The organism is Cellulomonas algicola (genome assembly GCF_019024305.1).
Lineage (GTDB): Bacteria > Actinomycetota > Actinomycetes > Actinomycetales > Cellulomonadaceae > Cellulomonas > Cellulomonas algicola.
In genome coordinates this window covers 1-57,671 of sequence record NZ_JAHKSJ010000013.1, presented here as the reverse complement: position 1 = coordinate 57,671, position 57,671 = coordinate 1, and the positions used below count along the sequence as shown (strand labels likewise).

The 57,671-nt window shown below is 75.5% G+C and carries 47 protein-coding genes, 1 pseudogene and 1 riboswitch (1 of these 49 running past the window's edge); of the genes and pseudogenes, 20 read left to right on the top strand and 28 right to left on the bottom strand.

All coding sequences use genetic code 11. From position 1 onward, the window contains the following. Positions 1–551 carry the 5' end (the start) of a circularly permuted type 2 ATP-grasp protein gene (locus KOV94_RS10835; protein ID WP_124343142.1) on the bottom strand. 1,036 nt of this gene lie to the left of the window's left edge, so the window shows 551 of its 1,587 coding nt (coding positions 1–551); the start codon lies at positions 549–551; the stop codon falls past the left edge of the window. A gap of 99 nt (positions 552–650) precedes the next feature. On the opposite strand from KOV94_RS10835, the gene KOV94_RS10830 reads away from it, so the two are divergent. Then, positions 651–1,193, top strand: coding sequence for a type II toxin-antitoxin system PemK/MazF family toxin (locus KOV94_RS10830; protein WP_308160492.1), 543 nt, complete (start codon positions 651–653; stop codon positions 1,191–1,193). Positions 1,194–1,369: 176 nt separating this feature from the next. Then, a complete protein-coding gene (rpsT, locus tag KOV94_RS10825; protein ID WP_124343141.1) occupies positions 1,370–1,630 on the top strand; it encodes a 30S ribosomal protein S20 in 261 nt (86 codons plus the stop codon). Positions 1,631–1,898: 268 nt separating this feature from the next. Here rpsT and KOV94_RS10820 read toward each other — a convergent pair whose 3' ends face one another. Together KOV94_RS10820 and KOV94_RS10815 are read right to left on the bottom strand one after the other, a co-directional pair. Further along, positions 1,899–3,221: a helix-turn-helix domain-containing protein gene (locus tag KOV94_RS10820; protein ID WP_124343140.1), complete on the bottom strand. Its 1,323-nt coding sequence runs from the start codon at positions 3,219–3,221 to the stop codon at positions 1,899–1,901. A 135-nt stretch (positions 3,222–3,356) separates the two neighbouring features. Further along, positions 3,357–3,500, bottom strand: a complete 144-nt coding sequence (locus KOV94_RS10815; RefSeq protein WP_160142892.1) for a hypothetical protein — start codon at positions 3,498–3,500, stop codon at positions 3,357–3,359. 208 nt (positions 3,501–3,708) lie between these two features. Here KOV94_RS10815 and KOV94_RS10810 point away from each other — a divergent pair, with 208 nt between their 5' ends. Next, complete coding sequence (locus KOV94_RS10810; RefSeq protein WP_124343139.1) at positions 3,709–4,437, top strand: EAL domain-containing protein; 729 nt, start codon at positions 3,709–3,711, stop codon at positions 4,435–4,437. Between the two features lie 118 nt (positions 4,438–4,555). Next, the gene (locus tag KOV94_RS10805; protein ID WP_124343151.1) at positions 4,556–5,173 is read left to right on the top strand and encodes an EAL domain-containing protein; all 618 of its coding nucleotides are present in this window, start codon (positions 4,556–4,558) and stop codon (positions 5,171–5,173) included. A gap of 299 nt (positions 5,174–5,472) precedes the next feature. Here the strand turns inward: KOV94_RS10805 and holA are convergent, their stop codons facing one another. From holA to leuS, 5 genes are all read right to left on the bottom strand, one after another. Continuing rightward, positions 5,473–6,492, bottom strand: a complete 1,020-nt coding sequence (holA, locus tag KOV94_RS10800; RefSeq protein ID WP_218052032.1) for a DNA polymerase III subunit delta — start codon at positions 6,490–6,492, stop codon at positions 5,473–5,475. 29 nt (positions 6,493–6,521) lie between these two features. Further along, on the bottom strand, positions 6,522–8,108 hold the full coding sequence (locus KOV94_RS10795) for a ComEC/Rec2 family competence protein (RefSeq protein ID WP_218052031.1): 1,587 nt from the start codon (positions 8,106–8,108) through the stop codon (positions 6,522–6,524). A 230-nt stretch (positions 8,109–8,338) separates the two neighbouring features. After that, positions 8,339–9,259 carry a ComEA family DNA-binding protein gene (locus tag KOV94_RS20715; protein ID WP_308160490.1) on the bottom strand — a complete coding sequence of 307 codons (921 nt, stop codon included), beginning with the start codon at positions 9,257–9,259 and terminating at the stop codon, positions 8,339–8,341. A gap of 790 nt (positions 9,260–10,049) precedes the next feature. Beyond that, positions 10,050–10,973, bottom strand: coding sequence for a DegV family protein (locus KOV94_RS10785; RefSeq protein ID WP_218052030.1), 924 nt, complete (start codon positions 10,971–10,973; stop codon positions 10,050–10,052). A gap of 44 nt (positions 10,974–11,017) precedes the next feature. Further along, complete coding sequence (gene leuS, locus KOV94_RS10780; RefSeq protein WP_218052029.1) at positions 11,018–13,936, bottom strand: leucine--tRNA ligase; 2,919 nt, start codon at positions 13,934–13,936, stop codon at positions 11,018–11,020. A 139-nt stretch (positions 13,937–14,075) separates the two neighbouring features. Here leuS and KOV94_RS10775 point away from each other — a divergent pair, with 139 nt between their 5' ends. Beyond that, the gene (locus KOV94_RS10775) at positions 14,076–16,037 is read left to right on the top strand and encodes a helicase HerA-like domain-containing protein (protein WP_218052028.1); all 1,962 of its coding nucleotides are present in this window, start codon (positions 14,076–14,078) and stop codon (positions 16,035–16,037) included. Here the strand turns inward: KOV94_RS10775 and KOV94_RS10770 are convergent. The 4 genes from KOV94_RS10770 to KOV94_RS10755 form a co-directional block, all read right to left on the bottom strand. Continuing rightward, complete coding sequence (locus KOV94_RS10770; RefSeq protein WP_124342583.1) at positions 15,969–17,225, bottom strand: MFS transporter; 1,257 nt, start codon at positions 17,223–17,225, stop codon at positions 15,969–15,971. The genes KOV94_RS10775 and KOV94_RS10770 overlap by 69 nt on opposite strands. Before the next feature lie 181 nt (positions 17,226–17,406). Beyond that, positions 17,407–18,096, bottom strand: a complete 690-nt coding sequence (locus tag KOV94_RS10765; protein WP_124342584.1) for a metal-dependent transcriptional regulator — start codon at positions 18,094–18,096, stop codon at positions 17,407–17,409. Between the two features lie 40 nt (positions 18,097–18,136). Further along, the gene (locus KOV94_RS10760; protein ID WP_218052027.1) at positions 18,137–19,681 is read right to left on the bottom strand and encodes a D-alanyl-D-alanine carboxypeptidase family protein; all 1,545 of its coding nucleotides are present in this window, start codon (positions 19,679–19,681) and stop codon (positions 18,137–18,139) included. 108 nt (positions 19,682–19,789) lie between these two features. Beyond that, positions 19,790–21,469, bottom strand: coding sequence for a metallophosphoesterase family protein (locus tag KOV94_RS10755; protein WP_218052026.1), 1,680 nt, complete (start codon positions 21,467–21,469; stop codon positions 19,790–19,792). Positions 21,470–21,494: 25 nt separating this feature from the next. Here KOV94_RS10755 and KOV94_RS10750 point away from each other — a divergent pair, with 25 nt between their 5' ends. Continuing rightward, entirely contained in the window at positions 21,495–21,998 is a 504-nt protein-coding gene (locus KOV94_RS10750; protein ID WP_200829682.1) for an SRPBCC family protein, read from the top strand. Here the strand turns inward: KOV94_RS10750 and KOV94_RS10745 are convergent. Next, positions 21,985–23,670, bottom strand: a complete 1,686-nt coding sequence (locus tag KOV94_RS10745) for a hypothetical protein (protein WP_225916494.1) — start codon at positions 23,668–23,670, stop codon at positions 21,985–21,987. The two genes, KOV94_RS10750 and KOV94_RS10745, sit on opposite strands and share 14 nt — an antisense overlap. 187 nt (positions 23,671–23,857) lie before the next feature. Further along, positions 23,858–23,977, top strand: a riboswitch (TPP riboswitch). Between the two features lie 135 nt (positions 23,978–24,112). Here KOV94_RS10745 and KOV94_RS10740 point away from each other — a divergent pair. From KOV94_RS10740 to KOV94_RS10720, 5 genes are all read left to right on the top strand, one after another. Further along, a complete protein-coding gene (locus KOV94_RS10740) occupies positions 24,113–24,781 on the top strand; it encodes a YkoF family thiamine/hydroxymethylpyrimidine-binding protein (RefSeq protein ID WP_124342588.1) in 669 nt (222 codons plus the stop codon). Further along, the gene (locus KOV94_RS10735; RefSeq protein WP_225916493.1) at positions 24,778–25,452 is read left to right on the top strand and encodes an ECF transporter S component; all 675 of its coding nucleotides are present in this window, start codon (positions 24,778–24,780) and stop codon (positions 25,450–25,452) included. Before KOV94_RS10740 ends, KOV94_RS10735 begins: the two co-directional genes overlap by 4 nt. Then, a complete protein-coding gene (locus tag KOV94_RS21265) occupies positions 25,449–27,122 on the top strand; it encodes an ABC transporter ATP-binding protein (protein WP_218052025.1) in 1,674 nt (557 codons plus the stop codon). The genes KOV94_RS10735 and KOV94_RS21265 overlap by 4 nt, the downstream gene beginning before the upstream one ends. Beyond that, positions 27,119–27,928, top strand: coding sequence for an energy-coupling factor transporter transmembrane component T family protein (locus KOV94_RS10725; RefSeq protein ID WP_218052024.1), 810 nt, complete (start codon positions 27,119–27,121; stop codon positions 27,926–27,928). Before KOV94_RS21265 ends, KOV94_RS10725 begins: the two co-directional genes overlap by 4 nt. An 89-nt stretch (positions 27,929–28,017) precedes the next feature. Further along, positions 28,018–29,577, top strand: a complete 1,560-nt coding sequence (locus KOV94_RS10720) for a CYTH and CHAD domain-containing protein (RefSeq protein WP_218052023.1) — start codon at positions 28,018–28,020, stop codon at positions 29,575–29,577. A gap of 111 nt (positions 29,578–29,688) precedes the next feature. Here KOV94_RS10720 and KOV94_RS10715 read toward each other — a convergent pair whose 3' ends face one another. After that, positions 29,689–30,627: a VOC family protein gene (locus KOV94_RS10715; protein WP_218052022.1), complete on the bottom strand. Its 939-nt coding sequence runs from the start codon at positions 30,625–30,627 to the stop codon at positions 29,689–29,691. 91 nt (positions 30,628–30,718) lie between these two features. After that, complete coding sequence (locus KOV94_RS10710) at positions 30,719–31,354, bottom strand: CYTH domain-containing protein (RefSeq protein ID WP_124344245.1); 636 nt, start codon at positions 31,352–31,354, stop codon at positions 30,719–30,721. Between the two features lie 265 nt (positions 31,355–31,619). Between KOV94_RS10710 and KOV94_RS10705 the strand changes: the two genes are divergently transcribed. The 3 genes from KOV94_RS10705 (at position 31,620) to KOV94_RS10695 (ending at position 34,924) form a co-directional block, all read left to right on the top strand. Further along, the gene (locus tag KOV94_RS10705) at positions 31,620–33,209 is read left to right on the top strand and encodes a DEAD/DEAH box helicase (RefSeq protein WP_218052021.1); all 1,590 of its coding nucleotides are present in this window, start codon (positions 31,620–31,622) and stop codon (positions 33,207–33,209) included. A gap of 306 nt (positions 33,210–33,515) precedes the next feature. Next, positions 33,516–34,118, top strand: coding sequence for a sulfite oxidase-like oxidoreductase (locus tag KOV94_RS10700; RefSeq protein WP_124344523.1), 603 nt, complete (start codon positions 33,516–33,518; stop codon positions 34,116–34,118). Further along, the gene (locus KOV94_RS10695; RefSeq protein WP_225916492.1) at positions 34,106–34,924 is read left to right on the top strand and encodes a ferredoxin reductase; all 819 of its coding nucleotides are present in this window, start codon (positions 34,106–34,108) and stop codon (positions 34,922–34,924) included. Before KOV94_RS10700 ends, KOV94_RS10695 begins: the two co-directional genes overlap by 13 nt. Before the next feature lie 95 nt (positions 34,925–35,019). Here KOV94_RS10695 and KOV94_RS10690 read toward each other — a convergent pair whose 3' ends face one another. Further along, positions 35,020–36,012 carry a sigma-70 family RNA polymerase sigma factor gene (locus KOV94_RS10690; protein WP_124344524.1) on the bottom strand — a complete coding sequence of 331 codons (993 nt, stop codon included), beginning with the start codon at positions 36,010–36,012 and terminating at the stop codon, positions 35,020–35,022. A 59-nt stretch (positions 36,013–36,071) separates the two neighbouring features. Here KOV94_RS10690 and KOV94_RS10685 point away from each other — a divergent pair, with 59 nt between their 5' ends. Next, a complete protein-coding gene (locus tag KOV94_RS10685; protein ID WP_218052020.1) occupies positions 36,072–36,629 on the top strand; it encodes an NUDIX domain-containing protein in 558 nt (185 codons plus the stop codon). A gap of 75 nt (positions 36,630–36,704) precedes the next feature. Here the strand turns inward: KOV94_RS10685 and KOV94_RS10680 are convergent, their stop codons facing one another. Beyond that, positions 36,705–39,380, bottom strand: coding sequence for a phosphoenolpyruvate carboxylase (locus tag KOV94_RS10680; protein ID WP_372449461.1), 2,676 nt, complete (start codon positions 39,378–39,380; stop codon positions 36,705–36,707). A gap of 139 nt (positions 39,381–39,519) precedes the next feature. On the opposite strand from KOV94_RS10680, the gene KOV94_RS10675 reads away from it, so the two are divergent. From KOV94_RS10675 to KOV94_RS10665, 3 genes are all read left to right on the top strand, one after another. Continuing rightward, positions 39,520–39,969 (top strand): helix-turn-helix transcriptional regulator, encoded by a 450-nt coding sequence (locus KOV94_RS10675; protein WP_124344527.1) that lies wholly within the window; start codon positions 39,520–39,522, stop codon positions 39,967–39,969. Between the two features lie 5 nt (positions 39,970–39,974). After that, on the top strand, positions 39,975–40,385 hold the full coding sequence (locus KOV94_RS10670) for a VOC family protein (protein ID WP_124344528.1): 411 nt from the start codon (positions 39,975–39,977) through the stop codon (positions 40,383–40,385). A 155-nt stretch (positions 40,386–40,540) separates the two neighbouring features. Continuing rightward, entirely contained in the window at positions 40,541–42,925 is a 2,385-nt protein-coding gene (locus tag KOV94_RS10665) for an ATP-binding cassette domain-containing protein (protein ID WP_218052018.1), read from the top strand. A 401-nt stretch (positions 42,926–43,326) separates the two neighbouring features. On the opposite strand, the gene KOV94_RS10660 is transcribed toward KOV94_RS10665, so the two are convergent. From KOV94_RS10660 to KOV94_RS10650, 3 genes are all read right to left on the bottom strand, one after another. Beyond that, positions 43,327–44,100 carry an ATP-binding cassette domain-containing protein gene (locus KOV94_RS10660; RefSeq protein ID WP_124344530.1) on the bottom strand — a complete coding sequence of 258 codons (774 nt, stop codon included), beginning with the start codon at positions 44,098–44,100 and terminating at the stop codon, positions 43,327–43,329. After that, positions 44,100–45,158 carry an ABC transporter permease gene (locus tag KOV94_RS10655; RefSeq protein WP_124344531.1) on the bottom strand — a complete coding sequence of 353 codons (1,059 nt, stop codon included), beginning with the start codon at positions 45,156–45,158 and terminating at the stop codon, positions 44,100–44,102. The genes KOV94_RS10660 and KOV94_RS10655 overlap by 1 nt, the downstream gene beginning before the upstream one ends. 70 nt (positions 45,159–45,228) lie before the next feature. Next, a complete protein-coding gene (locus tag KOV94_RS10650) occupies positions 45,229–46,374 on the bottom strand; it encodes a substrate-binding domain-containing protein (RefSeq protein WP_218052017.1) in 1,146 nt (381 codons plus the stop codon). 121 nt (positions 46,375–46,495) lie between these two features. Between KOV94_RS10650 and KOV94_RS10645 the strand changes: the two genes are divergently transcribed. Then, positions 46,496–47,557 carry a LacI family DNA-binding transcriptional regulator gene (locus KOV94_RS10645; RefSeq protein WP_225916507.1) on the top strand — a complete coding sequence of 354 codons (1,062 nt, stop codon included), beginning with the start codon at positions 46,496–46,498 and terminating at the stop codon, positions 47,555–47,557. Positions 47,558–47,623: 66 nt separating this feature from the next. Here KOV94_RS10645 and KOV94_RS10640 read toward each other — a convergent pair whose 3' ends face one another. After that, positions 47,624–50,101 (bottom strand): GH32 C-terminal domain-containing protein, encoded by a 2,478-nt coding sequence (locus KOV94_RS10640; RefSeq protein WP_308160488.1) that lies wholly within the window; start codon positions 50,099–50,101, stop codon positions 47,624–47,626. A gap of 522 nt (positions 50,102–50,623) precedes the next feature. On the opposite strand from KOV94_RS10640, the gene KOV94_RS10635 reads away from it, so the two are divergent. Next, complete coding sequence (locus KOV94_RS10635) at positions 50,624–52,024, top strand: glycoside hydrolase family 68 protein (protein WP_162352381.1); 1,401 nt, start codon at positions 50,624–50,626, stop codon at positions 52,022–52,024. Positions 52,025–52,129: 105 nt separating this feature from the next. Here the strand turns inward: KOV94_RS10635 and KOV94_RS10630 are convergent, their stop codons facing one another. The 7 genes and pseudogenes from KOV94_RS10630 to KOV94_RS10600 form a co-directional block, all read right to left on the bottom strand. Then, positions 52,130–52,765, bottom strand: coding sequence for a fasciclin domain-containing protein (locus tag KOV94_RS10630; RefSeq protein WP_218052016.1), 636 nt, complete (start codon positions 52,763–52,765; stop codon positions 52,130–52,132). 113 nt (positions 52,766–52,878) lie between these two features. Then, positions 52,879–53,703, bottom strand: coding sequence for an anti-sigma factor (locus KOV94_RS10625; RefSeq protein ID WP_218052015.1), 825 nt, complete (start codon positions 53,701–53,703; stop codon positions 52,879–52,881). Then, positions 53,690–54,274: an RNA polymerase sigma factor gene (locus KOV94_RS10620; protein WP_235843555.1), complete on the bottom strand. Its 585-nt coding sequence runs from the start codon at positions 54,272–54,274 to the stop codon at positions 53,690–53,692. Before KOV94_RS10620 ends, KOV94_RS10625 begins: the two co-directional genes overlap by 14 nt. Before the next feature lie 56 nt (positions 54,275–54,330). Next, the gene (locus KOV94_RS10615) at positions 54,331–54,972 is read right to left on the bottom strand and encodes a class F sortase (RefSeq protein WP_218052014.1); all 642 of its coding nucleotides are present in this window, start codon (positions 54,970–54,972) and stop codon (positions 54,331–54,333) included. Further along, positions 54,969–55,811, bottom strand: a complete 843-nt coding sequence (locus tag KOV94_RS10610; RefSeq protein ID WP_218052013.1) for a DUF4397 domain-containing protein — start codon at positions 55,809–55,811, stop codon at positions 54,969–54,971. Before KOV94_RS10610 ends, KOV94_RS10615 begins: the two co-directional genes overlap by 4 nt. Positions 55,812–55,961: 150 nt before the next feature. Continuing rightward, positions 55,962–57,392 carry a glucuronate isomerase gene (uxaC, locus tag KOV94_RS10605; RefSeq protein ID WP_218052012.1) on the bottom strand — a complete coding sequence of 477 codons (1,431 nt, stop codon included), beginning with the start codon at positions 57,390–57,392 and terminating at the stop codon, positions 55,962–55,964. Beyond that, positions 57,393–57,671, bottom strand: a pseudogene (locus KOV94_RS10600) (NADP-dependent phosphogluconate dehydrogenase); the annotation flags it as partial. It lies immediately after the preceding gene.

Sequence of the window (57,671 nt, the reverse complement as noted above, 5' to 3'; positions counted from 1 at the left end):
TGCGCCATCGCGCGCCGGTTCGACAGCACGTAGCTCACGCCGCTCGGTACGCGGACGTTGTCCTCGAGCACCCGCCAGTCGCCCTGCCCGTCGCGGACCAGGTCGATCCCCGAGACGTGCACGCGCACGCCGTTGGGCGGCTGGATCCCCCGCGCGGCCCGGTGGAAGTGCTCGGACGACACGACGACCGACCGCGGCACGACGCCGTCGGCGATGGCGCGCTGCGGACCGTACACGTCGGCGAGGAACGCCTCGAGCGCCCGCACGCGCTGCGCGACGCCCGGCGCGACGTGCTCCCACTCCTCGCCGGCGACGACCCGCGGGACGACGTCGAGCGGGAAGGGCCGCTCCTCGCCCGCGAAGTCGAACGTCACGCCCTGCGCCAGGTACGACCGCGCGAGCGTGTCCGCGCGTCCCCGCAGCTCACCGGCCGAGAGCTGGGCGAGCGCCGCGTGCAGGTGCCGGTACGCCGCGCGGGAGCCACCGGTCTCGGGGTCGATCATCTCGTCCCAGGCCGCCCCCGTCGGGTAGTCGTCGAAGAGGTCCGCCATGGGCGCGACAGTAGCCCTCCCGTGTCAACGTCGCGTTACGTGCGCCGGCGCCTCCCGGGGCCCCGGACGAACGGCCGACGAGCCGGTACCGTCGGGCCCGTGACGACCTCCCGCCGCCTCGGGTCCGCCCTCCGCCGGCTCGGTGCGCTGCTCCCGGGCCGGCACCGCCCGAGCGTCCCGTCCACGCCGGGCGGGATCGCGGGTGACGCCCGGCCGAAGCCGCGCGGGCGGTCCGGTCCTGCGCCTGCGGCCGCGGGGCCGCGCGTCGAGTACACGCCCCGGCTGGACGGCGAGCCCGACCCTGGCGAGGTCGTCTGGGCGTGGGTGCCGTACGAGGATGACCCCGCGCGCGGCAAGGACCGGCCGGTGCTCCTGATCGGACGCGACGGCACCGCGCTGCTCGGCCTCACCATGACGAGTAAGGACCACGACCGCGACGCGGCCGACGGGGCGCGCTGGGGACGGGTCTGGATGGACGTCGGCACCGGGGCGTGGGACGCGCAGCGCCGGCCCAGCGAGGTGCGGCTCGACCGCGTGATCCGTCTGGAGCGGTCGGCGGTGCGCCGTGAGGGTGCGGTCCTCGACCGGGCCGTCTTCGACGCGGTCACCCGCGCCGCCGCCGAGGCCCGTCGCTCGCGCTGACGTGGATCTGGGGGGTCCCGGGTGACCTGCTAAGATTGTGAGTTGCGTGTCCGCCCGGGTCGGCGGGCACAAGCCCAGCTCCTCTCCGCGGGTGTCCCCACGCCCCAGTCCCGGAGCTGTGCGCGCCCTCTACGACCTGTCAGATCGCTTCGGCGAACACACCAGAGAGTTCTCACGTGGCCAACATCAAGTCCCAGATCAAGCGCATCAAGACGAACGAGAAGGCCCGCCTGCGCAACAAGGCGGTCAAGTCCGAGCTCAAGACGCACGTGCGTCGCGTCCGCGAGGCCGTCGCCGGTGGCGACAAGGAGGCCGCGTCGACCGCGCTCGCCGCCGCCTCGCGCAAGCTCGACAAGGCCGTCTCGAAGGGCGTCATCCACGCCAACCAGGCCGCCAACAAGAAGTCGGCGCTCGCCAAGACCGTCGCCGCGCTCTGAGGCACTCGCGGGGGCACCTGCCCTCGCACCACGACAGGCGTCACCCTCGGGTGGCGCCTTCGTCGTCTCCGGACGCCCGACCGTCGAGGCCGGGAACGCGGCCGTCGGCCCGGGCGGTGGCGGTCGTCGTCGCCGGGAACCCGACCGCGGGCTGTGCCGCGCCTGCGCGTCGCCGCCGTCGCGATCCTCCGCCGCAGGCCGCCCGCGGGCATAAGTGAAGGCGTCACCCCCCCTGCGGGGTGACGCCTTCACCTGTCTCCGGCATCCGTCAGGTCAGCGACCAGGTCTCCCAGCTGCTGAGAGGGACGGAGGGCCGGAAGCCTGCCTCGCGCAGCGCGCGGTCGAACGCCTGGGCGGCCGCCGCGGCGTCGCCCTGACGCAGGAAGCGGTCGCCGAGGTCGCGCCACGCCGCCGCGGACTGCCGCGACGCTTGCATCATGCCGAGCATGTCCGCGGCCCACCGGTACGCCTTCGCGGCACCGTCGTTGTCGCCGCGCGCGTAGAGCACGTCGCCGTACGACAGCTGGGCGATGGCGGTCTCGATGCGCGGCGGGTCGCCCAGCCGGTCGAGCGCCGCCTTGACGAACGACTCCGCCGTCGCGAGGTCGCCGAGCAGCAGGTGCGCGCGGGACCGCTCGACGTCGAGGCGTGCGAGCTCGATCTCCGACCCCAGCACGGCCAGGTCGGGCGCGGCGCGCTCGATGTGCTCGAGCGCCTCGCGCGGCTGGGCCGGCTCCGAGCGCAGCAGGAGCCACGCGTAGTTGAGGCGCAGACGCGGCAGGTCGCGGTCCGGCTCGCCCTCCGAGAGCAGCGCGAGCGCGCGCTCGGTGTACCGCTGGGCCAGCTCGTAGTCGCGACGCTGCTCGGCGACGAGTGCGGCGTTCCAGTAGACGCTGCCACGGCCGCGCGGGCTGCCCTGCGACTCCGCGAGCGCGATGAGCTCCGCGGCGCGGTGCGTCGAGTAGAGCAGGTCACCCCGCTCGACGTAGGCCCACAGCACCGTGGACGCGAGGCGCAGCTGCTCGTCGGTGCCGAGGAGGTCGGCCTCCTCGAGGTCCACGAGCACGCGCTCGCCGACCTCGACGCTGCGGTGCAGGTCGCCGGCCTCGAGGTAGGACGCCACGAGCGCCGTCGCGAGCGTCGCCGCCTCGACGTGGTGGTGGCGGGCGCGGGCGTCGGCGACGAGCGGCTCGAGGATCGCGACGGACTCCTCCAGCTCGCCGACCGCCTCGTGCGCGCGGGCCATCTCGCTGAGCGCCATGACGCGCAGCGAGGGGGTGACGACGTCGAGGTCCAGCGCCTTGAGCCGGCGCAGCGCTCCGGCTGCGTCGCCCTGCGTGAGGTCGAGTCGTGCGTAGTCGATCTCGAGGCGGGTCCGCGCCTCGTTCGGTCCGTCCTCGCCGTGGCGCAGGTACTCGAGGGTCGTCCCGAGCCTGGAGGCCAGCACAGCGAGCGCGGAGTCGGTCGGTTCCCGGTGCCCGGCCTCGATCAGCGAGATGTAGCTGGGCGAGAAGGCCGACCCGGCGAGCGCCGTCTGCGAGAGCCCAGCGGCGAGCCGGGCCTCGCGTACCCGGTCAGCAATGGTCGTCATGGGAAGTCATTGTATGTGTGACGGTCGCCGATTGCATCACCCTCTGCCCGGCGAGTGCCCGGGTGTCGTCCCGCGACGTCAGGGAGGCGTCCCGCGGGGCGTCGACACCCGGGCGCTCGCCGGGTGGTCCAGAGGTCAGACGATCTGGCGGCAGCACCCGGTCGCGCCACCCGAGAACGGCGTGATGACGGTGTCGTCGGCGAGGGCCGGACCGGCGCCGAAACCGAGCGTGGCCAGCACCGCGACGATCGCGAGGGCGGACGAGAGGGGACGAGGCATGGTGAAGCTCCTGTCAAGCAATGCACGGACGTGGTCACCGTAATGATGACGGCCAGGACGGTGTGCTGTCTCCCGTTCCCCCCGATTCAGCACAGCGGGTGAAGTTCCGCGCGCGCACGCCGCGATCGTGCGCCTGCGCGCGACCTCCGCAGAAATCCACCCGCGGAGGAGCGGTTCACAGGCCGGGAGTTGTGGTGTCATAGATGCCATGACACCGGACGACGTCGACGGGCGTATCGCGCGGCTCGCCGCAGCCGTCGAGGCTGCGATCCCTGACTCGCTCCGCGACGAGTGGGAGCGGCGCGTCGGCCGCGAGCCCGTGCTGGTCGCCCGCCAGGGGATCTTCTCGACCCACGGCCGGCCCTTCGCCTACCAGCTGTCGTACCGCGCACCCGGTCAGCACACGCAGACCGCGCACTCCTGGAGCACCTACCAGCACGAGCGGGCGACGGCCCACGTGCTCGGCGCCACGTTCGGCCGCGCGGACCTCGAGCACGTCGCGCACGGACGCCTCCTGTTCGTCCGCTGCCCCCGCGCCTACCTCATCGGCGACCTCGCCGTCCCGCGCCGGCCCGACCGCCTGGTGATCGAGATCACCGACACCGTGAACGTCGACTCCGCCGTCCTCGCAGGCGTCCGTCGCCTGCGGGAGGAGGGGTTCCGCATCGCGGTCCCCGGGTTCGTCAGCAACGCCGACCAGCGGCGCCTGCTCCCCCACGCCGACTTCGTGAAGATCGACGTCCGCGACCTCGACGTCGAGGGCCACCCCGTCGTCGACCTCGCGCGCTCGTACGGTGCGCTGCTCGTCGCCGAGTACGTCGAGAACGCCGACACGCTGCGGTACGCGCGCGACCTCGGCTTCTCGCTGTTCCAGGGCAACCTGCTCGAGCGGGCCGGCGTCCTCGACCGCGCCGGCGCCCGTCCCGTCAGCCACTGACGGGAGCGTTCCCGGGCCCGGAGGGCCTGCCTCGGTGACAGCCGCACGTGAGACCTGTCACAGCACCGGGAGAACCGCGTCATGATCGGGCGGCGCGGACCTCTCATGAGACGTGAGCATGCCCGCGCCGTCGCCGAGCGCACCGCCGCACCTGCCGGTCGCCCGGCAGCCGATCTGGACGACGTCCGGACGACTGCACGGTCACGAGTACCTCTACCGGTCGCCGACGGGCCTGCCCGCCGGGGTCGACAGGTGGAGCGCACACCTCCAGGACGGTGCGACCACGGCGGTGCTCACAGCCCTCTTCCACGACGGTCCCCCACCCGGCGACGCCCTGGCGTTCGTCAACGTCACCCGGTCCTTCCTCGTCCGTGACCTGCCGTTGCCGCCCTCCGCCGGGCGGCTCGTCATCGAGGTCGTCGAGAGCGTCGAGGCGGGGCCCGACGTGCTCGACGGGCTGCTCCGCCTCCGCGCCGCCGGCTACCGGATCGCACTCGACGACTTCGTCGCGTCACGCGACCAGCTCGCGATGCTCCGGTACGCCGACTACGTCAAGATCGACTGCCGGGACCTCGAGACCGGTGGCGACGAGCTCGTCCGCGTCGCGCGCGCCTTCGGGGCGCGGCTCGTCGCGGAACGCGTCTCCAGCAGCGCACGGCGCGCCCGGTGCACCGAGCTCGGGTTCGGCCTGCTCCAGGGCGACGCGCTCGGACGGGCGGTCACGCTGACGCTGTGACCTCCGCCGCCGGCCGCATCGCTCTCGGTCGGCAGCACGCATGCTCGGCGCGGGTCATCGCGACCGTCCGACGTCACGCAGCCTGCCGCCGGACCGGGCGGGACCGCTGCCGGTGCGGCATCCGGGTGACGGGCACGACGGCAACCGGGTGACGACTGCGCCGACGTGCGGCGTCGGGACGACGCGTCGCGCACCGCCGTACGACGACGCGTCACGCCGCATCGGGCGACGCGGCGGACGGTGCTGCGCGGCGCGGCAGGAGGTGCTGCGCGGCGTGGCCCCGTCCGGACGGGGGTGCTTCAGGCGGTGCCGGACGACGCCGCGACGCGGAGGACGGCGCGCTCGACGGCGAACCGCGGGTCGCGACCCTCGCCCTTCACCTCGGCGTCCGCCTGCGCGACCGACGAGATCGCCGCCGCGAGACCCTCCGGCGTCCACCGACGCAGGTCGTTGAGCGCGCGGTCGGTCTGCCAGGGAGCGAGACCCAGCTCGCGCACCGCGCCAGCACCCCGGCCGCGGACCGCCGCGACCTTCGCGAGCACCCGGAGCTTCGCGGCGAGCGCGGCGACGATCGGCACCGGGTCCACGCCGGTCGCGAGCGCGTGCCGCAGCAGCGCGACCGCCTGCCCGGCGTCGCCCGCGACGGCCGCGTCGGCGACCCGGAAGCCCGTCGCCTCGATCCGCCCGCCGTAGTAGCGCTCGACGACCTCCGCACCGATCAGCCCGGTCGTGTCCGCGACCAGCTGGGAGCACGCCGCGGCGAGCTCTCGCAGGTCGCTCCCGACGGCGTCGACCAGCGCGCGCACCGCCTGACCGTCCGCACGACGCCCGGCGCGCCGCAGCTCCGCACTGACGAACGCCGTCTTGTCCCCGTCGGTCTTCACCGCGTCGCACGCGACCGTCGGGACGCGCTGCGCCTTCAGCGCGTCGAGCAGCTTCTTGCCGCGCTGCCCGCCCGCGTGCCGCAGGACGACGACCACGTCCGCGGCAGGCGCCGCGAGGTAGGCGGTCACGTCGGCGATCAGGTCGTCCGACGCGCGCTCCAGACCCGCCACCACGACCAGGCGGTCCTCGGCGAACAGCGACGGGCTCGTGACGACCGTGAGCGTGCCGGTCGTGTAGTCGGCGGCGTCCAGGCGCGTCACCTCGAGTCCCGGGTCGCTCGCCCGCCCGAGCTCGATGAGCCGGTCGACGGCGCGGTCGGCCAGCAGGTCCTCCGGGCCGCTCACCAGGACGATCGGCCCGGGCTCGACGTCCTGCCAGGTCGGGCCTGCCGGTGCGGCGGAACGGGCGGAGCTGCGGCGGCTGGCGGGAGGCACGCGCACAGCCTGCCAGACGGTGCCGACGCTCACGGCGGCTCGCGCGACGGCCACGAGAGGCGGACGGTCGCGGCGCCCGCGACGGCCAGCAGGATCACGCCCGGGACGCCCGGGAGCCACGTGACCGCCGCGCCCGGCGTCCCGGCGACCGCGCGTGCGACCGTCCCGACCCACCAGCAGGCCGCTCCCGCGAGGCCGGCGACGACGTCACCACCGGCCGGCCACCAGGTCCCGACGACCGCCGCCGCCAGCCCCAGCACCGTGGCCGGCGCGACCGCCGGGGCCGCCAGCATGTTGGCAGGGACCGCGAGCACCGAGACCGTCGGCGTGACCAGCAGCACGACCGGAGCGCAGGCGACCTGCGCCGCGACCGGGGCCGCGAGCGCGGTCGCGAGCGGCCGCGGCAGACGGGTGGACCAGCGCTCCGCGAGGGGTCCGCCGAGGAGCACGAGGCCACCTGTCGCCAGCACCGACAGGACGAACCCGAGCTCGGTCGCGAGCCAGGGGTCGACGACGAGCAGCACGACGACCGACGTCGAGAGCGCGGCCGGTGCGGCCGCCCGCCGGCCGAGCAGCATCCCGCCGCACCCCACGACCGCCATCACCGCGGCCCGCAGGACGCTGGGCGACGCTCCGACGAGCGTCACCAGTGCCCCTCCCACCAGGAGGACGGCTCCCGCCCGTACCGCCCGCGGCGCGCCGAGCGCACCGACCCCCGCGACGACGAGCGCGCCCACGAGCGCGAAGTGCGCACCTGACACCGCCGTCAGGTGCGTGAGGCCCGAGACGCGCAGCGCGTCGCGCAGGTCGTCGGGCACACGTGCCGTGTCCCCGACCGTGACGCCCGGGAGCAGCGCGCCGGCGTCGCCGGGCAACCGGTCGGCCTGTCGGTCCACCGTCGCGCGCAGCGCCCCAGCCACCACGTGCAGCGGCGGCGCGTGCGCCACGACCGTGGGCGCGTCGTCGGTGACGAGGATCGCCGCGGCGCGGTCCCCCCGCGGAAGGACGGACCACCGGCCGGCGACGACCACCCGCTCCCCCGGTCGCACGCCTCCCCAGCTGCCCGGACCGAGCACGACGACCGACCCGCCGCGCTCCGTCGCGGTGGCGCCCGACCCCATGTGCTCCACCCGGACGTCGACCCGGGCGCGCGGCGGCGCCCCGGGCCACGAGGACGCGAGCGGCCGGGCGAGACCGTCGACGGTGCCGGTGACGGTCGTCGTGCCCTTCGCACCCGCAGCGGCACCGTCCGCCGGTGTCCCGAGCGAGTCGGGCGCGGTCGCGTCCGCGGACGGCATCCCGTCCGGACCCGACGCCGACACCCCCACCGCGAGCGCGTCGCGCGCGGCGACGTGGGCCGCCCCGGCGCCCAGCACCGCCACGGCGACCACCAGCGCCAGCGCGACGGACGCGCCCCACGACGCCGGCCCTGGCCCGGCTCGTGCCGTACGACCGGTGTGCCGCCCGGACCGCACGCCGGCGGCGGCGAACACGGACAGTGCACCGGCGGCGCACGCGCACGCCACCATGCGTCCCGTCGTCGCGTCCTGCCGGACGACGACGCACGCCGCGAGCCACGCGACGAGCGCGGGCGCCACCAGCCGCAGGTCGACCACGCGGCGCGGCGCCGCACGTTCGCTCGTGGCGACACGCGAACCCCGAGGCGCCGTCAGCCCTGCCGGTGGACGCGGCGCTGCACGGTCACGCGTCGCGACGGCATCCGCACGCGATCTGCGAGGGACCGTCGTGACCGTGGGCGCACGGCGACGGCGGGGGAACCGCGCAGCGTGCGGGTCGCCTGGCGCCGGTTCCGACAGACCCGCGTCGGGGCTCACCGCGTGCGCTCTCACACGCGCACCGAGGAGCGGAGGGTCTCGAGGAGCGCGGGGCCGATGCCGCGGACGTCGGCGAGCTCGTCGACCGTCGTGAACGGGTGCTCCGCACGGTGCTCCACGATGCGTTGCGCGAGGACGGGACCGATCCCCGGGAGCGCGTCGAGCGCGGTGACGTCGGCCGTGTTGAGGTCGACGAGCCCCGCCGGTGCTGAGCCCGCGGCCGACGCGCCTCCCCCGCCTGCTGACGTCGGGAGCGGTGCGGCGGGCTGCTCACCCACCCGCAGCACGACCACCTGCTCGCCGTCGACGACGACGCGTGCCAGGTTCACGGTCGACAGGTCCGCGTCCGCCGCGGCGCCGCCCGCCGCCGCGAGCGCATCGGCGACGCGAGCACCGTCGGGCAGCCCGACGACGCCCGGCGCCGTGACCGCGCCGACCACGTGCACCACGACCGACCCGGCCGACGGTGAGGCCGCGGGGTCAGTCGTGCGCGCGCGGTCTCGTGCGTCCCCGCTCCCCGCCGCCGCGTGAGACGTCGTCGTCACCGCCGGCGCCGGGATCTCGACCGCTGGTCCCGACGCACGGGTCGAGGCACGGACCGCGACCGTCCCCGCCCCGAGCACGACGACGACGGCCGCTGCCGCGGCGACGCGCCACGACACGAGCCATCGGACGTGGGGTGCGTCGCGCCGCCGGTGCGCGAGCGCGTCGTCCTCCTCCCCGAGAGCCGCCGCCGCGCTGCCGTCGAGCGGTGACCGGCCGTGGGACGCGAGGTAGCCGTCGCGGACGAGCCCGAGCGCTCCGCCGACGTCCCAGCCGCCCGGCGCGGGGGCTGCGCCGTCCGGAACCGGCGGCGACGTCGCGCCGCCCGTCGCCCAGCCTTCGCCGCCCGCGTCGAGCGCGCTCGGGCCCGCGTGCGACACGACCGTCACGCCGTGCGCCGCCCAGGCCGCACCGGCCGGGTCGAGCGGGCCAAGGTGGGGCGGTGACGTCGCTGTCGCGCCTGATGCTGCCCAGCCGTCGGCGATCGGGTCGGGCGGGAGGCGGTCCCCCGGCCAGCCGGTCGTGGGGCGCGGCCGGACCGCGCGCGTCGCGGGAGCCCGTCGGGACGGCGAACCGACGGATGCTGCCGTGTACAGGCGCGCCGAGCGGGGCGCCTCGTCGAGACCCGGTCCCCCGTGGGCGGCGACGGGTCGCCCCGAGGTCGGTTCGGCGTCCGGCACGTCATGGCGCTCGTCGTCGCGTGCGGCGGGCGGTACGACGACTCGGAGTCCGCGTGCGGCGCCCGCACGCGTCGGCGTGACGGTCGACCCCGCCGCCGCGTCGCGGCCGGACCGGAGGGGCGCGTCGCGGGACGGTGTCCATCCGGCGGGGGGCCGCCCCGCGACGTCGGCGAGGCGTCGGCGGGGAGCGTCCTCGGGGTTCCTGCGCACGCCGCGACGCTAGGGACGTCGGCCCGGTCCGGGGTACCGCGTCGCCCTGCACGGTGCGACTCACGCCGGCCGCCCGGGCTGTGGACGGCTCACGTGCCGCCGCCGGGCGGGTCCGGCCGCGCGCGACGCGACGCGGCGACGAGCGCCGGTCCGGACCGGTGTCACGGTGCGGGTCGCCGGCACGTCCACGGGTCAGACGCCACGCGTCAGGCGCCAGGCGTCACGCACCAGGCGTCACGCACCAGGCATCAGACCCCAGGCGTCCGACCCCAGGCGTCGGACCCAGGCGTCACGCGTCGGCGACGACGATCGCGAGGAGGCCGGGGCCGACGTGCGCCGCGATCACCGCGCCCGCGTCGCACGTCACGGCGTCGACGACCCGCTGCGCACCCCACACGCGGACCTGCTCGGCGACGGCGCCGGCGAGCTCGGGCTGCTGGAGGTGGTGCACGGCGACGCGTGCCGAGGTGCGTCGTGCGACGTCGGCGACGGCGAGCGCCTCGAGCCGGTCGCGTGCGGCGCGACGGGTCCGCACCTTCTCGACGACGACGACGGACCCGTCGCGGACGGTGAGGATGGGCCGCAGCCCGAGCACGGTGCCGAGCGCGGCGGCGGTCGCGCCGAGCCGGCCGCCGCGGCGCAGGTGGTCGAGCGAGTCCACGAGGAACCAGACCCGGCTGGACGCGGCGACGGCGCGCGCGACGTCCGCGACCTCGGCGCCGCCGGGGGTCGTCGGCCGCGCGAACCTGCCCTGCCACCAGCCGCGCACGCCGCCCGCGACCCGGGCGCCGCGGGCGGCCGACGGCTCCGTCGCGGACGGCGACCGCGCCGCGCGCGCGGCGGCGAGCACCGCGAACCCGAGGGCCATGCCGGCGGTGCCGGAGTCGACGACGTGCACGGGCACGGGCACGGTCGCGGCGGCGACGCGCGCGGCCTGGACGGTCCCGGAGAGGCCGCCCGCGAGGTGCACGGACACGATCTCGCGGGCTCCGGCGGCGACGGCGCGCTCGTACGCGGCGGCGAACGCGGCGGGCGGCGGCTGCGACGTCGTGACGCGGGCGCCGCGGCCGAGCGCGGCGAGGAGCTCGGCAGGGCCGAGGTCGACGCCCTCGGCGTGCCGTTCGCCGTCGACGACGACGTCGAGCGGCACGACCTCGACGCCCCAGGCGGCGGCGTCGGCGGGGGTCAGCGTCGCCGTGGAGTCGGTGACCACGGCGACGTGCGGGCGGGTGCCCGCACGTCGCCCGGTGGTCGCGGTCAGGCCGGCACCACGTTGACGAGGCGCGGCGCGCGCACGATCACGGTGCGGACGTCGCGACCGGCGAGCGCGCGCTGCACGCCCGCGTCGGCCAGGGCGAGCGCGGTGAGCTCGTCGTCGGCGACGTCGGTGCTGACCTCGACGCGGCCGCGCACCTTGCCCTGGACCTGCAGGACGCAGGTGACGGTCTCCTCGACGAGGTGGGCCGGGTCGGCGACCGGGAACGGCTCGTGCGCGAGCGACCGGTCGTGACCGAGCCGCTGCCAGAGCTCCTCGGCGACGTGGGGAGCGACGGGCGCGGTCATGAGCACGAGCGCCTCGACGGCCGCACGCGGGGCGGCGTCGAGCGTGGTGAGGTGGTTGTTCAGCACGATGAGCTTGGCGATCGCGGTGTTGAGGCGCATCGCCTCCATGTCCGCGGTGACGTCGGCGATCGTGCGGTGCAGCACGCGCAGAGTCTCGGTCGACGGCGCGTCGTCCGTCACGACCAGGGCGCCGGTCGTCTCGTCGACGACGTTGCGCCACAGCCGCTGCAGGTAGCGCTGCGACCCGACGACCGCGCGCGTCTCCCACGGGCGCGACAGGTCGAGCGGACCCATCGACATCTCGTACACGCGCAGCGTGTCGGCGCCGTACTCGGCGTACATCTCGTCGGGCGTGACGGCGTTCTTGAGGGACTTGCCCATCTTCCCGTACTCGCGGGTGACGGGCTGACCCTGCCACGTGAAGGCGTCGCCGTCCTCGACGACCTCGTCCGCGGGCACGTAGACGCCGCGCTCGTCGGTGAAGGCCGCCGCCTGGATGTAGCCCTGGTTGAAGAGCTTGTGGAACGGCTCGGCGCTCGACACGTGGCCGAGGTCGAACAGCACCTTGTGCCAGAACCGGGCGTACAGCAGGTGCAGGACGGCGTGCTCGACGCCGCCGACGTACAGGTCGACGCCGCCGACCGAGTCGCCCGGCTGCGCACCGTGGCCGGGGCCCATCCAGTAGCGCTCGAGCTCGGGGTCGACGAGCCGCTCGTCGTTCGTCGGGTCGAGGTAGCGCAGGTAGTACCAGCACGACCCGGCCCAGTTGGGCATGGTGTTGGTGTCGCGGCGGTACTGCTTCGGGCCGTCGCCCAGGTCGAGCGTGAGCGTCACCCACTCGTCGTTGCGGCCCAGCGGCGCCTCGGGAGACGACTGCGCGTCGTCGGGCGCGAAGGTGCGCGGCGCGTAGTCGGGCACCTCGGGCAGCGTGACGGGCAGCGCGTCGGCCGGCAGCGCGACGGGCAGGTCGTGCTCGTCGTAGACGATCGGGAACGGCTCGCCCCAGTAGCGCTGGCGGCTGAAGAGCCAGTCGCGCAGACGGTAGGTGACGGTGCCCTCGCCGATGCCGTGCTGCTCGAGCCACGCGATGATCGCGGCTTTCGCCTCCGGGACCGACAGGCCGTCGAGCGAGATCTCGTCGTTCGACGAGTGGATGATGCTGCCGTCGCCGGTGCGCGCGCCGTCCGGCGTGCCCTCGGGGGCGTCGACGGTGTAGACGACCGGCAGCTCGAACGCCTGCGCGAACGCGAAGTCGCGCTCGTCGCCGCCGGGGACCGCCATGATCGCGCCGGTGCCGTAGCCCATGAGGACGTAGTCGGCGGTGAAGACCGGCAGCAGCTCGCCGTTGACGGGGTTCGCGGCCAGGTGGCCGGTGAAGACGCCCGTCTTGCGGCCCGCGTCGGCCTGACGCTCCACGGCCGTCTTCGCAGCGGACTCCCGGCGGTACGCCGCGACGGCGTCGACCGGCGTGCGGTGGCCGCCGGTCCACGCCGCGTGCGTGCCGTCGGGCCACGTCGACGGGACCTCGTCGAGCAGCGGGTGCTCGGGCGCCACGACGACGAACGTCGCACCGAACAGCGTGTCGGGACGCGTCGTGAAGACCTCGACCTCGCTGCCGCCCTGCACCGCGAACCGCACCTGCGCGCCCTGCGAGCGACCGATCCAGTTGCGCTGCATCGAGCGGACCTTGTCCGGCCAGTCGATGTGCTCGAGGTCGTCCGCGAGGCGGTCGGCGTACGCGGTGATCCGCATGTTCCACTGGCGCAGGTTCCGCTGGAACACCGGGAAGTTGCCGCGCTCGGAACGCCCGTCGGCCGTGACCTCCTCGTTGGCCAGCACCGTGCCCAGCCCCGGGCACCAGTTGACCGGCGTCTCCGAGACGTAGGCGAGGCGCTGGGAGTCGACGACGCGGCGACGCGTCACCTCGTCGAGGTCGGCCCACGTCGCGCCGTCGGCGACGCCGTCGACGCCCGCGGGCAGCGCGCGCCCGGCCTCGTAGGCCGCGACCAGGTCCGCGACCGGACGGGCCGCGCCGCGACCGCCGTCGGGACGCACCGCGTCCTCGTCGTACCAGGACTCGAAGATCTGCAGGAAGATCCACTGCGTCCAGCGGACGTAGTCCGGGTCGATCGTGGCGAACGAGCGGCGCGGGTCGTGCGCGAGGCCCAGCCGGCGCAGCTGGCGCTGCATGATCTCGATGTTCGCCTCGGTCGTCGTGCGCGGGTGCTGACCCGTCTGGACGGCGTACTGCTCGGCCGGCAGGCCGAACGCGTCGAAGCCCAGCGCGTGCAGCACGTTGTCGCCCTGCATGCGGCGGAAGCGCGCGACGACGTCGGTCGCGATGTACCCGAGCGGGTGCCCGACGTGCAGGCCCGCGCCCGAGGGGTACGGGAACATGTCCATGACGAAGAACGGCTTGCTGCCCGGCTGCGCGAGCCGCCCGTCGCCGTCGGTGAGCTCACCCACCGGGTTGGCGGCGAAGAACGTCCCGCGGCGCTGCCACTCGTCCTGCCAGCGGAGCTCGATCTCCTGCGCGAGGGCGGCGGTGTAGCGGAACGGGACCTCGCCCGACGGGCTGGTCGGGGCGGGGGCGGAGGTGTCCTGCGACGTCACCCGAGGAGTTTACCGACGCGCCCGTGACGCCCGCACACACCGGTCACCCCGACGCCGCGGCACGTCGCGCACCGTGCGCGCGCCCGGTGGACGCTCCCGTGGACCTGCGGCGCGACCAGGCCGCTCCTACGATCGCGCCATGGGCGACACCTCGGACGCCGTGCGGCTCGCCGCGGCGGAGGCGGAGGCGGCGAGAGCCGCCGCGGAGGCGGTGCGGCTCGAGGCCGCCGCGGCACGCGCGGAGGCGGAGGCGCGGGCGGCCGAGGTCGCGGCGTTGCGCGCAGCGGCCGGATCGGGCGGAGCGCCGACGACTGCCGTGCCACCCGACGCTGCCGCGAGCGTCGCTCCTGCGACCGACGCTCCCCCAGCCGTCACTCCCCCGGCCGACGCTGCGACGCCCGCCGCTGCCGCCGCTGCGGACGCGCGCGCGTCGGCGCGACCGGCGTCGGACGGGACCGGCCCGGACACGGGCGGGGTGGAGGCCGGCGGCGAGGAGGCGACCGAGCCGGAACGCGTCCGGACCGTGCGCGAGGGGTACACGTTCGCGGGCCCGACGCTCGACCTCGGCGTGCTCGTCGAGGACGGCACCCCGGTGCCGTCGGCGCGGGTCGGGGTGCCGCTCGGGCTGCTCAACCGGCACGCGCTCGTCGCGGGCGCGACGGGCACGGGCAAGACGCGCACGCTCCAGCTGATGGCGGAGCAGCTGTCGTCGGCAGGCGTGCCGACGTTCGTCGCGGACGTGAAGGGCGACCTGACGGGCCTCGTGGTCACGGGTGCGGCGTCGGACCGGCTGACGGAGCGGACGCGCGCGCTGGGGCAGGACTGGTCGCCCGCGTCGTTCCCCGTCGAGCTCTACGCGCTCGGCGGCGTGGGTCAGGGCGTCCCGGTCCGCACGACGGTCACGGACTTCGGGCCGCTGCTGCTGGCCAAGGTGCTCGGCCTCAACGCGACGCAGGAGTCGAGCCTGGGGCTCGTCTTCCACTGGGCGGACCAGCAGGGTCTCGCGCTGCTCGACCTGGCGGACCTGCGGGCAGCCCTGCAGTGGCTGACGTCCGACGACGGGAAGGTGGAGCTCGCGGGGATCGGCGGGCTGTCGAAGGCGACGGCAGGCGTGATCCTCCGCGAGATCGTGGCGCTGCAGGGTCAGGGCGCCGACGCGTTCTTCGGCGAGCCGGCGTTCGAGGTGGAGGACCTGCTGCGGACGGCCGCGGACGGGCGCGGCGTGGTGTCGGCGCTCGAGCTGCCCGGCGTGCAGGACCGGCCGGAGCTGTTCTCGACGTTCCTCATGTGGCTGCTGGCCGAGCTGTTCGAGGTGCTGCCCGAGGTCGGCGACCCCGAGAAGCCGCGGCTGGTGTTCTTCTTCGACGAGGCCCACCTGCTCTTCGCCGACGCCTCCGACGACTTCCTCGCGCAGGTCGTGCGGACGGTCCGGCTGATCCGGTCGAAGGGCGTGGGCATCGTCTTCGTCACGCAGAGCCCCAAGGACGTGCCGCCCGACGTGCTGGGGCAGCTCGGCAGCCGCGTGCAGCACGCGCTGCGGGCGTTCACCCCGGACGACGCGAAGGCGCTGCGCGCGGCGGCGCGCACCTACCCGACCTCGACCTACGACCTCGAGCGCGTCCTGCAGGACCTCGCGACGGGCGAGGCGGTGGTCACGGTGCTCGGCGAGCGCGGCGCCCCGACGCCGGTCGCGTGGACGCGGCTGCTCGCGCCGCGCGCGTCGATGGACGCGGCTCCCGAGGCGACGGTGGCACAGCTGGTCGCCGCGTCCCCGGCCACGGCGCGCTACGGCGCGACGGTCGACCGCGAGTCGGCCGCTGAGCTGCTCACGGCCCGGCTCGAACGCGCCGAGGCGGACCGGGAGGCGGCTCGCGACCGGGCCGAGGCGGAGAAGGAGCAGGCCGCCGCGGAGAAGGAGCGGGCCGCCGCGGAGAAGGAGTTGGCGCGACGCGAGCGGGAGGCCGCCCGGGAGCGTCCGGCGGCCCGCCGGTCCTCGCGGTCGTCGTCGGACCCGCTGGACTCGTTCCTGCGGTCAGCGGGCACTCAGCTCGGGCGTGAGATCACGCGCACGCTCTTCGGCACCCGTCGTCGCCGTCGCTGAGCCGCCCGGGACTGCACCGACGGCGGCCGGCGGCGCGGACCGCCCGACCGTCAGGACGACGAGGAGGCCGAGCGCGGTGAGCCCGGCGCCGACCCAGGCGGGCGCGAGGTAGCCGAGACCGGCCGCGATGACGAGACCGCCGAAGAAGGCCCCCGCCGCGTTGCCGAGGTTGAGCGCGGAGTGGCAGAGGGCCGCGCCGAGCGACGGCGCCGCGGGCGACACGTCCATGAGCCGCGTCTGCAGGGACAGCCCCAGCACCTGCGACGTCACGCCGAGCAGGACGATCGCGGCGACGGCGGGCACGGGGTACGGGCCGACGAGTGCGATCGCGACGAGCACGACGATGGTCGCGACCATGCCGCCCACGACGGTCCCGAGCACGGACCGGTCGGCGAGCCGGCCGCCGACGAGCGTCCCGGCGGTCATGCCGACGCCGTAGAGCGCGAGCACGAGGGGCACGACGGCGACGTCGAGGCCGGTCACCTCGGTGAGCAGCGGCTTGACGTAGGAGTAGACGGCGAACATGCCGCCGAACCCGATCGCGCCCGCGCCGAACGCGACCCAGAGCCGGGAGTTGCGCAGCGCCGCGAGCTCGGTGCGGACGGTCGCGCCCGGCAGCGGCGGCAGTGTGGGCGTCCACGCCCGGAGCGCGGCCAGGGTGGCCAGCCCGATGACGCCGACGCCGACGAACGCCCAGCGCCAGCCGACCGCTGTGCCGACGACGGCGCTGAGCGGGACGCCGACGGCGCACGCGACGGTGAGCCCGGTCATCATCGCGGCGACCGCGCGTCCGCGGCGCTCCGGGCCGACGACCGCGGTGCCCATCACGGCACCGACGCCGAAGAACGCGCCGTGCGGGAGGCCGGCGACGAACCGGGCGAGGACGAGCGTCTCGGCCGTCGGCGCGAACGCCGACAGCACGTTGCCGACGGTGAACGCGACCATGAGGACCAGGAGGAGGCGGCGCCGGTCCGCGCGGGCGCCGAGGGCCGCGAGGACGGGCGCGCCGACGACGACGCCGAGCGCGTACGCGGTGATCGCGTGGCCCGCGGTCGGGATCGAGACGCCCAGGTCGGCGGCGATCTCGGGGAGCAGGCCCATCGTCGCGAACTCGGTCGTGCCGATGCCGAAGCCCCCGAGCGCGAGCGCGAGCAGCGCGAGACGGGTGCGCGCAGGGGTCAGAACCACGGCGGTCCTCCGAACGAATCGATTCGACACAGGGGCGGAGTCACACCGTCGTCAGCTCCGGGATGTGGCACGAGCCTACGTCACCGGCCGCTCCGCAGGGCTGCGGCGCACGTCGGGTGCGTCGCGCCGGCGGCCCCCGCGCAGCGCCCGTCCTCGGTGGCTGCGCACCTGCCGGCGCTCGTCAGCCCTGCGGCACCAGCCAGATCGCGCGTGCCGCGACCTCGCCCAGGTCGACGCCGCCCGCGTCGGGCCCCTCGCCCGCGCGCACCGACACGACCCCGGCGACCGTGCGCCGCTCGACGACCTCGACCGGCGCGTCGAGCACGAGCCCGACCGACTCGACGTAGCGCAGCAGCTCGGGGTCGGCGTCGGAGATGCGCGCGACGGCCCACCGGCCGGGCTCCGCCTCCCACAGCACGCGCGCCTCGAGCGTCTCGAGCGAGCCGTCGGGGCCCGGGATCGGGTCGCCGTGCGGGTCGCGCCGGGGGTGGCCCAGCTGCGCGTCGATCCGCTCGACGAACAGGTCCGAGACCGCGTGCTCGAGCACCTCGGCCTCGTCGTGCACCTCGTCCCAGCCGTAGCCGAGCACCTCGACCAGGAACGTCTCGACCAGGCGGTGGCGGCGCACCATCGCGAGCGCGTGCCGGCGGCCCTCGGCGGTGAGCTCGACGGCCCCGTAGGGCTGGTGCGTGAGGTAGCCCGCGTCGGCGAGGCGGCGCACCGTCTCCGACACCGTCGAGGCGCCCACGCCGAGGCGCGCGGCGAGCATCTTGGTCGTGACGGGCTGCGTCGACCACTCCTGCGCCGACCACACCACCTTGAGGTAGTCCTGCGTCACCGCGGTCAACGGGGGCGTCGGCTGGCTGCTCACGGCGACCAGCGTAGGGCGCGCGCCGGGCGCGCCCGTGCCGTCACCACCCGTCGACGCTCCAGTGCCACGCCTCGCTCGGCAGGTTCTTCAGCCCGTACGCGGGCGCGTGGTCGACGAGCCACCGGTACGCGTCCGTGCCGTGCTGGACGACGCCCCCGCCCACCGTGAAGTCGAGCGCGAGCCCGCGCTCGTGCCGTGACGTCCCGGGCGGCGCGGTCGGCGGGTAGCAGACGCCCGAGGCGCTGCAGTTCTGCGCACGCAGCGCGATCTGCTGCTCGCCGCTGCGCCAGCCCCACGCGTGCAGGTCGATCCCCTCGGCGCGCGCGGCGAGCATGAGCTCGTCGACCGCGGCGGCGAGGCACGGGTGCACCCGGACGCCGGTGGACGTCACGACCGTGTCCGACTGCGGGACGGGTGCGTCGACGGCGGTGCAGTCGGTCGCGAGCTCGGCGCGCCGGACGAGCAGCTCGGCGGGCACGTCGACGCGCCACAGCTCCTGACCCGTCGCCGCGAGCAGCAGCACCGCGCCGTCCTCGAGCCGCACCGACGACCCCGGGCCGCCGCTCGTGCCCGTCGACCACAGCAGGGTGCCGTCCGCGGCGGACAGCACGAGGTTCCCGTCGTCCTGGACGACGAGCCTCGCCCCCGGGTCGGTCGCCGCGGGCGCGGACCATACCGGGCGGCCGTCGTAGCTGAGCGCGAGCGTGGCCTCGTCGAGCCGCAGCCGCAGCCGCCCGTCCGACGACCCGAGCTCCTGCCCGGTGGCCAGGGGGGCGCCCGCGGCGAGCTGCGACGGCCCGATCGCGGTCTGCGACGACCACAGCGGCGTGCCGTCCGGGTCCCACAGCACGACGTCGCCGTCGTCCTGGACGACGAGCGTCGCGCCCGGGTGCCCAGCGGTCCGGGTCCGCCACGGACGCCGGCCGTCGGTGTCGGTCACGACGAGGTTGCCGTCCTCGCGCAGGACGAGCGACGAGCCCGGCTCGTGCGTGCCGGCGGACCACCGGGTCGACGCGTCCGGTCCGAGCAGCACGACGTCGCCGTCGTCGAGCACCTGGAGCGTGTGCCGGCCGTCGGGCGACGTCAGGGCGTCCCCCGGGTGGAGCTCGCCACCGGGCAGCAGGATCGACGGCAGCACGGCCGTGCCGGACTCCCACGCGACCGAGCCGTCGGGCGCCTCGACGACGACGTCGCCGTCGTCCCGCACGACGAACGCGGCCCCGGCGGTCCCCGCCGTGCCGGTGCTCCACACCGTCGAGCCGTCGGGCGCGACCAGCACGACGTCGCCCTCGGGGGTCACGGTGAGGCGCGCCCCGGGTGTCGCGGTGCCGGCCGTCCAGCGGGGTACGCCCTCGGCGTCGTAGAGGCCCAGGTCGCCGTCGGGCTGGACGACGAGCGTCTGCGTCCCGTCGGCCGACACGAGCCCCTGCCCCGGGTCGAGGGCCTCCCCCGCGAGCAACCGGTCCTGACCCGACGCGGCACCGGCGGGCACCGCGCCCACCAGCACCGACGCGACGACCGCGAGCACGACCGCGACGACGGCCGCCGCCCGACGGCCCCGGGTCCGCGCCGGCGCACGGTCCACCTGTCCTCCCACGCCTTCCCCCCTCAGCGCACGTTCGGCTGGTGCGAGGGGAGGCGGTGTGCCACGACCATGGCCCCACTCGCGTGCCCCCACCCTAAGTGACGCCGGTCACATCGGAGAAGGGTGATTCGTCCCTCCGCGGGGCGACGGCGTCGGCGCCGGGACGGGCCACTGCAGCCACGGGCTGACGGACGCCGACGCGTCGGGGCGGACCTGCACGAGCCGGTAGTCGACGATCCGGCGCCGGTCCGGGTCCCAGCGCAGCACGGTCATCTCGGCCGTCCCGTTGAGCGGTCCGACCGTCGGCTGCCCGAGCGTCGCGCCCGCGGTGCTCGAGCTCACGTACTGCACGCCCTCCCCCACCACGGCCGGGCCGACACGCTTGTGCAGGTGCCCCGAGACCTGCGCCGGGACGCACCCGTCGGTCAGCGCCGGCGTGCCGACGCGCGGCGTGTGGATGAGCAGCAGGTCCACGCCGTCCTCGTCGTCGCACGCGGTCTGCGCGAGCCGTTCCGCCATGTCCTGCGGCGACTCGTCGGTCGCGGACGTGCCCGAGCCGATGCGCGTCTGCGCGGGGTCGTGGTCGCCGAGGATGCGCACGCCGTCGACCTCGACGACCGACCCGTCGAGCACGCGCGCACCGCTGCGCGCGTACACCGCCGACGTCTCCGCCGAGTCGTGGTTGCCGGGCGACGTGACGAGCTCGACGCCGTCCGGGACGGCGCGCGCGAACGTCGTCACGCAGTACTGCTCGACCCCGGTCCCGTTCATCGTGGTGTCGCCCGCGTCGAGCAGGACGTCCGCACCGGACCGCTCGACGACGGTCGCGATGAGGGGCGCCATCCCGACGTTGCAGTGCAGGTCCGAGACGACGACGAGGACGACGGGTTCGGGCTCGTCGTCGTCCGTGTCCGCGGAGGACGTCGGGCTCGCGGTGAGCGGGTCGCGCGCCTCCTGGGCGTCGATCACCGGCTGCGTCGCGTCCCACGCCGCGTCGAGGGCCGTGCCGGCGCGCGCGTAGAACGCCTGGTTCTCGCGGTAGGCGTCGACGACGTACCCGCCGTAGGTGTCGATGACACCGCCCAGGCGGCCCGTCACGCGCGCGCCCTCCAGCGGGGTGTCGTCGAAGACCGCCGACGCGGGTCGCGACGCGTCGGGCTGGTCCCGCTCGCCGACGCTCGCCGTGAGGACCGTGCCCGCCACCACGACGGCCACCGCACCGCCCGCGATCGCGCGCCGGTGCGGGCGCAGCGCGGCGACGAGCTCACCTCGACGCGCCGGTCCGAGCATCCATCGACCGAGCCACCACAGGGCTGTGAGCAGCGCGAACGTGAGCGCCGCCCGACCGAGCGCGTCCGCGACGAGCGCCCGCGCGACGTCCTCGAGCGCCGCCTGCGGGGCCGAGAAGAACGCGAGGTAGCTGCGCAGGTCGCCGTTGAGCGCCTGCAGCGTCGTCGCCTGGTCGAGCTCGGTGACCGCCGCCGGGATCTCCTGCACCGTGACGCGCACGCCCAGCGTGAGGGGCAGCGGCGAGTCGATCTGCAGAGTCCCGACGGGTCCCAGGTCGATCGTCACCGTGTCGTCGGTCGTCACGTCGTAGCGCGCCTCGTGCGGGCCGAGGCTCAGCTCGACGGACGCGGTCGTGACCCCCACCACGAGCGCGACGAGCGCCCCGGCCGCCGCGACCGCGACCCGCCGCCACGTGCGCGGGGACGGGCGGCGCAGGCCGCGCCACCACGAGCTGCGCGCACCCGTGCCGTCCGGCGTCTCGTCGGGTGCGGTGCTCATCGCGTCCGAGCCTAGACTCGGCCGGGTGCGTCGTCGCGGCTACGTCCTGACGTCCGACTGGCGCGTGGGCGCCCCGCTCGCGCGGTGCTGGGACGTGCTCGCCGACCCCGCCCTCACGTGGCCCGTGTGGTGGCCGCACCTGCGCACGCGCGACGTGCGGCCCGTCGACGGGCTCGTCGGGAGCTCCGCGACGCTGCTGTTCCGGACGCCGCTCGGCTACGCGCTGCGGGTCGGGCTGGTCGTCGAGTCCGCGCAGCCGCAGCGCCGCGTGCTCGTACGCGCGTCGGGCGACCTCGAGGGGCACGGCGACGTCGTGCTCGAGGCGCTCGCACCCGACCGCACGCGGATCGGCGTCGTGTGGGACGTGCGCACGACGCGCGCGTGGATGAACGCGACCGCTCCCCTGCTGGGGCGCGTCTTCACGGCGTCGCACGCCCGCGTCATGCGCCTCGGCGAGCGCGGCCTCGACCGCCACCTCGCCGCGACCGCGCCGGTCGCCGACCCGGCGCGCGACGTCACTGGTACGTGACGAGGTCCGGCACCGGCTGCACGCCGTAGGTCTGCGCCGGGTCGAGCATCGGCTTGTCCTCGTCGACGAAGTTCTTCCAGCCCCAGTGCACCGTGGGCGCACCGGCACGGAGCGTCGCCCACGTGCCGGCCTTCGCGGGCTGCGAGCCCTGCCCGTCGACGTGGATGACCGTGGCGAGCTCGTCGTGCGTCGTGTCCAGCCCCTCACGGCCGCTGATCATGCGCAGGCTGAACTGGTGCAGCACGAGCATCTTCTGCGGGAGCGCGCGCTCCCGGGTCAGGCCCGCGAGCCACGCGCTGACCGCGTTGACCTCGTCGATCCCGACCGACCCGATCTGGCGCAGGTGCACCTGGTCGGGCGCGAGCCGCCACTCCGGGTCGAGCGCGAGTCCCACGTACGGCAGCGCGAGCAGGTCGGTGTAGCGCTGCGCCTGCGTGACGAAGTCCGTCCGCCCCGGCTGCAGGTCGAGGATCACGAGCTGACCCGCCGCACCCGCGGCCTCGACCAGCGGGCGCAGCTCGTCGACCGACCGTTCCTGCGAGTAGTTGCCGTCCGGACCGGGCCCCGCCGACGCGATCGTCGCGATGACCTCGACCGCCGGCACCACCGTGTCGCCCGTCAGCGGGCGGTACGCGTCCGCCTGGCCCTGCGCACGCGCGACCGTCGCGGGCACGTCCTGCTCGCCGAGCACCCCGAGCGCGGCCGTCCCGGGCGTCCCGTACAGCGCGACGTACCGCTTGCCGGGCTGCCCCGGCACCGCCGGGAACACGAGCTGGCCGCCGCCCGGCAGCTCGACGCCCGTCGAGGCCGTCGCGACGCGTGCCGCGAGGCGGTCGGGTGCCCCGAACCCGTCCCCGAGCGCGACGACGTGCGCCGGCCGGCGCTGCGCGAACGCCTGGACCGTGCCCGCGAGCGCGCGCGGGTCGCCGCCGGGCACGTCGACGGCCTCGACGCCCATGACCGCGGCGTTCGCGACCGCGACCGGCAGCGCGCCTGTCACGCCCGTGAGCAGGACCGTCGACTCGACGGGAGCCGGCGGCGCGGTCCGCGGCAACGCCCCCGCGCCCGTCCCGCTCGGCGACGCGCTCGCGCGCGTGCCGCGCGACGCCGACGGGCTCGCGGCGGTCGGCGTCGCGTCGGCGGAGGGCGAGGTCGCGGGCGCGGGTGACGCGCCGTCCGCCCGGACGACCGTCACGCCGTCAGGGACCGGTGCGGTCGCCCCGACCGCCACGGCCCAGCGCGTGCCGAGACGCTCGAGCTCGGCCGCGAGGACGTCGGGCGGCACGCCCGGACCACCGAGCAGCACGGGCGCCCCGAGCCGCGCGCCCTCCCGGATCGCGGCGTCCTGCGCGGCCGGGTCGGCGGCGTCCGCGAGGACGACGACGGGTGCGCGCGCGACGAGCGTCCGGACCACCTCGAGCGCGGCCGTCTCCGCCGACGCCGCGGGCAGCACGGTCGCGGGGAGCGTCGGCTGGACCGCCTCCGCGGCGAGCGGGGACGCCGACGGCGACGGGGTCGCGCTCGCGCTCGTCGTGGGGTCCGGCCGGCCGTCGTCGGCCGTGCAGGCGCCGAGCCCGAGGCACGCGGCGGCGGCGACGAGCGCGGCGGTCCGGTGGTGGACGGGCCGGCGGGTCTGCCGGCGGATCGGCTGGCGCGGCTGACGGATCGGCACGGTCCTCCCTCGACGGTCGGCGCCCCACTGTACGGGGGCGGCTCGTGCGCCCGCCCCTCGGGGGCGTGCTCGGGGAGCGGTGGTGGAGGGGCCGACGCGGCCGTCGGCGGACCGCCCGACCGCGCGGCGACCAGCGGGCGGACCGGGCTTCCGGCCGGCCCGGGGGGAGCGCTACGGTCGGCGGCGACAGAAGCCCCCGGGGAGCGCAGGAGCGCTGAGAGTGCGGCCGGACACCACGTCCCACCCGCAGACCCGTGGAACCTGACCTGGTTCGCACCAGCGTAGGGAGCAGGGCACTCGTCGCCGACGGCCGCGTCGGCGACCGGCGTCCGTCGGGCTCGACGCGACGCCTCGTCGCGCCACCCGGACGGTCGTCGGTCGTGCGCCGTCGCGCGGCCTCGTGCTGCTCGCCGGGGGTCCGCCACCGCACCGGAGGACCACCATGAGCACCCCCGTCACCGCACCCGACCGACGCGCGGCCGCGACCGCCGCCGAGCTCGGCGTCGGCGCCCGCTTCTCCCTGCACCCCGCGTCCGACGACGCCGTGCGCGTGATCCTCGACGCGCTCGCGCACGCCGACCGCGACCGCGTCACCGTGACCACCGACGACGTGTCGACGCTCGTGCGCGGCACCGAGCACGACGTCGTCCGCTACGTCCACGACGTGCTCGCCGCCGCGGGCCGGGACGGCACGCACGTCGCCGCGCACGTCCAGCTGTCCCGCGGCTGCCCGGGCGAGGTCGCGTGCGCGCTGCCCGACGACGTCGTGCTGTCGGCCGTCGCACCGCCCGACCTGCCGCCCACGGGCCTGCGAGCCGCGGCGCACTGGGCGCTCTACCCGCTCGACGACGGCACGCCCGGGCACCCCGGCGACCACATGCGGGCGATCGAGCAGGCGATCGCGGTCGCACGTGCCCGTGCCGCCGTGTCCGCGTCGCACTTCGTCACCCGGCTCGACGGGGACCTCGCCGACGTCCTCGGGGCCGTCGCCGACGCGTGGCTCGCCGCCGCCCGGCACGTGCGGCACGTCGTCGCGCACGTCACGATCACGCTGCACTCGCCGTCGTGGGCGGGCGAGGCGGCGGGCGACGCGGCCGGGGTCGACCGATGAGCGCCGCCCGCGCACGCGTCACGCTCGCCGAGCTCGTCCTGCTCGCGGTCCTCGCCGTCGTCTTCGGGTTCCTCTACTGGGCGCTCGTGCAGGCGTGGGGCGCGCTCCAGCTCGCGATGGGGCCGTTCGGCGACCTCGCCCAGCACGTGCTCATCGGCGGCTGGATGGTCGCGGCACCGCTCGCGGTCTACGTCGTGCGCAAGCCCGGGGTCGGGATCGTCGTCGAGCTCGTCGCGGCGTTCGTCGAGGTCGCGTTCCTCGCGTCGCCCGTCGGACCGACGCTGCTCGTCGTCGGGCTCGTGCAGGGCGCGGGTGCCGAGGCGGCCTTCGCGCTCACCCGGTACCGCCGCTACGGGTGGGGCGTCTTCGCGCTGTCCGGGGTCCTCGCGGGGCTCGCAAGCACCGCGCTCGGCGTCGTGCGGTTCGGGTGGCTCGGGCAGGACTGGTTCGCGTGGCGGCTCGGGCTGCAGGTCGTGAGCGGGCTCGTGCTGTGCGGGCTGCTCGCGCGTGTGATCGGCGACGCGCTCGCGCGGACCGGGGTGCTCGACAACACGGCGCTCGGCCGCGCACGACGCGGCCGGACCGCGACGGGCCCGTCGGAGGCGTCGGTCGAGCCGGCCGGACCCGACGACGCGGAGGCCCAGGTCGACGAGCGGACCGGCGCGCGGTGATCCGGGCGCGCGGGCTCACCGTCCGCTATCCCGACGCACCGCGCGCGGTCCTCGACGGTGTCGACCTCGAGGTCCGCCCGGGCGAGCACGTGCTGCTGCTCGGCGGCTCGGGCGGCGGCAAGAGCACGCTGCTGCGCGTGCTCGCCGGTGTCGTGCCGCGCGTGGTCGACGCCGACGTGTCCGGCGCGGTCGAGGTCGCGGGCGTCCACCTGCCCGCGGACCAGGTCCCGCCGTCGACCGGCTACCTCACGCAGGACCCGGCCGACCAGCTGGTGCTGCCGACCGTCCGCGACGAGGTCGCGTTCGGGCTGGAGAACCGCGCGGTGCCGGCCGCGGAGATCCCGCCACGGGTCGAGGCCGCGCTCCGTGCGGTCGGTGCCGCGCACCTCGTCGACCGGCGCACCGCGGAGCTGTCGGGCGGCGAGGGACAGCGCGTCGGGCTCGCCGCGACGCTCGTCACCGCGCCGGACGTGCTGCTGCTCGACGAGCCGACCGCGCTGCTCGACCCGGCGGCGGCCCGCGGTGTCGCGGCGGCGGTCGCGGTGGCCCGGACGCCGTACCGCGCGAGCGTGCTCGTCGAGCACCGCCTCGACGAGCTGGGCGTCCTGCCGGGGCGGACCGTGGTCCTCGACGCGGGCGGGCGCGTGGCGGCGGACGGCCCGACCGCGGGCGTCCTCGTCGAGCAGGCGTCCCACCTCGCCGGCCTCGGGCTCGCGCTCCCGCTGCGGGCCGAGCTGCGGGCGGCGGGGGTCGGGTCGCTCGACGAGCTCGCCGGGCGCGACGTCCGGCGGACGGCCGTCGCCGCACCTCTGGGGGCACCGGCGGCGCACGTCGTGCTGCGGGCGCGCGACCTGCGCGTGCGCCGTGACGGGCGCGACGTCCTGCACGGCGTCGACCTCGACGTGCGGGCGGGCCGTGTCACCGCGGTCGTCGGCCCCAACGGGTCGGGCAAGAGCACGCTGCTGCTCGCCCTCGCCGGGCTGCTCCCGGCGGCGGGCGGCGTCCGCAGCGGGACCGTCGGGTCGGTCTTCCAGCGGCCCGAGCACCAGCTGCTCGCGCGCACGGTGCGCGACGAGGTCGCGTGGGGACCCCGTCGCGCACGGCGCACCGACGTCGACGCGCTCGTCGCGGCCGCGCTCGGCCGGTACGCGCTCGACGGCCTCGCCGACCACGACCCGTTCCGGCTGTCGGGGGGCCAGCAGCGGCGACTGTCGCTCGCCGCCTCTGCGGTGTGCGGGCACGACGTGCTGCTCGCGGACGAGCCGACCTTCGGCCAGGACCGGCGCACGTCGCTGGCCTGCGGCGACGCCCTGCGCGCGCTCGCCGACGAGGGACGTGGCGTCGTCGTGGTGACGCACGACCTGCGCCTCGTCGCCGAGCTCGCCGACGACGTCGTCGTCCTGCGTGCGGGTCACGTCGCCGGTCGCGGCGCGACGGACGACGTGCTCGCCGACGTCCGCCTGCTCGGCGCGACCGGGCTCGTCCTGCCGCCCGTCGTCGCCGCAGCCGTCGCCACGGGTCGGCCGGTCCGGGCCGTGCTCGGCGCGCTGCGGTCGGCCGTCAGGACAGCGACGGGTGCGGAGGCGTCCCGACGCCCGGAGGGGCGGCGGGCCGTCCCCGCCGGGGCCGTGGGGGGCACGCCGTCGCGACACCCGGCCGGTGCGCCGTGAACGGGCCCGGGCTCGGCCGCGGGCTCCCGCACGACTCGGTGCTGCACCGGCGGAACCCGACCGTCAAGCTCGCGGTGTCGTTCGCCGTCGCACTGGTGCTGCTCGTGCCGGTCGACCCCTGGACCCCGGCGGTCCTGCTCGTCCTCGCGCTCCCCGCGGCGACGCTCGCGGGCCGACTCGGCGCGCGGACCGTGCTGCGCGCGCTCGCGCTCTTCACGCCGTTCGCGCTGTCGCTGCTCGCCGTCAACGCGGTCACGCGGCCGGGCGCCGTGCTCGCGCACGTCGGGGGGCTCGAGGTGACGACGACCGGTCTGACGGTCGGCGGCGCGCTCGCGCTGCGCACGCTGCTCGTCGGGCTGCTGTCCGTGGCCTTCACGCTCACGACCGACGCGGGGCGCCTCATGACGAGCCTGCACCAGCACGCACGGCTCGGGCCGCGGGCGACGTTCGCGGTGCTCGCGGGCTACCGCGTCCTCGAGCAGCTGCCCGAGCGGTGGGAGACGGTGCGCCGCGCGCAGGCCGTGCGCGAGCCCGCACGGCGGCCCGGGGCACGGCTGCCGTCGGACCCCGCCTCGCTGGCGCGCGCAGCGTTCACGGTCCTCGTCGTGTCGCTCCGGCAGGGCGAGCGGCTCGCGATCGCCCTCGAGCAGCGCGGCCTCGGTGCCGGGCCGCGGACCGTGGCGCGTCCGGTGCCGCTCGACCGGCGCGACCTCGTGCTCGCCGTGGTGGTCCTGGGGGCGGTCGGCGTGGTCCTCCTCGCGTCGTGGCGGTCCGGCGTGCTGCGGACGTGGTCGACGGTCGGCTGACGCGGGGGCTGCCGCGGTCCGTCGGCGCGCCGGTCCGCCCACCCCGGGCTCGCCGGGCGGTGCCGGGAGGCGGGTGCGAGGCTCGACGCATGGCGCACGACGAGGTCGAGACCGCGTTCGAGGTCGCTCCCGGCACCCCGCTGCCCGGCCTGGACGGGCTTCCGGGCGTCGCGCGCGTCGACCGTCGGGAGCCGCAGCGCCTCGTCGCGACCTACTGGGACTCCCCGCGCCTCGACCTCGCACGGGCCGGCGTGTCGCTGCGGCGCCGCACCGGCGGGCACGACGAGGGCTGGCACCTCAAGGTGCCGCTCGCCGGCGACGGTCCGGACGGTCGCCGGCGCGCGGAGCACCGCGCGGACGTCGCGCCCGCCACCCCGCCCGACGAGCTCGTCGCGCTGGTCCGGTCACGGCTGCGCGACACCGACCCCGTCCCGGTCGTCGAGCTCGTCACGACGCGCACGACCTCGCTGCTGCTCGGCGAGGACGGCACGGTGCTCGCGGAGGTCGCGGACGACGTCGTCGAGGCGCGCGCACCGCACGCACCAGACGCGGGCGCACCGGGCGACAGCGGCACGAGCGCCGCCGCCGACGCCGGCGGGCTCACGCGGTGGCGCGAGTGGGAGGTCGAGCTCGCCGCGGGCGACGACGCGCTGCTCGCGGCGGCCGGGACGGCACTGGCGGAGGCGGGCGGTGCTCCGCGTGCGGCGTCGAAGCTCCAGCGGGCGCTCGGCAGCGCGGTCCCGGTGCCCGCGTCGCGGGAGCCGGCCGACGCGACGGCGGTCGAGGCCGTGCGGGCGGGGGTGGCGCGCGACGTGGAGCGGCTGCTCGCCGCGGAGACGGGGGTGCGGCTCGGCGACGACGAGGCCGTGCACGACGCACGCGTCGCGGTGCGCCGGCTGCGCGCGACGCTCGGTGTCTTCCGCCCCGTCGTCGACCGGGCCGTGACCGAGCCCGTGCGCGACGAGCTGCAGCAGGTCGGGCGGGTGCTGGGCGCCGCACGGGACCCGCACGTCGAGCAGACCGCGCTCGTCGGGCGCCTCGTCGACGAGCCCGTCGAGCTCGTGCTCGGCCCCGTCGAGCGCCGCGTCGTCGACGACCGGTCCGCTGCGCGCGACGCAGCCCTCGCGCGCGCCGTCGCGCTGCTCGACTCGCCGGAGCACCTGCGGCTGCTCGCCACGCTCGACGCGTGGGCGACGACGCTGCCGCGCGGACCGCGCGCCGCCGACGACGCCGAGGACGTGCTGCCGCGGCGGGTGGCGCGTGCGTGGCGCCGGCTCGAACGGCGGGCGGAGGAGGCCGAGCGCCTGGCGGTCGACGCACGCGACCCGGCGCGGCACGAGGTCCGCAAGGCCGCCCGCCGCGCGCGGTACGCGGCCACGACGGCGGCCCTCGTGGTCGGGCGGCCGGCACGGCGCAGCGCGTCACGCGCGCACGACGTCCAGGACGTGCTCGGGCGCCAGCAGGACACCGTGGTACGGCGCGAGACGCTGCGCCGGCTCGGCGTGCAGGCGCACCTCGACGGGGACAACGCGTTCACGTTCGGGCGGCTGCACGCCCTGGAGCAGGCGGCGGCACAGTCCGCGGAGCGCGACGCCCTGCGGGCGATCCGCCGGGCGCTCGCGCCGAAGCACCGCGCCTGGACGACCTGAGCGCGCACCACGACGGCAGCGCGCACTCCGGTGACAGCATCGCGCACTCCACGGACGGCAGCGCAGGCGGCCGCCCGTCGGAGCAGCCGCCCGCGCGGGCCGGGCGGGACGTCAGGCCGCGGCGCTCACCCGGACCACGTTGCGCCACGGGTCCTCGAACAGCAGCGTCGCGCCGTCGTCGACGGGACGCGTGCCGGCGTACGCGACGCGCTCGGCGAGCGCGCCGAGGTCGTCGGCGGTGGGCACGACGATCCGCACCTCGCCGAGACCGAGCGCGGACGCCCGCGGGCCCGCACCGGCGCTGTTCCACGTGTTCATCGCGAGGTGGTGGTGGTACCCGCCGGCGGACACGAACAGCGCGCCGTGCCACTCGGCGGTGACGTCGAAGCCGAGCGCGTCGACGTAGAACGCGCGGGCGGACGGCACGTCGCCGACCTGCAGGTGGACGTGCCCGACGACCGCGTCGCCCTCGGGCCGCCGGTCGAGGTCCTGCGCGAGGTGGTCGCGGACGAAGCCGTTCGGGTCGAGCCGCAGGGAGTCCATCACGACCCGCCCGTCGGCGTCGTGCCGCCACTGGTCGCGGCTGCGGTCCCAGTAGAGCTCGACGCCGTTGCCCTCGGGGTCGGTGAGGTAGAAGGCGAGCGAGACGAGGTGGTCGGCGGAGCCGACGTAGGTCTCGGGGGCGCGCTGCGCCACGGACGCGAGCGTCGCGGCGAGGCCCGCACGGTCGTCGAACAGGAGCGCGGTGTGGAAGAGGCCGGCCGAGCCGCGCTGCGCGGGCGGGAGGTCGGGCGTGTGCCGCAGGACGACGAGCGCCGTGGTGCCGCGGCCCAGGGTCACGACGTCGGGGCGCGCGTCGCCGAACCGCTCGCCGGGGTCGGGCAGCACGTCGAGGCCGATCGCGTCGCGGTAGTACCGCAGCTGGCGGTCGAGGTCGCCGACGAGCAGCGTCACGGCGTCCATGCCCGTGCCGGCGGCGATGGAGTCGTGCGGGGCGCGGGCGACGCTCCGGACGGCGGCACCCTGGCCGGGGGTGGGAGCGGTGGGCATCGGGGACCTCCAGGGGTTGGGCTCTCCTCCGTACAATAGTTGATGATTCAACTTTGTTCCCGGACCGCACCGCCGGTCCACCCCGTCGAGGTCAGTCCGTCTCGCCCGGGAGGTGGTTGTGGCCGAGTCCGGTCAGGAACCGCGGCCCGGTCGCGAGCAGCTCCGCGCGCCACTCCCTGGCCCACTCCCCGAACGGCCGCCGCGCCAGCCCGTCGTTCGCGAAGCGCGCGTCGGTCGTGACCTCGGTCGTGCAGAACTCCGGCACGACGAGGTCCGTGACCGGCCCGCCGCGCTCCACCTCCGCGACGACGAGCGGCGCGTTCCCGCCGGCGAACACGTCGATGACCCAGCCGTCCGCCCCGAGCCACGCCGAGTGCCGCAGCTTCGCGACGCGCGCCGGGGCCCGCCGGACGATCTCCACCGCGACCAGCGGGTCCAGCTCGCGCTCGGCCTCGTAGCGCGTGCCCTCGACCATCGGGCCCTTGACGGTGATCGCGCAGAAGTCGACCGCGTCGAGGTGCGCCTCGAGCACCGCGAGCTCGTCGGCGTGCGGGTCGATGCCCTCGATCCCCGAGGCCTGCGCGCGCACCCGCACCGCGAACCCGTCCTCCGCGAGCAGGTAGCTCTGCACGATGAGGGTCGGAGTCTCCTCGAGCAGCTCCGTGGGCAGCCGGTCGACGAAGAACCGGCGCTCGAACTCGAAGTCGCCGTAGCCCGTGTCGCTCATCGGCCCGACCGCCCCGTGCGGGACCCCGTGGTGTGCATCCCCCGAGCGTAGCCAGCGGGAACACCGCGGCACGGGAGGCCGGCGCGACGCCCCCCACCGTCGCACCCCGGCGCGCGGCGCGGTGGACGTCACAGGCACGTCGGGCCCGGTGTGTGAGACCCTGGTGACATCCCCGGGCAGCGCGACACCCGCGCGCCCCGCGTCGTGGAGACCCCCGGTCGAACCTGCGGCGGCTCCGACGACCCTCCCCGAGAGGCCCCCACCTGTGACCACTTTCGCCGATCTCGGCGTGCCCGCCGTGCTCGTCCGCGCCCTCGCGGACGACGGCATCACCAGCCCGTTCCCCATCCAGACCGCCACGCTGCGCGACTCGCTCGCCGGCACCGACGTCCTCGGCCGCGGCCGCACCGGCTCCGGCAAGACGCTCGCGTTCGCGATCCCCGTCGTCGCGCGCACCGCCGCCGCCGGGCGCCGCACCGCGCCGTCCCGGCCCCGCGCGCTCGTCCTCGCCCCGACCCGCGAGCTCGCGAGCCAGATCGACGCGACGATCGCCCCCCTCGCCGCCGCCGCGGGCCTGAGCACCACCGTCGTGTTCGGCGGCGTCGCCCAGTCCCGCCAGGTCACCGCGCTCCAGCGCGGCGCCGACATCCTCGTCGCGTGCCCCGGCCGCCTCGAGGACCTGCTCCGGCAGGGCCTGGTGTCGCTCGACGACGTCGCGGTCACCGTCCTCGACGAGGCCGACCACATGGCCGACCTCGGCTTCCTGCCCGTCGTCAAGCGTCTGCTCGACCGCACGCCGCGCACCGGCCAGCGCCTGCTGTTCTCCGCGACGCTGGACAACGGCGTCGACGTGCTCGTCAAGCGCTACCTCACCAAGCCCGTCGAGCACGCCGTCGACACCGCGCAGTCCCCCGTCGCCGCGATGACGCACCACCTGCTCGAGGTCGCCGACGCCGACAGCAAGAAGGCCGTCGTGCGCGCGCTCGCGTCCGGCACGGGCCGCCGCGTGCTCTTCATGCGCACCAAGCACCAGGCCAAGAAGCTCGCGAAGCAGCTCACGGCCGACGGCATCCCGTCCGTCGACCTGCACGGCAACCTCGGTCAGGGCGCGCGCGAGCGCAACCTCGAGGCGTTCTCGTCCGGCGCCGTCCGCGTCCTCGTGGCGACGGACATCGCCGCGCGCGGCATCCACGTCGACGACGTCGGCCTCGTCGTGCACGTCGACCCGCCCGCCGAGCACAAGGCGTACCTGCACCGCTCCGGCCGCACCGCGCGCGCCGGCGCCGGCGGCGACGTCGTGACGCTCGTGCTCCCCGAGCAGCGTGCCGACGTCCGCGCCCTCACGCGGGCCGCCAAGATCACGGCGCAGCCGCGACCCGTCGCCCTCGGCGACGCGCACCTCGCCGCGCTCGTCGGTGAGGTCGCGGCCCCGGTCGCCCCCGCCCCCGCCGCTCCGGCCACCTCCTCGCGCGCGTCGCAGGGCGGCGGCTCGCGCGGGTCCGGTGGGCGCGGCGGCGCCGGGCGGGGCGCCGGCTCGTCGGCCCGTGGCGGCTCGGCCGCCGGCCCGTCGAACGGCGCCCGGAGCGGCGGTGGCTCGCGTGCCGCGGGCGGCGGTCGTGCCGGGGGCGCCGGTCGCACCGCTGACGGCGGACGCCCCAGCGGCTCCGGGCGCACGGGCGGCACGCGCGCCGCGGCGAGCGGCACGTCCAGCACCCTGCGCTACAGCTCCGGCGGCCCGACGCCGTCGACCGCACCGGCCGACACCTCCGCCGGTGCGGCGGGCGCGGGGCGGCGCGGCCGTCGCGGTGGCCGTGGCCGTGCGGGTCGTCCCGCGGGCGCTCCGTCGGGCGGCTGAGCCCACCGGTGCGTCGCGTCGACCCCCGGTCGGCGTGACGCACCGCGACGTCCGCCGCACGGGTCGTCCTCGGCTCGGCGCGCAACCCCGCGCTCGCCGCGGCGACCCCGCGGGGCCGCTCGGGCGGCGACGCGCCCGGACGGCAGGCGACGGCTCTGAGGGTCGTCACCTGGCGCGCGGCTCTGGCGGACGGCACGCGGCGCGGCCCATGATGGCCACGAACGCCCCCGAACCGACCGGAGCGACGATGGCACCCGCACCCGTGCACGTCCCGACCTGCGCGGCCGCGACCGCGCCCGACCGCTGATGGCGATCGTCTCCCGCGGGTTCCGCGGACGACGCGAGGCCGACCCACGACTGCCACCCGGCCAGTACCTCGAGCGCGGATTCCCGGTGCTGTCCGCCGGGCCGACCCCGCGGACCGACCTGTCGACGTGGACGTTCTCGATCGGCGGCGCCGCCGGGCCGCGCGCCACGTGGTCGTGGGCGGAGCTCACGGCGCTCCCGGCGGACGACGTCGTGGTCGACATCCACTGCGTCACCAAGTGGACGAAGCTCGACACGTCGTGGCGCGGGGTGTCGCTCGACCGCCTGCTCGACGCGGTCGAGGTCGCAGACGACGAGCAGTACGCGCTCGCGCACTGCGACGGGGGCTACACGACGAACGTCCCGCTCGCCGACCTGCGCGGCGGACGTGCGTGGATCGCGTACCAGTACGACGGTGCCCCGCTCCCGCCCGAGCACGGCGGGCCCGCGCGGCTGCTGATCCCGCACCTGTACTTCTGGAAGTCCGCGAAGTGGATCCGACGCGTCGACCTGCTCACCGACGACCAGTGGGGCTTCTGGGAGAAGCTCGGCTACCACCAGTACGGGGACCCGTGGAAGGAGCAGCGGTATTGGGGCGACTGAACGCGGAGCCGGACGACGAGGCCGCACCGGTCTCCCCCGACGACGCCCCGTACCGCCTGTCCTGGCGGGTCGCCACCCTCGTCGCCACGCACCGCGAGACCCCGACCGCGACGACCCTCGAGCTCGACGTGCCCGGCTGGCGCGGCGCGATGGCCGGTCAGCACGTCGACGTGCGGCTGACCGCGGAGGACGGCTACTCGACCCAGCGCTCGTACTCGCTCGCGTCCCCGGGCACGCTCGGGCTCCCCGCGGGCGCGGACGTCGACGGCAGCCCGGAGCGCATCGCGCTGACCGTGCAGGTCGTCGAGGACGGCGAGGTGTCCCCGTACCTCACGCAGGACCTCGTGGCCGGCGACCAGATCGAGCTGCGCGGGCCGATCGGCAACTGGTTCGTGTGGCACGCGACCGACCCGCACCCCGTACAGCTCGTCGCGGGCGGCTCGGGGCTCGTGCCGCTCATGTCGATGCTGCGCACGCGCCGTCGGGCCGGCTCGCGCGCACCCTTCCGGCTCGTGGTCTCGGTCCGGACACCGCTCGACGCGATCTACGCCGACGAGCTCGCGACCTTCGACGACGTCGAGGTCACACGGGTCTGGACGCGCCGCGGGCCGCCCGGCTGGGCCGGACGCGTCGGGCGCGTCGACGCCGAGCTCCTGGCGCAGGTGTGCGTCCCGCCCGACGAGCGCCCGCACGTCTACGTGTGCGGCCCGACACCGTTCGTCGAGACGGTCGCGGACCTGCTCGTCGACCTGGGCCACGACCCCGAGCGCATCCGCACCGAGCGGTTCGGCCCGACCGGGTCGTGACGCCACGGTCGTGACTGCAGGCGCGTGAGCGGTTCGGCGTGCGCGCGTCGGACTGGGTGGCGCGGCGGGACAGCCGTGACGCTGACGACCGGTCCCTAGGCGGTCGCGACGACCGGCGGGAGCTCGGCGGGCAGGCCGCACGCGGTGAGGTGGTCGACGCCGAACCAGACGACGACGCGCTGGACACCCGCGGTGCCGACGTCGAGCACGGCGAGCTGGAACGCGCGGTGCACGCCGTCCGGGTCGAGCAGGTACACGCCGAACGCAGGCTGCCCGTTGACCGCGGCAGGCAGGAGCCGCAGGGCGCCGGGACCCTTCGCCGGGCACCACGTGCCGATGAGCGCCGCGACGTCGGCGCGCCCGCGGTACCACTCGGGGTAGGGCGGCATCTCCCACACGACGTCCTCGGCCATGAGGGCGACGATCCCGCCGATGTCGTACGACTCGAACGCCCGCACGTACGCGTCGAGCAGCCGGCGCCGCCGCTCGTCGTCGAGCGCGCCCGCGTCGTCGGGGTCGAGCTTCGCGACGTGCGCGCGAGCCCGCTGGAGCGTGGAGTTCACGCCCGCGACGGTGAGGTCGAGCGCGTCCGCGACCTCCGCGGCGCTCCACTGCAGCACGTCGCGCAGCACGAGCACGGCGCGCTGCTGCGCGGTGAGGTGCTGGAGCGCGGCGACGAACGCGAGCCGCACGCTGTCGCGCGTCACGACGTCCGCGGCCGGGTCGCTCGGGGAGCCGGACCACACGACGGTGTCGGGCAGCGGCTCGAGCCAGGAGACGGCGTGCTCCTCGCGCGGCTCGTTCGCGGGGTCCGCCGCGGGCGCGCCGAGGCCGGTCGGCAGCGGCCGGCGGGACCGGCCCTCGAGGTGCGTGAGGCACGTGTTCGTCGTGATGCGGTACATCCACGTCCGCACCGACGAGCGGCCCTCGAACCGGTCGAACGCGCGCCACGCGCGCAGGTAGGCGTCCTGCAGGACGTCCTCGGCGTCGTGCAGCGAACCGGTCATGCGGTAGCAGTGCGCCAGCAGCTCGCGGCGCAGCGGCTCCACGAGCGTCTCGAAGTCGTGCTCGGTGGTCGTCAGCGTCACCCCTCGACGGTAGCGAGCACCACCGACAGCCCGCGACCCCGGGTGCCAGACTGCCCCGCATGCCGCACTCCCCTGCCGACGAGCCCGCACCGCCCGCTCCCGTGTCCGACGCCGCCCGCGCGCCGGGCGCCGCGGACGAGCACTACGCGGCCGGCGACCACCTCGGCCACCGCACGCTCCTGGTGGCCGCCGCGTACGTCGTCCTGCGCCGCGGCGACGAGGTGCTCCTCCAGCTGCGTCGGGGCACGGGCTACCGCGACGGGCACTGGGCGGTGCTGGCCGGCCACGTCGACCCGGGCGAGTCGGTGCACGAGGCGGCGGTCCGCGAGGCTGCCGAGGAGGCCGGCGTCACCGTGCGCGTCGAGGACCTGCGCCCCCTCACGACGCTGCACCGGTTCGAGCGCGGCGGCCCGGTCGTCGAGCAGCGCGTCGACGTGTTCTTCGAGGCCCGCACGTGGACCGGCGACCCGTCGCGCCGCGAGGAGGACAAGGCCGAGGACCTCGCCTGGTTCCGGCTCGCCGACCTCCCGGAGCCCGTCGTGCCGCACGAGCGCCTCGTCCTCGACGCGCTCGCCCGCGGCGAGGACCCGCCGCGCGTCGTCTCGCTCCCGAGCTGACACGACGACGCCCCATGGTCGTCTCGACCACGGGGCGTCGTCGCAGGTCCGGGTCACGCCCGGACGACGCGCGTGTCAGCCGGTGTTCTGCACGCCCGCCGCGACACCGTTGACGGTGAGCAGCAGCAGGCGGCGCAGGTCGTCGGCCTGCTCGGTCGCGTCGCCGGTGCGCAGCCCGCGCAGCGCACGGAGCTGGAGCAGCGACAGCGCGTCGACGTACGGGCTGCGGAGCTGGACGGCGCGGCCGAGGATCCGGCGGCGCGACAGCACGGCGTCGCTGTCGGTGATGGCCAGGACCGAGCGGCGCGTGAGCACCATCTCGGACAGGACCTTGTCGGCCAGGTCGGGGCGGTCGCCGAGCGCGAGGTAGCGGGCGGCGATGCGCTCGTCGGTCTTCGCGAGCGACATCTCGACGTTGTCGATCATCGTCGTGAACAGCGGCCACTGCGCGTACGCGGCGCGCAGCTCGTCGAGGTCGCCGACGGCGTCGAGCGCCGTGCCGAGCCCGTACCAGCCGGCGAGGTTGATGCGCGCCTGCGACCACGAGAACACCCACGGGATCGCGCGCAGGTCGTCGAGCGACGACACCGACAGGCCGCGACGTGCGGGGCGCGAGCCGATCGGCAGCAGGCCGACCTCCTCGAGCGGGGTGACCTCGGCGAACCACTGCGGGAAGCCCTCGGCCTTCACGAGCTCGTGGAACCGCGTGCGGGACGCGACGTCGAGCTGCTTCGCGAGGTCCGCGAACCGCTCGGAGGCGGCGGCGTTGCGCTGCTCGACCGACGGCGTGCTCGCGAGGAGCGTCGCGGCGACGACCTGCTCGATGTGCCGCGCGGCGATGACCGGGTCGCCGTAGCGGGCGAAGATGACCTCGCCCTGCTCGGTGAGCTTGAACCGGCCGTCGACCGAGCCCGGGGGCTGGGCCAGCACCGCGCGGTTGGCGGGGCCGCCGCCGCGCCCGAGCGCGCCGCCGCGACCGTGGAAGAGCGTGAGCACGATGTCGTGCTTGCGGGCCCACTCGGTGATCCGCTGCTGCGCGGTGTCGAGCGCGAGCGTCGCGGAGACCGGGCCGACGTCCTTCGAGGAGTCGGAGTAGCCGAGCATGACCTCGACGCGGCGCCCGTTCTCCGCGAGGCGCTTCTGCACCTGCGGGATCGCGAGCGCGCCCTCGAGGATGTCGACGCTCGCCTCGAGGTCCGCGAAGGTCTCGAAGAGCGGGATCGCGTCGATCACCGGGACGTCGTCGGGCCCGCCGTACGCGAGCTCGGCGAGGCGGTAGACGGCCGCGAGGTGCTCGGCGGACTGCGTGAACGACACGATGTAGCGGCGCGCGGCCGCGATGCCGAAGCGGCGCTGGACGGTGCCGAGCGCGCGGAACGTGTCGAGCACCTCGAGCGTGCGCAGCTCGAGGGTGCCGTCGACGCCGTTCGCCTCGATGTCCGCGAGCGCCGACTCGTGCACCTGCGAGTGCTGGCGCACCTCGAGCTCGGCGAGGTGGAAGCCGAAGGTCTGGACCTGCCACAGCAGGCGCTGGAGGTCGCCGTACGCCGAGCGGGACGCGCCGGCCTCGACGAGCGAGCGCTGCACGACGAGCAGGTCGGCCTCGAGCTCCTGGGGCGAGCCGTAGGCGAGGTCGGCGTCCCGGCGACGGGTCGCGGCGATGCGCTCGGCGAGGACGAGCACGACGCGGCGGTGCGGCTCGTTGGGCGCCTCGCCCGCGACGCGCGCGGTGACCTCCTCCGAGAGCAGGCGCTGGCGCTGCCACAGCGCGGCGAGCTCGGCCGACGGCGGCGTCATGTCGGTGCCCAGCGTGAGGCCCGCGGCGGTGCGGACCGCCGACGCCTCGAGCGCGGTGAGCGCGTGCTCCGACGCGAGCGTCGCGGCGGCCCGGGTCACCTCGGCGGTGACGTTCGGGTTGCCGTCGCGGTCGCCGCCGATCCAGGAGCCGAGCCGTGCGAACGGCCGGGCCTCGGGTGCCTGCGTCCCGGCCTCGTCGCCGAGGAGCCAGTCGTCCAGGCGCCGGTAGACCGCGGGCAGGACGTCGGCGAGCGTCGAGTCGAAGACGTTGAGGACCGTGCGGACCTCGTCGAGGACCGTCGGCTTGGCGGCTCGCAGCGGGGCGGTGCGCCACAGCGTCTCGATCTCGGCGAGCAGGCGGCGGTCGTTCTCGGCGATCGACATGCCGCCGCGCGAGCGGATGTCCCGCTCCCCGACGAGCTCGGCGATGCGGCGGATCGAGTTGGACACCGCGCGGCGGCGGGCCTCGGTCGGGTGGGCCGTGAGCACGGGACGGAACTCGAGCCGCTGGACGAGCTCGCGCACCGCGTCGGCGCCGAGCTCCTCGCGCGCACGCTCGACCGCGGCCGGCAGGGAGTCGTCGGGAGCCAGGTCGTTCGGCTCGAGGCTCGCCTCGCGCTCGCGCAGCACGCGGACGCGGTGGTACTCCTCGGCCGTGTTGGCCAGGTGGAAGTAGCAGGTGAACGCGCGGGCGACCTGCTCGGCACGCTCGAGCGACAGGCCGGCGACGAGCGCCTCGGCCTGCTCGAGCGCGTCGCTGTCGGGCTCGTCGTGCGCGCGGATCGCCAGCTCGCGGAGGTGCTCGACGTCGTCGAGCAGGTCCTGGCCGACGGACTCGCGCAGCACCCGGCCGAGGAACTCGCCGAGGACGCGGACGTCGTTCCGCAGCGGCTCGGGGACGTCGTGCCGGGCGAGGCCGCGACGCACGTCGCGCGGGGGAAGCGGTGCAGTCACCGGGCCAAGATAGGCCCCGACCGGCGCTGCGGTCGCCCACGGTCCAGGCGCTGGGCAGCCTCGGCGCCCGTCGCGCGGCCGCGCACGCGGTGTCGTCCAGGGGCGGACGCGGGGGCGCGGACGTGGCAGCATCGGCCTCGTGACCAGCAAGGCCGACGCCGAGCAGCGCCGCAGCGACCTCGCGCGGCTCCGCCGGGTGCGCGACCGGATCGACCGCGAGTACGCGCAGCCGCTCGACGTCGAGGCGCTCGCGCGCGGGGCGCACATGTCGGCGGGTCACCTGAGCCGGCAGTTCAAGGCGGCGTACGGCGAGTCCGTCTACGCGTACCTCATGACGCGGCGGATCGAGCGCGCGATGGCGCTGCTACGGCGCGGCGACCTGACGGTCACGGAGGTCTGCTTCGCGGTCGGCTGCCAGTCGCTCGGCACGTTCTCGACGCGCTTCACCGAGCTCGTGGGCGTGCCGCCGAGCGTGTACCGCGGGTCGGCCGAGCACAGCACCGCGGGCATGCCGTCGTGCGTCGCGAAGCAGGTGACGCGACCGGTCAGGAATCGAGAAGCGACGCCGTCGGAGCCGCACCTAGCGTGACCGGCATGGACATCACGATCGCGAACACGTTCCTCCCCCACGACGACCCCGACACCGCGCTCGCGTTCTACCGCGACGTGCTGGGCTTCGAGGTCCGCAACGACGTCGGCTACGGCGACATGCGCTGGATCACGGTCGGTCCCGCCGGGCAGCCGGGCACGTCGATCGTCCTCTACCCGCCGGCGGCCGACCCGGGCGTCACCGACGACGAGAAGCGGACCATCACCGAGATGATGGCGAAGGGCACGTACGCGACGCTCGTGCTCGCCACGCCGGACCTCGACGCGACGTTCGACGCGCTCCAGGCCGCGGGCGCCGAGGTCGTCCAGGAGCCGACGGACCAGCCGTACGGCATCCGCGACGCGGCGTTCCGCGACCCGGCCGGCAACCAGCTCCGCTTCAACCAGGTCGGCTGACCGTCCGACCTCCCGGGCCTCGCACGGCCCGCCCGCATCCGAGCACCCACCCCCGGCGACCCGCCCGCAGCACCCCTGCGCGCGGGTCGCCCGTGCGCGTCGGACCCGGCTGGTTAGATCGGTCCCGACCCCCCTCGCGTCCCCAGGGAGATCCCATGAGCACCGCCACGAGCACCGCACCGGCCGCGTCGCACGTCGCGGACAGCCACGACCTCATCCGCGTGCAGGGCGCGCGGGAGAACAACCTCAAGGACGTCAGCCTCGAGATCCCGAAGCGACGCCTGACGGTGTTCACCGGCGTCTCGGGGTCGGGCAAGTCGTCGCTGGTCTTCGCGACGATCGCCGCCGAGTCGCAGCGCATGATCAACGAGACGTACAGCGCGTTCGTGCAGGGCTTCATGCCGTCGCTCGCGCGCCCGGAGGTCGACCGGCTCGAGGGCCTGACGACCGCGATCATCGTCGACCAGGAGCGCATGGGCTCGAACCCGCGCTCGACGGTCGGCACCGCGACGGACGCGAACGCGATGCTCCGCATCCTGTTCAGCCGGCTCGGGCAGCCGCACATCGGGTCGCCGAACGCGTTCTCGTTCAACGTGCCGTCCGTCAAGGGCAGCGGCGCGATCACCGTCCAGAAGGGCGACCGGACGAAGGCCGAGAAGGCCGAGTTCTCCATGCTGGGCGGCATGTGCCCGCGGTGCGAGGGCATGGGGTCGGTGACCGACTTCGACCGGACCGCGCTGTACGACGACAGCAAGTCGCTCAACGAGGGCGCGCTGACCGTGCCGGGCTACACGATGGACGGCTGGTACGGGCGCATCTTCCGCGGCAGCGGCTTCTTCGACCCGGACAAGCCGATCAAGGACTACGGGAAGCGCGAGCTCGACGACCTGCTCTACAAGGAGCCGACCAAGATCAAGGTCGAGGGCATCAACATCACCTACGAAGGCCTGATCCCCAAGATCCAGAAGTCGCTGCTGTCCAAGGACGTCGACGCGATGCAGCCGCACGTCCGCGCGTTCGTCGAGAAGGCCGTGACGTTCCAGACGTGCCCCGAGTGCGAGGGGACGCGCCTCGCGGCCGAGGCCCGGTCGTCGCGGATCGCGGGCAAGAACATCGCCGACGTGTGCGCGATGCAGATCAGCGACCTCGCGCAGTGGGTGCGCGGGCTCGACGAGCCGACCGTCGCGCCGCTGCTCGCGGGCCTGCAGCACCTGCTCGACTCGTTCACCGAGATCGGCCTCGGGTACCTGTCGCTCGACCGGCCCGCGGGCACGCTGTCGGGCGGCGAGGCGCAGCGCACCAAGATGATCCGGCACCTCGGGTCGTCGCTCACCGACGTCACGTACGTGTTCGACGAGCCGACCATCGGGCTGCACCCGCACGACATCCAGCGCATGAACGACCTGCTGCTCCAGCTGCGCGACAAGGGCAACACGGTGCTCGTCGTCGAGCACAAGCCCGAGGCGATCGCGATCGCGGACCCCGTCGTCGACCTGGGGCCGGGGGCCGGCACCGGCGGCGGGACGATCTGCTTCGAGGGCACGGTCGAGGGCCTGCGCGCGAGCACCACGATCACGGGTCGGCACCTCGACGACCGCGCGACCCTCAAGGCGGACCTCCGCCCGACGCAGGGCGCGCTCGAGATCCGCGGCGCGTCGACTCACAACCTCCGCGACGTCGACGTCGACGTGCCCCTCGGCGTGCTGTGCGTGGTCACGGGCGTCGCCGGGTCGGGCAAGAGCTCGCTCATCCACGGGTCGGTCGCGAAGCGCGACGACGTCGTCGTCATCGACCAGGGCGCGATCCGCGGCTCGCGGCGCAGCAACCCCGCGACCTACACCGGCCTGCTCGACCCGATCCGCAAGGCGTTCGCGAAGGCCAACGGGGTCAAGCCCGCGCTGTTCAGCTCCAACTCCGAGGGCGCGTGCCCGACCTGCAACGGTGCGGGCGTGATCTACACGGACCTCGGCGTCATGGCGACGGTCGAGTCGACGTGCGAGGAGTGCGAGGGCCGCCGCTTCCAGGCGAGCGTGCTCGAGTACACGCTCGGCGGGAAGAACATCGCCGAGGTCCTGGCGATGCCCGTGACCGAGGCCGAGGAGTTCTTCGGCGCGGGCGACGCGCGCACGCCCGCCGCGCACGCCATCCTCGACCGGCTCACCGACGTCGGCCTCGGCTACCTCACGCTCGGCCAGCCGCTCACGACGCTGTCGGGCGGCGAGCGGCAGCGGCTCAAGCTCGCGACGCAGATGGGCGAGAAGGGCGGCATCTACGTCCTCGACGAGCCGACGACGGGCCTCCACCTCGCCGACGTCGCGCAGCTGCTCGGCCTGCTCGACCGGCTCGTCGACTCCGGGAAGTCCGTGATCGTCATCGAGCACCACCAGGCCGTGATGGCGCACGCCGACTGGATCATCGACCTCGGCCCCGGCGCGGGCCACGACGGCGGTCGGGTCGTCTTCGAGGGCACCCCGGCCGACCTGGTCGCGGACCGCTCGACGCTCACGGGGCAGCACCTCGCGACGTACGTCGGCGCCTGACTTCACCGTCACGACGCCCCGCGGGGCGAGCGGTCCGCGTCAGGCCTGCGGCTCGCGGCCCGGCGGCTGGCCGGGCGGGGTCGGCTCGGCGACGGGGACGAGGCGTGCGTGACGGTCGGGGCGTCGGCGCTCACCGTGACGTCCTCGTCGTCGTCGCCGTTCACGTGCCGCAAGGTGGCGCGCGTGCCGTCGACGAGGCGGTAGGTCACCGTCGTCGTGGCGGGCGTCGACCTCGAGCAGGTCGGGGGCGGAACGGTGCGACCGGACGACGCGGGTCGACGGGCGGAGCCCGTGGCACGGCGGACCGTCGCCCGACGGTGCGCGGACCCGGCCCGGCGCAGCACCGGGGCCGCCCACGCGTCGTGCCGCATGGACGGCCCCGGCCGGGCCCGCGGGGCGGGTCAGGCCGCGAGCGCACCCGTCATCAGGGCGACCGCCTCGCTCGGCGAGTGCGTCTCCGGGGTGATGACCGCCGCCCGGCGGCCGAGCCGCTGGACGTGGATCCGGTCCGCCACCTCGAAGACGTGCGGCATGTTGTGGCTGATGAGGATCACGGGGAGCCCGCGCTCGCGCAGGTCGCGCACGAGCTGGAGCACCTGCGCCGACTCCCGGACGCCGAGCGCGGCGGTCGGCTCGTCGAGGATGACGACCTTCGACCCGAACGCCGCCGCCCGCGCCACGGCGACCGCCTGGCGCTGGCCGCCGGACAGCGTCTCGACCGCCTGCGTGACGTCCTGGAGGGTGCTGATGCCGAGCGCCTTGAGCTGCTGCTCGGACCGCTCGCGCATGCCCGCCGTGTCGAGCATCCGGAACACCGAGCCCAGGACCCCGCTGCGGCGCTGCTCGCGCCCGAGGTAGAGGTTGCTAGCGATGTCGAGCGCCGGGGAGACCGCGAGGTTCTGGTAGACCGTCTCGATGCCCGCGGCGCGCGCCTCCTGCGGCCCGTGGAACGTCACGGGTCGCCCCTCGAGGAGCAGCTGGCCCTGGTCCGGGGTGTGCGCGCCGGACAGGCACTTGACCAGGGTGGACTTGCCGGCGCCGTTGTCGCCGATGATCGCGAGCACCTCGCCCGGGTAGAGCTCGAGGTCGACGCCGTCGAGGCCGACGACCCGCCCGAACGTCTTGACGAGGCCCGTCGCCTGCAGCACGGGCGTCCGTGCGCTGTCCTGCGTCATCACGCACGCTCCTTCCGGATCCACTGGTCGACCGCGACCGCGACGATGACGAGCACGCCGACGGCGAGCGTCTGGTAGAGCACGTCGACGCCCGCGAGCGACAGCCCGTTGCGGAACACGCCGACGATGAGCGCGCCGAGCAGGCTGCCCCACACCGCGCCGCGGCCGCCGAACAGGCTCGTGCCGCCGATGACGACCGCGGTGATCGAGTCGAGGTTCGCCTCGGCCGCCGCGTTCGGGCTCGCGGCGTTGATGCGGCCGACGAGGATCCAGCCCGCGAGCGCGAACAGCCCGCCCGCGGTGACGTAGACGCTGAGCAGCACGCGTGGCACGCGGATGCCCGCGAGCGCGGCCGACTCCTTGTCGTCGCCGACCGCGTAGACGTGCCGGCCCCACGCGGTGCGGCCGAGCGCGTACGCGACGACCGCGTACATGGCGAGCATGACGAGCACGCCGACGGTGACGCGCACGCCGCCGACGGTGAACGCCTCGCCGGTCCAGGTGAGCAGCGACGGCAGCTCGCCGCCGCGGACGGTCGCGCCCTTCGAGTAGAGCAGCGTGAGCGCGAGGAACACGTTGAGCGTGCCGAGCGTGACGATGAACGGCGGCAGCTTGAGCCGGGTCACGAGCAGGCCGTTGACGGCACCGGCGGCGAGCCCGACGGCGAGGCCGACCCCGAGCGCGACAGGACCGGGCAGGCCGTTCGTGACGGCGGTCTGGGCCATGACCATCGAGGACAGGACCATGATCGCGCCGACGGACAGGTCGATCCCCGCGGTGAGGATGATGAGCGTCTGGCCGACGGCGAGCGCGCCGACCACCGCGACCTGCTGGGTGACGAGCGACAGGTTCTCGGGCCGCAGGAAGCGGTCGTTGAGCAGCCCGAAGACGACGACGGACAGCGCGAGCACGAGGGCCGGGCTGAGGGCGGGGTGCCGGTGCAGGACCGACTGGATGCGGCTGGTGGCGGACTGCCGACGCAGGAACTCGTCGGCGACGTGCGGCTGGGGGGCGGCGGGCGCGGGTGCGGCCGACGGCGGGACGGTACGTGAGGTCACGACTCCTCCTCCGGGTGCGGGATCGGCGGACGGCGACGACCGGGTGCGGGGCCCGGTCGCCGCCCGGGGCTCAGCCCCAGCAGATCTCCTTCGCGTCGGCGGACGTGATGCTCTCGACGCCCTCGGCCGGCTCGTCGGTCACGAGCGCGACGCCGGTGTCGAAGAAGTCGAGCCCGTCGGTGGTCTCGGGCTTCTCACCGGTGCGGGCGAGCTGCGCGATCGCCTGGACGCCCTCCTCGGCCATGCGCACCGGGTACTGCTGCGAGGTCGCGTCGAGGATGCCCTTCTCGACGTACCCGACGCCGGCGCAGCCGCCGTCGACCGAGACGAGGAGCACGTCCTCGGGGGACTTCCCGGCGCTCTCGAGCACCTGCGAGGCGCCGTACGCGGCGGGCTCGTTGATCGTGTAGACGACGTTGACGTCGGGGTTCTGCGACAGGCAGTTCTCCATCGCGGTCGCGCCGCCGTCCTCCGCGCCGCCGGTCGCCTCGTTGCAGACGATCGTGTAGCTGCCGCCCGAGTAGTCGCCCGTCTTCGCCTCGTCGCCGTTGGCCTGGTCGTCGGCGGTGTCGATCCCCATGCCCTCGAGGAAGCCCTGGTCGCGGGAGTGGTCGACGCTGACGATGCGGTCGTCGAACAGGTCGAGGAGCGCGATGACGGCGTCCTCGCCCCCGAGCGTCGCGGCGGTCCACTCGCCGATGCGGCGGCCCGCGTCGACGTTGTCGGTCGCGAAGGTGATGTCGACCGCGTCCGCGGGCTCGGGCGGGGTGTCGAGCGCGATGACGTAGAGCCCGGCCTCGCGCGCCCGCTCGACGGCGTCGACGACCGCGGGGCCGTTGGGCGTGATGAGGATGCCGTCCTGGCCCTGCGAGATGGCGTTCTCGATGGCCTGGATCTGCGTGTCCTCGTCGCCGTCCTCGCGACCGGCGGCGAGCGTGAGGTCGACGCCCTCGGCGTCGGCGGCCTTCTGCGCGCCTTCCTGCATGGCGACGAAGAACGGGTTGGTCGTGGTCTTGACGATGAGCGAGACGGCGACGTTGTCGTCGCCGTCCGAGCCCGCGGCGGTGGACCCCGAGCCGGACCCCGAGTCGGACGAGCACGCGGTCGATAGGATCCCCGCGACGACGAACGTGCTGGTCGCGAGCGCGATACGGGTCCGGGTCCGGCGCCCTGCCGGGACGAGGACCGAGGAAGGACGTCTGCGTGTGGTGGTCATGGAGCCCCCTCCAACCGTGCGGCCGACTGGCCGCTGACACCGTTGTCATCGGACTGTCTACACAGCGCCTCCGAGGACCGTCAAGCATTCGCGCCCACGCTAGGGTTGGCCGGTGACAACGATGTCTCAACCGGCGGACACCAACGGGTCCCCCCGACGCGCGCGGGCGACCATGCGCGACGTCGCGGAGCGCGCCGGCGTGGGCATCAAGACCGTCTCGCGCGTCGTCAACGGCGAGCCCGGCGTGGCCGCCGCGACGGCCGAGCGCGTCAACCGCGCGGCCCGCGAGCTGCACTTCCAGCCCGACCCCTTCGCGGGCAACCTGCGCCGCAGCGTCCGGCGGACCCAGAGCATCGGGCTCCTGCTGTCGAGCGTCGACAACCCGTACTGCGCAGCCGTGCACCGCGCCGTCGAGGACGTGGCCGAGTCCCGCGGCGTCTCGGTGCTGTCCGCGAGCAGCGACGAGGACCCGCAGCGCGAGCGCGCCCTCGTCGGCACCTTCGTGTCGCGACGCGTGGACGGGCTCATCCTGTCGGCCACCGGCAGCGACCAGTCCTACCTGCGCCCCGAGATGGACGCCGGCACGCCCGTCGTGGCGGTCGACCGGGCCGCGGTCGGCATCGACGTCGACAGCGTCGTCGTCGACAACGTCGCAGGAGCCCGCGGCGCGACCGCGCACCTGCTGCGTCGCGGCCACCGCCGGATCGCGCACCTGGGCGACCTGTCGACGATCGCGACCGCCGCCCAGCGCCTCGACGGGTTCCGTCAAGCCGCCGCGGAGGCGGGTGTCCCGGCGGAGGACCAGCTCGTCGTGCAGGACCTGCACACCGTCGAGCTGGCGTTCGACGCGACGTTCCGGCTGCTGCGCTCGGACGACCCGCCCACGGCGCTGTTCACGAGCCAGAACCTCGTGACGATCGGCGCGATCCGCGCGCTGCGGTCGCTCGGCATGCAGCACGACGTCGCCGTCGTCGGGTTCGACGACTTCGGCCTCGCGGACCTGCTCGACCCCGCCGTCACGGTGGTCGCGCAGGACCCCGTGGCGATCGGTCGGGCGGCCGCCGAGCGCGTGTTCGCCCGCCTGGAGGACCGGTCGCTCCCCCCGACGCGCACCGTGCTCCCGACGCGCCTCGTCGTGCGCGGCTCGGGCGAGATCGCCCCGCGGCGGCACGGCGCGGCGTGAGGCGGACGGCGCCGGTCGCGTCGCGCGAGGCCGTCTGACGCGGACCACCGACACCCCGACGCCACGTCAGCCCAGGCGCCGGACCTCCAGCGACCGCAGGACGGCGCGACCGCCCTCGGCGTAGGCCGCGACACCCTGCGCGTCGGCGTCGGGGAACACCAGGTCGGTGATCGTGACGAGGCCGTCCTGCGCGAACACCTCGACCGACGACCGGTCGACCACGACCGTGAGCCGCACGCGCGCGTCCGCGACCTCGACGGGCGCGGAGTGCACCGCCGGGAACGCGGGGTGCAGGTCGACGACGCCCGACGCCCGCCGGTCGACGAGCACGCGCCCGGTGCGCGCGTCGTACCCGACGACGGTCCGCTGCCCGTCCTTGCTGCGCACGTGCAGGCCCACCTCGTCGGCGGTGCCCACGTCGAGCTCGGCCGTGAGCAGCAGCGCGTCCCCCACCGCACGCGGCAGGGGCACGACGGCGTCGTCCAGCGGCACGTCGCGCACGGTCCACCGCGGCTCGCTCGCGAGGGCCGACGAGTCCGGGGCGGGGACCTGGACGAGCCGGACGCGGCCGTCGACGGTCCGCAGCGAGAGCCGGCGCGGCAGCGTCATGGCCCCGCGCCAGCCTGTCGTCGGGGTCGACGCGGCGTACGTCCAGCTGCTCATCCAGGCGATCGCGACGGCCTCGCCGTCGGGGTGCTCGGCGAACGTCAGGGGCGCGTAGAAGTCGCTCCCGTGGTCCATCCAGTCGTACCGCTCGAGCCGGCGCGGGACGGCCGCGTCGGTCGCGACGACGTGGTCGAGAAGCACGTGCCCCCACGGGCCGGTGGCCGAGTCGACGACACGCAGGCGGGCGTCCCGCCCGACGAGGTCCCGGACGTCCCACGACACCCGGTCGAGCACCTCGGAGCCGGTGCCCGTCGCGCTGCGCACGACCTGCCCGTCGACGAGGAGGTCGACCGACGTCGCCGCGCCGCGCGGCAGCGCCGGCTCGTCGCCCAGCACCACGTGGTCCGCGAGGACGTGCCCCCAGCCGTCCGTCGACGCGTCCACGATCTCGACCCGCGCCTCGCGCCCGCGCAGGTCGCTCACGTCCCACGACGCCCAGTCGAGCGTCCCGCTCTGCGGCCCGGACGTGGACCGCACGACCTGCCCGTCGACGAGCAGCCGGACAGCGGTGTCCGGGTGCGGCCCGCCGCCGACGAGGAAGCTCACGTGGTCGGCGGTGATCGTGAACGGCGGCGACGTCAGCGTGCCCGTCCCGGTGTCGGGCACGGGCACGCACGGGTCCCCGGAGGTGCCGTTGCGGTACGAGCTCGCCAGGCCCGTGCCGAGGTAGCCGGTGACGCCGTCCTGGCACGGCGCGTCGCCGCGCGTCGGGCCGTCACCGAACGCCGTGCCCGTCGCGGTCCACCCCGCGAAGCGGTCGCCCTCGAAGTCGCCCAGCACCGTGCCGGGGGGTGCGCCGCCGTCGCCCGTGCCCGGCTCGTGGGGCGCGTCACCCCCGCCGACGAGCAGCGCGAGGTGGCTGCGCGTGATCCGGAAGGGGGGCGAGGTCAGCGTCCCGACGGACCGGTCGCCGCCGAGGAAGCTGTTGACGACCCGCTCCCCCACGAACCCGGAGACGTGGTTCTGCCCCGGCAGCGTGCCGGGGACGGGGCCCGACCCGAACGCGCCCCCGGTCGTCTCCCAGCCGTCGCCGTAGGTCGGGCCGTCGAACGCCGCGACCACGTCGCCCTCCGGCACGTCGTCGTCGCGCAGGTCGTCGGGCGTGAACGTCGTGCCGTCGAAGTCGCCGACGAAGTACTGCGTGCCGGACCCGCCCGTCGGTGAGCCGGGGTTGAGGCTCACGACGAGGACCCACCGCGTCCGGTCCGGGTCGCCGTCGACCGGCAGCTCGACGAGGTCGGGCATCTCCCACACGCCGCCGACCGCGTGCGCCGGGCCGAAGTCGCTGAGGTGCGTCCAGGACCGCAGGTCGTCGGAGCGGTAGAGCTGAACGACGTGCTCGGTCGCGAGGACGACGAGCATGACCCAGTACCCGCCGTCGGCGTACCAGAGCACCTTGGGGTCGCGGAACTCGCGCGAGCCGATGTCGAGCACGGGGTTGCCCGGGTAGCGGGTCCACGTCGTGCCTCCGTCGGTGCTCGACGCGAGCGACTGGGCCTGCACGTGCGTCGTCGGGTCGTAGCTCGTGTAGACCGCGACGAGCGGGTCGCGCCCGTCGGCGCCGAGACCGCTGGTGTTGCCGTGGTCGACGACGACGGTGCCGGAGAACACGAGCTCGTCGTCGGTCGCGGGGATCGCGACGGGCAGCTCCTCCCAGTGCACGAGGTCGTCGCTGACGGCGTGGCCCCACGAGATCGAGCCCCACACGTCGCCTGCGGGGTTGTGCTGGAAGAACAGGTGGTAGCGACCCTCGTACCAGACCGGGCCGTTGGGATCGTTGACCCAGTGCTCCGCCGGCGCGAAGTGCGCGACCGGCCGGTTGGGGTCGCCGCCCGGGGACTCCCCCGGCACGGGGCACGCGAGGACCGTCGACACCACGACCCCTCCGGCGACTGCGGATAACGTCCGTGCACGCACGCGGCACTCCTCGTCGAGTCCGGGCGGCTCCCCCTCGAACCGTGCGGGCCAGCCTGGCGCGCGACTGACAACGTTGTCAAGCAGACGCGGACGGGTTCAGGACGACTTCGTCCCGGACCCTTGCGACCGCTCCGGGACCGTGCTTCCCTTGGTCCGGTCCGGCAGTCATGGCCGGAATCGACGGGAGTCACGTGGTCGTGACCTCCCGGACCCCAGGTGCGCCACACGCACCTGCGGCGTGCCCTCAACCATGCACGCCGACGCAGCGCTCAGGCGTGTGAGGACAGCGCACGCCGCTCCACCGGTCGGTCGCCCTCCCGACGACCCCACCGCACCGGTGCGCCCGGACGACGGACGCACCGTGTCCCCGGCGCGCCCTCAGACTCCGCGCCGCACCACCGGCACCGTCCGACACCTCGGACGCCGGTCCGTCCGGCCCGACGGGCGACGACGCCCGACGGGACCCGCACGAGGGGAACTCCCATGAACCGCACCATCCGCGGTGCGCTCGCGCTCGCCTTCGCAGCCGCGATGACCGCCGCGCTCGTGACGCCCACCGCCGCCGTCACCGACCCCGACCGCCTGCCCGGTCCGTCGGTGGGCGGCGGGCAGCGCATCGACGCGGTGTTCAGCCCGCGCTCGACGTACCACGCCAACTGGACACGCGCCGACGCGCTCAAGATCGAGCAGGACGCCACCAACACCGCGCCGCTGATCCCGTCCGACTTCCCCGTCATGACCGACCAGGTCTGGATCTGGGACACCTGGCCGCTGACCAACCTGAACATGCAGCCCGTCGCGTACGAGGGGTGGAACATCATCTTCTCGCTCACCGCGCCGCGGGACATCTTCTTCGGCGACCGGCACTGGCAGGCCAAGATCGGCTTCTTCTACTCGCAGGACGCCGAGCACTGGACGTACGGCGGCGACCTCTTCCCCGCCGGCTCGTCCCGCGGCTCACGCGAGTGGGCGGGCTCGACGGTCCTGGCCGACGACGGCACCGTCCACGCGTTCTACACCGCGTCCGGCCACGACGGCGGCGGCATCGACCCGAACGACGCGCTCCAGCGCCTCGCGCACGCGCAGGGCCAGATCCACACCGACGCCGACGGCGTCTGGTTCACCGGGTTCGAGAACCACCAGATCATCGCCCAGGCCGACGGCACGCTCTACCAGACGCTCGAGCAGTCGCAGGCCGGCCCGATCATCTACGCGTTCCGCGACCCGTTCGTGTTCCGCGACCCCACCGACCACCGCGTCTACGCGCTGTTCGAGGGCAACAACGGCGGCGTCGCCGGCTCCCACACCTGCGACCGCTCGGAGATCGGACGGGTTCCGCCAGGCCACGTGACCCCGCCCGACGCCCGCTACTACACCGGCAACATCGGCCTCATGGAGCTGAGGTCCGCCGACTTCACGCAGTGGAAGCTGCTGCCGCCGCTCCTGTCCGCCGAGTGCACCAACCAGCAGACCGAACGACCGCACCTCGTCGTCCAGGACGGGCAGTACTACCTGTGGACCATCAGCCACATGTTCACGTTCGCGCCCGGTCTGACCGAGCCCGGCGAGATCGCGGCCGGACCGGACGGCGTCTACGGCTTCGTCGGCCCCGGCCTGCGCAGCAACTACCGGCCGATGAACGGCAGCGCCCTCGTGCTGGGCAACCCGCCCGAGCAGCCGCTGCAGCAGTACTCGCACTACGTGATGCCGAACCTGCTCGTCGAGAGCTTCATCGACACCGTGCCGACGGGCCCTGGACCGGGCGACGTCGTGTACGGCGGGACGCTCGCACCGACGCTCGAGCTCGAGCTCGACGGGGCGACGTCACGGCTGGCCGGCGAGCTGCCGTACGCCTACGTCCCGGCCGAGGTCGCGGTCCCCTGACCTGACCTGACCTGACCGACCCGCACGGGCCCTCCCCCGTGCACCCACGCAGGAGCCCGGCCCCGCCCAGGGACCGGGCTCCTGCCACGCGTGCCGAGCGACCCGTCAGAGGTCGATCGGCCGCAGGACCAGCGAGATGCCGTGCGCGATCTGGACGTTCCCCGCGTTCAGGTCGAGCTTCGACCGGACCAGGAACGGGTCGAGGTCGCTGCGGTCCTGGTCCTTGAGCTGCACGATCGCGTAGCGCTTCGACCAGACCTTGACCTTGAACGTGCCGCCCTGCGCGGTCGTCAGGGACGCACCGCTCGAGGCGAGCGCGGTCGCCGAGTCGATCGTCGCGCCCGGCACGACGTGGTACAGCAGCACCTGCTCGACGGCGTCGACGCCGACCGCCCCGGCGATCGCCGTGAGGACCTCCTGCTCGCTCCCGTACCAGCGGTGCGTGAGGTCCTTCGCCAGCACCTGGAACGCGCGGTCGTTCGGGATGAACGCGGTGAGCGGGACCGTGCCGTCGGCGAGCACCGCGACCGGGCTGCCCGGCTTCGCGGCCAGGACCGTCGCGACGGCCTGGTCGACGATGTCGAAGTCGTACCAGTTGCGGTCGAACGTGTCGCCGTCGGACGCGAGCACGCTCGCGAGCGACGTCGTGCCGGCAGCGTGGGCCGCGGGCGCGAGCGCGAGGCCGGCGCCCGCCGCGACAGCGGCAGCGCACAGGGCGGAGAGGGTGCGTCGGATCTTCATCGTCGACTCCTGCGTCGTCGAGGTCGGCCCGCGCGGGCCGGACGCCCCGGAGGGGGTGTCACCGGTACTTCCGGTCGACACCCCCTCCTGGATGCACCCGCGCGCGGGCGACCTCAGGCCTGCAGCGGTCCGCGCACGATCGAGTCGCCCGAGTGCGCCGGGTCGCCGTCGAACTGCTCCTCGGAGACGTCGACGACCGAGAACTCGTCGAGGTCGAGGCCCGCGGGCAGGTCGAACCGGCCGGTCGGGCCGTCGAGCGTGCCGAGGCTGACGAGCCCGGACACGTCGGGCTTGAGCAGCCACACCTCGCGGAACCCGTCCCCACCGACCTGACCGGTGAGGTCGACGACCAGCTGCCGCGACCCGTCGGACCGCGTCTCGACCTCGGCCGAGCCCGCGGCGTCCCAGCCGGGCAGCGGCTCGAGGGTCGCCGTCGCGACGACCTGCGGTGCGGGCTCGCGCCCGACCCACCACGTGACGCCCGCCCCGGCGACCACCCCCACGGCGGCCGCCGCGGCGACCCACCGCCACCGGCTGGGGCGCCGGGTGAGCGGGACGACGTCGGCGAGCGGCTGGTCGTCACCGCCGGCACGGCCGGACGGGACGCCGGGGGTCTGCTCGACCGCGGGCGGCGGTGACGGCCGCGACAGGTCGTCGGACGGCACCGGCGCGCGCACCGGGCGGGGAGAGGCGACGCCGGCGTCGGGCCCGGCGGCGAGGCCGAGGTCGGCGGCGATCGCGTCCCACACGCGCGGCGCGGGCGGCACCAGCTCACCGGCGGTCCGGGCCAGGCCCGCGACGTCGGCGAGCGTCCGCACCTCGGCGGTGCACCGCTCGCACGCGTCGACGTGCGCGCGCTCGGCGTCGGACGCACCGTCCTCCCCGAGGGCGAGGAGCGTCAGCACGTCGTCGTCCACGTGCTCGTCATCGAAGCGCACCGTCCACCTCCCATCGGGTCCGGAGCCTGGCCAGGCTGCGCCGCAGGTGGCTCTTCACCGTGCCGAGCGGCAGGTCCAGTCTGGTCGCGATCTGGTCGTGCGTGAGGTCGTCGTAGAACGCGAGCCGCAGGATCGTGCGCTGCGGGTCGCCCAGGCGGTCGAGCTCGTCGGCGATCACCAGCCGGTCGACCACCCGGTCGTCCGCGGAGGCGACCGTCGCGGGCGGCGGGGTCGCAGCGTCGGCGAGCTTGCGGTCGCGGGTCCGGCGCTCGTGCGCGTCGGCGATCGCGTGCCGCGTGATCCCGACGAGCCACGCGGGGAGCCGCGCGCGCGTCGGGTCGAACCGGTGCCGTCCGCGCCACGCCTCGACGAACACCTGCTGCGTGACCTCCTCCGCCTCGGCGGTCGTGCCGAGCGAGCGGAGCGCGAGCGTGTGCACGAGGGTCGACCACCGCACGTAGGCCTCACGGATGGCGTGCTCGTCCCCCGCGGCGAAGTCGCGGCCGAGCTGGTCGACGCCGTCCGGGTCCTCGCCCGCGGCGCGCGCCGGCGACGGCTCGCGTGCACTCACGGGCGGCTCCTCGGGGCGGTGCGTCGGCGTCGGCGGCAGTGTGACCAGCATAGGGATCACCCGGGCTCGGCCGTGACCACGACGTTGTCCGTGTAGTGCCCGACGTCCTGCCGCCAGGCGCCGCCGCACGTCACGAGGACCAGGCGGGGCGACCCGTCGCGCGAGAACCAGTCCTCGAGCGGCGCGGTCTCCTTGGGCACCTTGGTGACGTCGACGACGACGTACGGCTTCACGGCCCCGTCGCTCGTCGTCACCTGGACCTGGGCACCGGGGGTGAGGCGTCGCAGGTCCGCGAACGGCCCGATGCCGCTGAGCCGCGAGTCGACGTGGCCGGCCAGGAGCGTGGTGCCCTCGGCGGACGCCGGGCCGGGACCGAACCGGTACCAGCCCGCACGGTCCGCGTCGGGCGGCACCTCCATCGAGCCGTCGGCCGCGACGCCCACGGCGTCGACCGGCATGTCGAGCGCGAGCTCGGGGACCTGGAGCCGGACCGGCGCGACGACCGCCTCCGGCGGCGGGGCGACCGCGTCCTGCACCGGGACCGGCGGCTGGGGGGACGCGGCCACCGTGGTGCGGACGGACGGAACCGGGTCGGGTCCGGGGTCCGCGGTGCAGCCTGCGACAGCCCCGACCGCCACGCCGAGCGCCACGGCCCGGGACGCCAGGCGCTGCCAGGCGTGACGGTCGGGAGTCCTCATCGGCGGACCGTCACCGCGCGACGGCGGACGGCCGTGGCCGACGCCGCGGCGAGCCCGGCCACCAGCAGGCCAGCGGCCACCCAGGTCCACGCCGGGACCTCAGGGTCGGCCGCGAGGCCCAGCTCCCCCGCCGGCACCCCGCTCGGCGTGCCGTGCAGGCCGTCGATGACCTGCGTCGCGAGCGCGAGCGTCGACGGGGTCGCCGTCCCGTTGCCCCAGGCGTACACGATCGTGTTGGTGCCCTCGGCGACGTTGACGTCGGTCGGGCCCAGCAGGGCGGGCTCGGTCGTGCCGGCGGCCACGACGCTCGCGCTCACCGTGCCGGCGGGAAGGTTCAGGACCTTCTCGTTCGGGTTGGTCAGCCCGGAGATCACGGCGGAGCCACCGGCCAGGACGTCGACCGCGGGTGCGGCGGCCACGTGCCGGACCGTGAGGCGGCCCTGCCCCGCGGCGGTGGTCGACGTGTCGTTGGTGAAGAGCGTGGCCGTCGGGCTGGCCGACGCGTCGAGGTGCGCGACCGCGGTGTACGACGTGTTCCCGGCGAGCGTGAGGTCGACCGGGCCGATCGCCGGCGACGACGCGTCTGCGGCGTCCGCGGCCGTGATCGCGACGGTGTACGTGCCGGGCGCGAGCTCGAGCGGACCTGCGAGCGTGCCGGGCGTGAAGTCGTCGAGCGTCCGCTGGCCGTTGACCCACACGTCCACCGTGAGGCCCGGCACGCCGTGCAGGACGTACAGGGTCGCGTCGCCAGGGGCGGCGCCGGCGGGGGCGGAGGTCAGCATGACGGCAGCGAGGGCGAGACCGGCGGCTCCGGTCGCGGCAAGAGGTCGTGCGCGCATCGTGGTCGTCCTTCCGTGCGGCCCGCCCGGTGGCGGGACTCTCGACCTCTCTTCCGTCGTCGGGACGCGCGCGGATGCATGAAGACGCAACTTTCTTCGCCGACCTCGTCGACCGGGGCGCGCGGCACGGGGCGCGCCCCGGTCGACTGCTCAGCGGGCGCCGAGACCGAACACCTCGGTCGGGCGTCCGACGACGAGGTCGACGACCGCGTCGGCCGCCTCGTCCTCGTCGAGCCGGTGACCCGCGACGAGCCCTGCGAGGAACGTCGCGTCGAGCCGCCGTGCCATGTCGTGCCGCGCGGGGATCGACAGCAGCGCGCGCGTGTCGTCGATGAAGCCGCTGGTCCGGGTCAGCCCGGCGATCTCGGTGACGGCCTCGCGCCAGCGCAGGATCGACGAGGGCGCGTCGAGGAACCACCACGGCGCGCCGACGTACACGGAGGGGTAGAAGCCGGCGAGCGGCGCGAGCTCGCGCGAGAACACGGACTCGTCGAGCGTGAACAGCACGAGGCGGAGGTTCGGGTGCGTGCCGTAGCGCTCGAGCAGCGGGCGCAGCGGGTCCGTGAACGAGCCGGCCAGCGGGATGTCGTGGCCCGTGTCCGGGCCGTAGCGGCCGAGCGTCGGGCGGTGGTGGCCGCGACGGACGCCCGGGTGGAGCGTCGTCGTGAGGCCGTCCTCGGTGGACATGCGCGCCATCTCCAGGAGCATGTGGCGGCGCAGCGCGGCGGCCTCGTCCGCGGTGATCGCGCCGAGGAGCCCGCGCGCGTACAGGCGCTCCGCGTCGGCCGGGTCGAGCGGCTCCGTGCCGACGTCCTCGTGGCTGTGGTCGGCGGAGACGGCGCCGTGGCGGCGGAAGTGCGCGCGACGGTCCTCCATCGCGGCGACCCAGCCGCGGTACGTCGACGTGTCGGTGCTCGCGGCCGTCCCGAGCGCCGCGACCGCGTCGCGCCATCCGGGATCGGCCGCCTCCAGGTGGCGGTCCGGCCGGAACGTCGGCAGCACGCGGCCGGTGAACGTCGGGTCGTCGCGCAGCGCGGCGTGCGCGGCGAGGTCGTCGACCGGGTCGTCGGTCGTCGCGAGCACGTCGATGCGGAACCGGTCGAACAGCGCGCGCGGGCGGTACTCGGGCTGCCGGAGGCGGTCGGCGAGCAGGTCGTACAGCGCGTCAGCCGTGTCCGCGGACGGGCGCAGGTCCGTCCCGAACACGTCGCGGAGCGTCGAGTCGAGCCAGTGGCGGACCGACGTGCCGCGGAAGACGTGCCACCGCGCGCAGAACGCCCGCCAGGCGGCGCGGGCCGCCTGCTCGTCGAGGGGTCCGCGGCCGACGCCGAGCTCGTCGAGCGGGACGCCCGACGCGTGCAGCAGCCGCGTGACGTAGTGGTCGGGCGTGATCAGCAGCGACGTCGGGTCGGCGAACGGCTGGTCGTCGCGCAGCAGGCCGGCCGGGACGTGTCCGTGCGGGGACAGGATCGGCAGGTCGCGGACGAGGCCGTACAGGTCGCGGGCCAGCGCGCGGACGCCGGGGTCGGCGGGGAGCAGGCGGTCGTCGGCGACGGCGCGCGTCGTGGTCGTGGTCGCCACTCAGGCCACCTCCTCGGCCCGGCCGGACGACCACGTGGTGTGGAACGTGCCGCCGGAGTCGGTGCGGCGGTAGGTGTGGGCGCCGAAGAAGTCGCGCTGCGCCTGGATCAGCGCGGCGGGCAGCCGCTCGGCGCGGACCCCGTCGTAGTACGCCAGGGAGGAGGAGAACGCCGGGGTCGGCACGCCGTGCAGGGCGGCACCGGACACGACCCGCCGCCAGGCTTCGACGCCGTTGGCCACGGCGCCGGTGAAGTACTCGTCGGCCAGCAGCAGCGGCAG

Coding starts and splice junctions, on each gene's coding strand:
- KOV94_RS10805 (WP_124343151.1), top strand. CDS start 4,556: ATGCCCGCGCCGTCGCCGAGCGCACCGCCGCACCTGCCGGTCGCCCGG.
- KOV94_RS10740 (WP_124342588.1), top strand. CDS start 24,113: ATGAGCACCCCCGTCACCGCACCCGACCGACGCGCGGCCGCGACCGCC.
- KOV94_RS10735 (WP_225916493.1), top strand. CDS start 24,778: ATGAGCGCCGCCCGCGCACGCGTCACGCTCGCCGAGCTCGTCCTGCTC.
- KOV94_RS10685 (WP_218052020.1), top strand. CDS start 36,072: ATGCCGCACTCCCCTGCCGACGAGCCCGCACCGCCCGCTCCCGTGTCC.
- KOV94_RS10630 (WP_218052016.1), bottom strand. CDS start 52,765: ATGAAGATCCGACGCACCCTCTCCGCCCTGTGCGCTGCCGCTGTCGCG.
- KOV94_RS10820 (WP_124343140.1), bottom strand. CDS start 3,221: ATGACGACCATTGCTGACCGGGTACGCGAGGCCCGGCTCGCCGCTGGG.
- KOV94_RS10635 (WP_162352381.1), top strand. CDS start 50,624: ATGAACCGCACCATCCGCGGTGCGCTCGCGCTCGCCTTCGCAGCCGCG.
- KOV94_RS10815 (WP_160142892.1), bottom strand. CDS start 3,500: ATGCCTCGTCCCCTCTCGTCCGCCCTCGCGATCGTCGCGGTGCTGGCC.
- KOV94_RS10810 (WP_124343139.1), top strand. CDS start 3,709: ATGACACCGGACGACGTCGACGGGCGTATCGCGCGGCTCGCCGCAGCC.
- KOV94_RS10755 (WP_218052026.1), bottom strand. CDS start 21,469: ATGAGCACCGCACCCGACGAGACGCCGGACGGCACGGGTGCGCGCAGC.
- KOV94_RS10665 (WP_218052018.1), top strand. CDS start 40,541: ATGAGCACCGCCACGAGCACCGCACCGGCCGCGTCGCACGTCGCGGAC.
- KOV94_RS10650 (WP_218052017.1), bottom strand. CDS start 46,374: ATGACCACCACACGCAGACGTCCTTCCTCGGTCCTCGTCCCGGCAGGG.
- KOV94_RS10775 (WP_218052028.1), top strand. CDS start 14,076: ATGGGCGACACCTCGGACGCCGTGCGGCTCGCCGCGGCGGAGGCGGAG.
- KOV94_RS10700 (WP_124344523.1), top strand. CDS start 33,516: ATGGCGATCGTCTCCCGCGGGTTCCGCGGACGACGCGAGGCCGACCCA.
- KOV94_RS10715 (WP_218052022.1), bottom strand. CDS start 30,627: ATGCCCACCGCTCCCACCCCCGGCCAGGGTGCCGCCGTCCGGAGCGTC.
- KOV94_RS10720 (WP_218052023.1), top strand. CDS start 28,018: ATGGCGCACGACGAGGTCGAGACCGCGTTCGAGGTCGCTCCCGGCACC.
- KOV94_RS10660 (WP_124344530.1), bottom strand. CDS start 44,100: ATGACGCAGGACAGCGCACGGACGCCCGTGCTGCAGGCGACGGGCCTC.
- KOV94_RS10645 (WP_225916507.1), top strand. CDS start 46,496: ATGTCTCAACCGGCGGACACCAACGGGTCCCCCCGACGCGCGCGGGCG.
- KOV94_RS10610 (WP_218052013.1), bottom strand. CDS start 55,811: ATGCGCGCACGACCTCTTGCCGCGACCGGAGCCGCCGGTCTCGCCCTC.
- KOV94_RS10615 (WP_218052014.1), bottom strand. CDS start 54,972: ATGAGGACTCCCGACCGTCACGCCTGGCAGCGCCTGGCGTCCCGGGCC.
- KOV94_RS10670 (WP_124344528.1), top strand. CDS start 39,975: ATGGACATCACGATCGCGAACACGTTCCTCCCCCACGACGACCCCGAC.
- KOV94_RS10710 (WP_124344245.1), bottom strand. CDS start 31,354: ATGAGCGACACGGGCTACGGCGACTTCGAGTTCGAGCGCCGGTTCTTC.